The sequence below is a fragment of the Caballeronia sp. LjRoot34 genome (genome assembly GCF_964253815.1).
Taxonomy (GTDB): Bacteria; Pseudomonadota; Gammaproteobacteria; order Burkholderiales; family Burkholderiaceae; genus Caballeronia.
Genome location: NZ_CAXUSB020000002.1, coordinates 2,410,290 through 2,467,246 on the forward strand (window position 1 = coordinate 2,410,290; position 56,957 = coordinate 2,467,246).

Genomic DNA, 56,957 nt, shown 5'->3' on the forward strand with positions numbered 1-56,957 from the left:
GGCCGCCGCGCGTCCAAGGGCGACGACGTGAAAGCCATGATCGATACAGACTGGGCTTTTCATTCCGCCATCTACCTCGCATCGGGCAACCCGTTGATTGCGGAAACTGCCCATCTTCACTGGGTTCATCTGCGACGTGTGATGGGCGCCGTGCTGCAATCGTCGGCTCAACGCAAATCCATCTGGGATGAACACGCGGCGATTGCCGAGGCTATCGCCGCAGGCGACGCGCGCCGTGCCTCGGAACTCACCGACCTCCACACCAGCCGCGCTCGTGAGAACCTGGTACGACGGCTGGGTGAAGTGTTGGGCGAAGAAGTCGAGGACGCGGCGCATCAGTCTTGAGGAACCTTCTTAAGCACGCGTCTGCACGCCGCTTTCCATCACATGCTCAGTGTTCTTCAACGCTTCTCGCTTGCGGCTGTTCACGAGCTTTGCGGGCACTGTGAACACGAGTGCGCTGCCAATGATCAAGCTCACCGCGAGCCCCAACACGCCGTTTCCTGTCGATCCCGTCGCGGTCTGGATCAACCCGATCACATAGGGGCTGACCACACCCGAGATGCTGCCTACCGAGTTGGCAACAGCCAGCCCGGCCGCTGCGGCCGCACCTCCTAGAATGGCTGGCGGCAGGACCCAGAACTGGGAGATCGTGGTCATCACGCCCATCGTGCCGACGGTCAGTGCAATCATTGCAATCGGCGTGGAATGCGCATAAGAGACGCTGAAATACAGCCCCAACGCCCCCACAATACCCGGCAACGCAAGGTGCCAGCGGCGCTCGCCGCGAGCATCCGAACTGTGGCTGACGAGCAGCATGGTGACGGCCGCCGCGGCATAGGGAATGGCGCTCAGCAGGCCGATGTCCAGCGGATCGGCCACGCCACTCGCCTTGATCAGCGTAGGCAGCCAGAAGCTCACGCCGTAGAGGCCCATCGTGAAGAAGAAATAGATCAGGCTGAGCAGCAAGACCTTCGGATGCAGCAGACCATCCTTCACGGAATGCAGCACGTGCGCCGAACGTTCCTCAATCAATGCGCTTTCAAGGAAGGCTCGTTGTGGTACGGAGAGCCACTTGGCATCGCTGACTTTGTCGTCGAGATAAACCAGCGCGATCAGTCCGAGAATCGCCGTCGGAATTCCTTCGAGCACGAACAGCCATTGCCATCCGGCAAGCCCATGAGCGCCGCCCATGTGGTTCATGATCCAGCCGGACAGCGGACCGCCGACTACTCCCGACATGGGGATACCGGTCATAAACAACGCCGTCACCTTGCTGCGTCGTGACGAGGGGAACCAGTACGTGAGATAGAACAGGATTGCTGGAATGAAACCCGCTTCCGCCACGCCGAGCAGGAAGCGCACGATGTAGAAACTCGTTGGCGTGGTGACGAACATCATGCCGGCAGAGATGATGCCCCACGTGATCATGATCCGCGCGATCCAGCGCCGGGCGCCCACTTTCAACAACAGCAAGTTGCTGGGCACTTCGAACAACAGGTAGCCGACGAAGAACACGCCCGCGCCTGCGCCATAGACGGCATCGCTGAAATTGAGGTCCTTGAGCATTTGCAGCTTGGCAAACGCCACGTTGATGCGGTCCAGATAAGCGCACAAATAACATAGGAACAGGAACGGTAATAGTCGCCACGTAATCCTGGAAAACGTGGACGCTTCGTCGCGTTTGCTGAATGCGGCCGGACTAGCTGGATTCATGTCTTGTCTCCTGGGGACGGATAAAACGGGACGCCAGCCCTCTCTTGACGGTGGCTGTGTCGTCCCTGCCTAAAGCGATACGGGCTGCGTGAACTACGTTTCAAGCATGGCGCGATCGATCAGTCGAACATGTCGGGCTGTTTGGCAATGAGGTCATTCCAGATCGTCTGGAAATGCAGCCAGCCGATGTATTCGCTACCCACATGCTCGCGGCTATAGCGGGCGCGTTCCGGCGTGACGAGCCTCGGCGCAACGCCGGTTGCGTCGATCAACAATTGCTGCTGGCAGCACCGTTCCAGCGCGATAAACCAGAACGCGGCGGACTCTATGCTGTGACGGCTCGCCGTCAGCAAACCGTGATTCTGGTGAATAGCCGCTTTCACGCCCTTGAACGCATTCGCGACTTTGTGGCCCGCCTTCACTTCAACCGCGACCTGGCCGGCTTCGTCGCCGATCACCACGTGGTCTTCGAAAAATGCAGCGGCATCCTGCGTGATCGGCTCGAGCTTTTTGCCGAGTGCCGCGAACGCGGTGCCATATACCGTGTGCGCATGGCACATCGCCACAATGTCCTGATGCATTTCGTGAACGGCTGCGTGCAACACGAAACCCGCCCGATTGATCGCATGATTGCCTTCGACCACGCGGCCTTCGTGATCCGCGCAAATCAGGTTCGACACCTTCACTTGCGAGAAGTGAATGGCCATCGGATTCGTCCAATACAAGCCGGGGTCTTCCGGATCGCGCACGGTCAGGTGACCGGCAAAGCCATAATCGAAGCCCTGTTGCGCGAATGCCCTGCACGCTCCGACCAGGCGTTCCTTCAAGTGCTGCCGTTGCGCCGCCGCGTTCGCGAACGTGGGCAACTCCGGAAAGATCAGCTCTTCCTGCTCCGGCTGATAGATCGATACCTTGCCGTCCTTCACCAGCTTTTCCGGCGCGTCGGGACGCGCTTCCATGACAGCTGCCATTTGTTTATCTCCTGTAGAACAAGTGGGATTGTTTTCAGGGCTTAATGGTCGTCCGCGTGACCCTCATTGACAAACGATGACTGTTCATAGAAAGATGAACAGGATTCATGCATTGACGAAAAACATTCCAACGGAGACGGCACGCGCATGCGACGGATACCGAATTTCGTGCTGCTGCGCGCTTTCGAAGCGGCTGCGCGACTTGAAAGCTTCACGCTGGCAGCGGAGGAATTGCATCTGTCGCAGTCCGCGATCAGTCATCAGGTCAAGGAACTGGAGACGTATTTCGGCTTGCCTTTATTTCATCGACGCAACCGGCGCGTTGAAACCACGGCCGAAGGCAGAAGGCTTTTCGACAGCCTCGGGCGCGTATTCGATGTAATCGAGGCCGCGTGCAGCGAAGTCGCTTTATCGCCCCAGGCACAGGTATTGGCCGTTCATTGCGCACCGAGTCTTGCGGTGAAATGGCTCGGTCCGCGCCTGCCTAAATTCATGCAGGCACATCCCGACATCACGATCCGGCTGTCATCGGGCGCGGAGCCGATCGACCTTACGCGCGTGCATGAAGTCGATATCGCCATCTCTTACGGCATGGCGGTCGAGCGTCCCGGTCTGCACGTGTACCCGCTAGGCGCGGAGCGGATCGTGCCAATGTGCTCACCCGCCATGTTGCGCGAAGGGGTTTCTCTCGAGCAACAGATTGTCGACTTCACGCTGATCGATTCGCAACTCAGCAGAGTGACCTGGCGAGACTGGTTCACGCTGAACGGACTGGCATTCCCGAACAAGCCTCGCCCTTCGTTTGATCGCGGAGCACTGGCCATATCGGCCGCGGTCGACGGCATGGGTATCGCGCTGGAAACCACTCGTCTCGCCGAACGGGAATTCGCGCGCGGGGAACTGATCGAGTTCGGCGAAGGACACTTCAAACCCTTCCTGCGCGAGACGCATTTCCTGTCGTACCGAACGAACGAACGCAACCTCGACAAGGTCAAGTTGTTCAGGCTCTGGCTCGCCGACATAGCGGGAATGACTGCGCAGTGGCAAGCCGATACCGCGTTGTAAGCAACTCTCGCCACGAATGTGGTTTCATTCCGCGCCCTCATTCCTGATATTGCATTTCTAAATATAAAAATGCAAAATAGGGCGCATGGAAAACACCCGCAGTTTTATCTCTGATGCGCGGTTGGCGGCCGGTAACGCGTCTCTTCGTTTTGTCGACCTGCCGGGCATATTCGGGGAAACGCTCTACCGGCTGCCGGTCGTACTGCGCCTGTTGCTCGAGAACGTGATTCGAAATACGAGTGGCGATGAGCGTCGGCTTGCGGTCGAGGGCATCGTCAAATGGCTGGAAAGTGGCACGAGCGAAGTTGAGATCGCTTTCCAGCCTGATCGCGTGCTGATGCACGACACGACCAGTACACCGGCGCTGGTCGATATCGCCGCCATGCGCGACGCGCTGGCCGAAGCCGGGGCAGATCCGGGCGCGCTCAATCCCGTTCTTCCTGTCGATGCCTCGGTCGATCACTCCCTGGCAGTCGAGTATTTCGCCCGGCCTGACGCCGCGCCAATGAATCTGCAACAGGAACTTCGCCGCAACGCGGAGCGCTACCGCTTCCTGCGCTGGGCATCGCGGGCATTGAGCGGAGTACGCATCCATCCACCCGGCACCGGGATCATGCACACCATCAACCTGGAGCAACTGGCGACCGTCGTATCGGTCCAGGAACGCGACGGTGAGTCTTGGGCTGTCCCAGACACGCTGATCGGTACGGACAGCCACACGCCCATGATTAACGGCATTGGCGTGCTTGGTTGGGGCGTGGGCGGCCTCGAAGCGCAGACCGTGATGTTCGGCATGCCGGTCATGCAGCGCATTCCGGACGTGGTGGGTGTGCGCCTGACGGGTGCGCTCAAGCCTGGGGCGCTTGCTACCGACCTGGCGCTGACGGTGACGCAACGGCTGCGAGAGATTGGTGTTGCCGGCGAATTCGTCGAGTTTTTCGGTCCGGGCGTCGCCACGCTGACTGCTGGTGAACGCTCGGTCGTGGCGAACATGGCGCCGGAATACGGCGCTTCCACGGGTTTTTTCCCCGTCGATCAATCCACGCTCGATTACCTGCGCGCGACCAATCGCAGCGCGGCTGCAATCGCGCTCGTCGAAGTGTTCACCAAGCGGGCGGGTCTGTGGTTCGATCCTTCTGCCGAGCCGGTTTTCACGCGCACCATCGAGATCGACCTGAACGCGATCGGCATGCATGTCGCCGGTCCGCGGCGCCCCCAGGATCTGCTCGATTTCTCTGCCACATCGGCGGCACTCGAAACGTTAGCGTTCGTGCCTGAGGCCAATGTGCCCGGCATGCCGAAGCACTCTGTCGCAATCGCTGCCATCACGAGTTGCACGAACACGTCGGACCCGGCCTTGCTCATCGCTGCCGGGCTCGTGGCCCGCAAAGCGCGCGCGCTGGGCCTAAAGGTGCCGGGCTGGATCAAGACCTCGCTTGGGCCCGGCTCGCCCGCAGCGGCGTTGTATCTGGAGCGCGCCGGGCTGATTGACGATCTGTCGGCACTGGGTTTCGATATCGTAGGTTACGGCTGCACCACGTGCATCGGCAACTCGGGCCAGCTCACCGAACCCGTGAAAGCCGCGCTTGCCGCCAAGGCAATTTATCCGGTCGCCATGTTGTCCGGGAACCGGAATTTCCCCGGCCGCATTCATCCCGATCTGGATATCGGCTTCATCATGTCGCCGCCGCTGGTCGTTGCATTTGCGCTGTCGGGCGACGCGCAAGCTGATCTCAGCCGCGACCCTCTGCAGACCACACCGGACGGCACACCAGTCTTCCTGAGCGATCTATGGCCTACGCGAGAAGAGATCGCGACGCTGCTTGAACAGGCGGCGGAACCGGCCGACTATCCGCGCGCGTTCGCGATCGCCAGCGCGAATCCCGCGTGGCATGGCATTGATGCTCCCACCACCGCGCAGTTCCCGTGGGATCCGCAATCGAACGCGCTAAGGCGTCCGCCGTTCGCAGCCGTGACCGAAGGCACGCAGTTGGGAACGTACAGCGCCTACCCATTGCTCGTCCTCGGCGACGACATCACGACCGACCATATCTCGCCTGCCAGCGCCATCCCGAAGGACAGCTTCGTTGCGGACTTCCTCGTTGTCCGTGGCGATGACCGCGACGACCTGAACGTCTTCGCGTCGCGTCGCGGCAACTGGGAAGTCATGATCCGCGCGGCGTTCTATAACAAGTCGCTGGTCAACCTCCTGCAACCCGGCGCGCCGGTCGCCCATACGCTGCACGTTCCGAGCGGCGACATCAAGCCGATTCACGAAGTCGCCGCGCGGTATCGAGCACAAGGCGATGCGGTCGTGCTCATCGCAGGCGAACGATACGGCACGGGTTCTTCCCGCGACTGGGCGGCAAAAGGCCAGCGCCTGCTTGGAATTCGCGCCGTGCTGGCGGCAAGCTTTGAACGGATTCACCGGTCGAACCTGATCGGCATGGGCATCTTGCCGCTTCGATGGCCGGCGGGTATCAACCCCGCCACGCTGAACATCCAGCCCGGCGACAAGGTGGAAGTGACCGCGCCGCCCGATACCCTCGCGCCGCGTTGCAGGGTCGATGTAAAGATCGTGCGCGCGGATACAAGCGTCGAATCATTCGTCGTCACCGCTGCGGTCGAAACGCAACTGGAAGTCACATTACTGCGCTGTGGCGGCGTCATTCCGCTTATCTTGCAGAAGACCCTGGCGGCTCAAAGCGAAAAAGAGAAGCATGAACGATAGATCGATAGCCGCCCAAATCGTCGAGTGGATCAGGACCGAAGAGATGGAAGTGGGCAGTCATCTGCCCGCGCAAAGAATAGCGGACATTCTTCGGCTGTCCCGCTCGCCGGTCAACGAAGCCCTCTCGCTGCTGCATGAAAAGGGCGTGTTGAGCCGCGAGCGCAATCGCGGATTTTTCGTGGCAGACCCTGCGATTGAATTAGTGACGGAAACCGCCAGTGCGACCGGTTTGAGCGACCCGGACGCGGTCACGAGCGCGTATTTCCGCATAGCCGATGACCGCCTGAAAGGTGCGTTGCCCGACGAGGTGTCGGAGCAAATGCTGAAGACCCGTTACGGCCTCACGGCGACGCAGCTCACGGCCGTTCTGGGGCGCATCGCGCAGGAAGGCTGGGCCGAGCGCAAACCTGGATATGGGTGGCAATTCTCGACCATGCTGACGACGCCCGACAGCTTGATGAAATCGTACCGCTTGCGTCTGGCGCTCGAACCGGCGGCGCTTCTTGAGCCTGGTTACCGGCTGGAGCCCAAGGTACTCGAGCGCTGCCGTGCGGCGGAACGGCATCTCCTCGACGGCGGTATCGAGACGGACACAGCGGATCAGTTGCACGATCGCGGCGTCCGCTTTCACGAATCGCTGGTCGAGGCGTCCGGCAACGCGTTTTTTATCGACACGATCAAGCGCGTGAACCGCGTACGCCGACTGCTTTCATATAGATCGATGCAGCACCGCGGGCGGTACAAGAAACATTGCAAGCAGCATCTGCATATCCTGGCGCTGCTTGAGAAGGAATGTAACGAAGAAGCCTCCGAGGCGCTGCGCGAACATCTTCAACACACGCTCGACGCACTTTCGCGCATCGGCGACATTCTCAAACCCTAGGTTCGGTTTACGCCAACCTTCCATTGTTCAAGACTCCATGACAACCGACTCATCCGTGCTGTCCGCTTTCGCGCCCACCGGCACGCTGCGCGCGTCCATCAACCTGGGCAATCCGATTCTCGCCAACAAGGATGCCGTCACCGGCGAGCCGGCCGGTGTTTCTATCGACCTGGCGAGGGAACTCGGCAAGCGGCTGGGTCTATACGTGGATCTCGTGGTCTTTGATACCGCCGGAAAATCGGTTGAAGCAGTCAGCGACGAACGCGCGGATATCGGGTTCTTTGCAATCGATCCGGCGCGAGGAGCAAGCATTGCGTTCACTGCGCCGTATGTGCTGATCGAAGGCTTTTATATGGTCCGCAGCGACTCTGCAATACAGCACAACAGCGAGGTCGATAGCGCCAATACGCGCGTCGCGGTCGGTAAAGGCAGCGCTTATGATCTGTTTCTATCGCGGGAACTGAAGCACGCACAGATCGTTCGCGCGCCTTCGTCGCCCACCGTGGTACAGACGTTTCTCGAACAGGAGCTGGAGGTCGCAGCAGGCGTAAAACAACAACTCGAAAGCGATGCCGCCAGAACGCCGGGCCTTCGATTGCTCGATCAACGCTTCATGGTGATCCAGCAAGCAATGGGGTTGCCGAAGAGCCGTGGTAATGCCGCGGCTGACTATCTCCGGCGTTTCGTGGAAGAGATGAAAGTCTCGGGCTTCGTTGCGGACTCGTTGCAGCGGCACAAGATCAACGGTGCATCGGTGGCACCCGCGTCCTGATCATGTGCGTGTGGCTGTCCACGCATCAACGCGGCCAAGCACGCGAAGATATGGCGATTCAATCACGCGCATGCACCTCTCAACAAAGCCACGGCCGAACGCGACAAGTTTTCCTTTCACGGAATATCATGGTTGCAGTTGACGATTAAAAAATGGGTCAATTATTTAATCTGGCTTCCTAACTTATTATTCAATCCCCTTCCCGGCTGAGCACGGCATCTGATAGGGGCAACAATGCCGCAATCCTAGGTCGAAAAAATTTCGAAAGGAAGAACACTTCTGACGATCATGATCTGCATGCCCGATACCCTGTTTTCCCTTGCTACGCGATCACTCTCGCCCAGCGTCAGGCCACATCAATAAACGCGTGTCTAGTGCTGTTTTCCCGGGCGATCCGAATATCGGCCGCCGATCGGCAGGACTGCTCTTCCCAACGCGAATATGAGCTTCTACGATCGCTTCCTATCCATTCATCGCATGGTTGTAGCGTTGTGCAATCCCCTTCCCGAAGGACTTTTTGATGGCAATTCCCGCGTCTCCCGCCCCTCGCCGCTTTGTAGCGCGCCGCGTGGGAAATCGTTGGGTTCCGTCCATGAAGCGCGCAGCAATGACGGGGGCGCTGGCAGTCCTGGCGGCCCTGCCCGCCAGCGGATGGGCACAGCCAAGCGCCGCTGCCCCGGCGTTTCCTGAAATCCGTTTTGCCATCAACACCGACACCACGACGTCCATGCCGGGCAACGTGTTACGCAATACATTTACGGACGAGATCCTCGCTAACGTGGTTGAGTCGCTGGTGGCGCTCAAGGGCGACTTGTCGGTGGCGCCCATGCTTGCTGACAGTTGGGACATTTCGCCGGACGGAAAACAATACACGTTTCACTTGCGTCACGGCGTGCTGTTCCACAACGGCACGCCGTTCACCTCCGCCGATGTCAAATGGAGCTACGAGTACTTCATGAAGCCGCAGTCCGGCTACGTCTGCCGCGGCAACTATGACGGACACCGGGGTCCGAAGGTGCTGGCCGTGACCACACCCGATCCGCATACCGTGGTGTTCGAACTGGACCGGCCGTCCGCACTCTTTCTCACTCACATGACGGAACCGCGCTGCCCGCTCGCCATCCTGAGTCCTGCAAGCCTCGACAAGAACGGCGCGTGGCTGAAGCCGGTGGGAACCGGTCCGTTCGTATTCAGCGAGTGGAAACAAGGGCAGTACGTCCTGCTGAAACCGTTCGCGCAATACCAGTCACGCACTGAGCCGCCAAGCGGACTGGCAGGCGCGAGTCATGCGCGGGCGAACGTGCGCTTCGTGGCCATTCCGGACGAGGCGGCGCAAGTCTCCGCGCTCATGTCCGGACAGATCGACGAGATGAACATATCGGAGAACAACCTGCCGCCCGCCGATCCTCACTGGCATGTGATCGTAGGACCGGGAGCCGATCCCGCCGCATTGTTGATGCAAACACACGACCCCTTGCTTGCCGATGTCCGCATCCGGCGCGCAATCGCGCTCGCTGTCGATCTGCCGGGCGTGGTGAACGCGGTCAGCGGCGGCCTGGCGCGCTACAACTCATCGCTGACCCCGGATGCCGAAGCGTTCTATACCTCCGGCGACGCAGTGGGATATAAACAGGACCTGCCCGAGGTCAAGCGTCTGCTCGCGGCAGCCGGTTATGCGGGCCAGACGCTGACGCTCGAAACCAACCGCCGTTATCCGCACATGTACTCGGCCGCGGTGTATATGCAATCACTGCTCTCGCAGGCGGGGATCAACGTGAAGTTGCTGGTAGTCGAATGGGGCACCCAGGTGAACGACTTCCGCTCGGGGCATTTCCAGTTGATGTCCTTTGGTTACTCGACGCGCATCGAGCCTGCGCTGATGTATGGCGATGTACTTGGCGACAAGTCCAGGAATCCCATGGTGCAATGGGAGAACCCCAAGGCGCGCGCGCTGCTGCGCAGTATCGACGGCGTGACCGACCCCGCCGCCCGAAAGCGGATCTTCGAACAGTTGCACCAGATGATGATGGACGACGTGCCCATGATCGTGCTGTACGACTCTCCCGATCTGACACTTGTGAGCGACCGGCTGCAGGGGGTCACGACCTGGCCTCTGCGCCTGAAGCGTTTTTCCAACGTGACGAAGAACTAGGCAAGCCGATGCTCAGCTACATCATCAAGCGACTATCGATGGCGGTCCCGACAGTCTTCATCGTGACCCTGCTCGTATTCGGCATGATTCGCGCCATTCCCGGCGACCCGGCTTCGCTCATGCTCGGCGACCTCAACGACCCGGTGCTGCTGCAGCAAATGCGCCATTCGTTTGGTCTCGATCAGTCCATCCCCGCGCAATTCGCGATCTGGGTTTCGCATCTGCTCTCGGGCGACTTCGGCATGTCGATCGTCCGGCATCAGCCTGTGCTGGAACTGATCCGCGAAACCTTTCCGGTGACCGCCGAGATCGTGCTTGCGGCTACTTTCCTCGCGTGTCTGATCGCGATTCCCGCCGGCTTGTTCGCTGCCTGGATGCAAAACCGCCGTGGCGATCTCGCGGTGGTCATGGGCAGCATCATGCTGGTATCCATACCGAGTTTCTGGGCCGGCATCATGCTCATCTGGTTGTTCGGCGTGAAGCTGCACCTGCTGCCTACCTTCGGCTACCAATCGTTTTCGCAAGCAGGCTGGGGATCGTTCAAATACCTCGTGCTGCCGGTCATAGCGGTCACGCTGGGAGAAATCGCGGTCGTGACACGCATGATGCGGGCAAGCAGCATCGAGGTCCTGCGGCTGGAATATATCGCTCACGCACGCGCCAAAGGTTTGTCGGAACGGCGCGTGCTGTTGCGCCATACGCTACCTAACGCGTTCGGCCCCACGCTCACCGTGATCGGTCTTGTGCTCGGCCATCTGCTCGCGGGAGGCGCCGTGATCGAGACGGTATTCACGCTGCCGGGCATGGGCCGCCTGCTCGTGGAAAGCATTTATTCGCGCGATTATCCTGTCGTGCAGGGATGCCTGCTTGTGATCGCGCTGCTGTATGTGCTGACCAATCTTGTGGTCGACCTGCTGTATCCGATCTTCGATCCACGCCTCAAGCTCTGACTCGCCCATGCCCTCCTCTCCCAAGCGCGCCCGGCGCGCCAACCTCGTGATCGGAGCCGTACTCGTCGGCCTTCTGCTGCTCATCGCGGTGGTCAATCTCGTCTATACGCCCTACGGTCCCCTCGACGTGAACATTCATGCGCGTTACGCGCCGCCTTCGCTGCATCACTGGTTCGGCACCGACGAATTCGGCCGTGACATCCTGTCCCGGATCATGTCGGGCGCTGGCGTCAGCACTACCGTCAGCGTCTGCTCCGTGCTGTTCGCGCTGCTCGCCGGAACATCGATAGGCGCCGTCTGCGGTTACGCGGGCGGATGGTTCGACCGGCTGGCAGCCATGTTGATCGATGCACTGATGGCGTTCCCTGGCTTACTGCTCGCGCTTGGCATCATGACGGTCGTCGGGCCGTCGAAATGGGGCGTGGTGGTCGCGCTCGGCCTGGCTTATACGCCGTCAGTCAGCCGCATTGCGCGCGGCGCGGCGCTGTCTTTGCGCCAGCGTGACTTCGTGGTCGCGTCGCGAACCATGGGCAATAGCGGCGCATGGACCCTTCTTCGCCATGTCCTGCCGCATTGCGTGGCGCCGTTGCTGGTGTTTTCCACTTCACTGTTCGGCTCGGCCCTGCTTGCCGAAAGCGCGCTCAGTTTTCTCGGACTCGGCGTACCCGCGCCCGAACCGACCTGGGGCGGCATGCTTGCCGACGGCCGCACGGCTATCGATCAGGCGATCTGGGTCGTGCTATTTCCGGGTGCGGCTATCTCGCTTGCCTTGTTCGGCATCAATCTGTTCGGCGATGGCGTGCGCGATCTGCTCGACCCGCGCATGAAGGGGGGAATGTGATGACGGCTCCTGTTCAACACCCACTGCTGACGGTGAGCAACCTGACCATCGGTTTCCCCGACAAAACAGGCGTGATCAAACAGGTCACGCACGACGTGAGCTTCACGTTGAACGCAGGCGAGTCGCTTGCACTCGTGGGCGAGTCCGGCAGCGGCAAGACCATGGTCGGCCGCGCGTTGCTCGGCTTGTTGCCCGAACGTGCGGAGATCGTCTCGGGGACCATCAGCTTCGAGGATCGTGACGTCCTCGGCAATACGCCGGCGCAATGGCTGGCTACGCGCGGCACAGGCATTGGCATGGTGTTTCAGGAGCCCATGGTCTCGCTCAACCCGGCCATCCGCATTGGCGACCAGTTGACGGAGGCGCTCATGCGGCGGCGTTCCATCGCGCGCGACGCGGCCCGTTTGCAGGCTATCGCCATGCTCGAACGGGTTCGCGTGCGGGATCCGGTTGGCTGCATGAAACGATACCCGCACGAGTTTTCCGGCGGCATGCGGCAACGCATCCTGCTCGCCGCGGTCATGTTGCTGCGCCCCAAGCTTCTCATCGCGGACGAGCCGACGACAGCCCTCGATTGCGTGGTGCAGAAAGAAGTGCTCGACCTGATGATCGAACTCACGCGCGAGGAAGGCACCGCGCTGATCTTCATCAGCCACAATCTTGCGTTGGTAACGGCTTATACGGAACAAGTGCTCGTGATGCAACGCGGGGCCGTCATGGAAACCGGCGCGGTGGCGACGGTACTGGCACGGCCCTCGCATGAATACACGCTGAAGCTGCTCGAAGCGCTGCCAAGGCGAGCCGATACCGAGAACGCGTTGAGCGCACCAGGCTCATCCACCCCGCCGGTCATCGAAGTGAAGGACGTGGCGATCGATTACCGGGTGCCGGGCTTGTGGTTCAGGAAGATTCTCGCGCGGGCCGTGCATCCGACATCGTTCAGCGTGCAGGCGGGTGAGACCGTGGCGATCGTCGGTGAATCGGGCAGCGGGAAAACCAGTATCGCCAAGGCGATCCTCGGGCTTGCGCCCACCGCGCAAGGGCAGATTCTGCTCAACGGCCGGCAGTTTCTCGACGCGGGGCATGAGGCCATGCAGGCCGCGCGCCGCTCGGTCCAGATGGTGTTCCAGGATCCCTACTCCTCGCTCGATCCACGCATGCGGGTCGACGCGCTCATTAGCGAGGCGCTACGCCTCGACAAGACCCTGAGCCGCGCGCAACGCGCCCAGCGGGTCGCAGACGCGCTGGATGACGTGGGCCTGGGCGAGTTCGCCGGCCGCCTCGTCCATCAGCTCTCCGGCGGCCAGCGCCAGCGTGTGGCGATTGCACGCGCACTGGCCAGCAGACCTGCCGTGATCATCGCGGACGAGCCGGTGTCAGCACTCGATGTCACCGTGCAGAAGCAGATCCTCGACATGCTCGTTTCGCTGCAGCAGCGCTACCGGTTTGCGTGTCTGCTGATATCGCATGATCTCGGCGTGGTCGAGCAGATTGCCGACCGCGTGCTGGTGATGTTCCGGGGCCATATTGTTGAAGAGGGAACGCGCGATGCCGTCTTCGATAACCCGAGCCATCCTTACACCCGCAGACTCCTGCAAGCCGTGCCCGAGCTGCGAGGCAATCGCGATGATGGCTTCAAGGTCATCACGCGCACGGTCCCTGACGACATCGATCCGTCCCGCAGGTATTTCAACGCCGAGCTGGCGGGACGCGACATGCCTGTGCTGGTCGACGTCGCAGCGCCTGCGCTCAGGTCCACACCAACTTTTGTGGATCACCGCATCGCGCTTGAAGCAGTGCATTCGTCATGACGCTGATCCAGCTTCGGGCATTTTGCTCGGTCGTCGAACAAGGCAGTTTTCGTGCGGCAGCAAGAGCGCTCGACATTGCGCAAAGCACGCTGACCCAAGCCATCCAAAGCCTCGAAGCGGAGCTGGGCGTCATTCTGCTGAACCGGTCGCACCAAGGCATCAGCCTGACCGCTCTGGGTGAAAATTTCCTGGTCCGTGCCAATGCGATCATCCGCGACTGCGAGCGTGCCACGCAGGACATGAGGCCTTTGACGGAAGAACCACAGGGACACATCGCACTCGGCGTGACCTCCGAGCCGCTTGCGGAATTCCTGCTGCCGGTACTCAAGCGTTTCATCGAACGGTTTCCGCGCGTGCGGGTGCATGTGTCCAGCGGCTACGCGAAGATGCTGATCGAAAAAATCCGCGATGGCGCGCTCGACTTCGCGCTGTGTCCGCTTGCACCCCATGTAAGCGATGTCGATCTCAGCATCGAGCGCATGTACCGGTCGGACGCGGGCGTGATTGCGCGCAAGGGTCATCCGCAAGCGCATGTCACCACGGTGCGTGAGCTGGTGGAATGCGACTGGGTCAGTATCCGGCCTGCGGGTATTGCCGGTGGTGCGGAAAACCGTCTGATCAGTCTCTTCAAGGCGGAAGCGCTCGGGGTTCCACGAATCGTCTTCACGGCGGAGTCGTTGCTGGAAACGCTGCACATTGTTTCCGAAACCGACTGCCTGACCATCGAGCCAGCGGTACTCTCGGAGTTCAAGCTGTTTTCACCGTCGCTCGTCACCATCCCGATTCGCGAAGCGTTCGATCCGCGTGACGTCTGCCTCATCAGCCGCCGCGCATCGCCATTGACCACGGTTGCGCATGAGCTTGTGAGCATGCTCTTGTCTTACTCGCGCCTTCTGCGGGGGACGAGCGCCTGATCGCGATGGCGAAACAAACCCGCAATCTGGTTCGTGCGGCGGGCGATCTGCCAGCCTGATCCCGATCGGTCAGACCGCCTTCTGCGCCGCGTGAACTCCCCGTAAGATGACCTTGCCGCCACTACGAGCCCTTTTTCTTCCCATGAACAGCACTTCCCATGCCTTGCCCCACGCGACTGCTGGCGCCGCGTACCATCTGACAAGTCAGCAGTTCGGGACGATTGGTAACAAGAAGGTATACATCCAGGCCGGCCTGCATGCCGATGAAACGCCGGGCGTGATGGTTGCACTCACGCTGCTCGAACAGTTGCGCCGCCTAGAAGACGACGGCAAGCTTCGGGGCGAAATCGTGCTGGTCTGCAACGCCAATCCGCTTGGACTGAGCCAGTGGTTGTTCGGCGCGCCCGTCGGCCGTTTCGAGTTCGCGAGCGGCCGCAACTACAACCGCGACTTCCCGATGCTCGCCGGCAAGATTGCGGCGACGCTCGAAGGCAGGCTCACGCAAGATGTGAACGAAAATCTCGTCATCATTCGTCAAGCCTGGAAAGCAGCGCTGACCGCGCAGCAACCGGCCACATTGTTCGACGGCTTGCAACGCCAGCTCATGCTGTTGGCACACGATGCGGACGTGGTGCTGGACCTGCATTGCTCGCGCGAAGCCGCCATGCATATCTACACCGGCCAGGCGATCTGGAACGAGGCCGAACCGCTTGCGCGGTATCTCGGTGCGGTGGCTTCGCTGCTGGCGTACGACTCCGGCGCCAACTCCTTCGATGAAGCGCAGAGCCTGACATGGTGGCAACTGAAGCAGCAATTCGGTGCCTGCTATCCGATTCCGACCGGCACGGTATCCGTCACGCTCGAGCATCGCGGGCAGCGTGATGTCTCGTATGAGATGGCGCGGCAGGACGCGCAGGCGATCATCGACTACCTCACGCATCAGGGCTTCATAGACGGCATTGCGCCGCCCTTGCCCGAGCTTGCCGGCCCAGCAACCCCTCTTGCCGGCAGCGAACAGTTTCTCGCGCCCGTAAGCGGCATCCTCGTGCATCGCGCTCAGCTTGGCGACGTAATCGAGGTGGGCCAGCCGCTCTTCGACGTGATCGACGCAAACACCGGCGAGACCACCACCGTCCACAGCAAAACCCGCGGCGTGTTCTACATGCGCCGCGACGTGCGTTTCGTGAAGCACGGCGATCCGCTTGGCCGCGTCACGGGTGCCACGCCTCAACGCACCGGCAAGCTGCTCGGCGCCTGACTTCCGAACCCGGTAAAACGCAACGCACTTCAACACACCCATGTAGCCCCTCAAATTCATTTCATCGTTCAGGAACGCACCATGACTCGATATATCGACGTCAACGACATCAGGCAACTGCTTCGCACCATCGGCCCGGAAACCTTCATCCACACCCTCGCCGACTACATCCGCGCCGACTACCTGCGCTGGCCCGAGTTCGACAAGTCACCTCGCACTGCAGCGCATTCGCCCGAGGGTGTCATTGAACTGATGCCCGTTGCCGATCACGCGCTCTACGGCTTCAAGTACGTGAACGGGCATCCCAACAATACCCGCGCCAACATGCTGACCGTGATGGCGTTCGGCGTACTCGCCGACGTTGCCACCGGTTTCCCCCTGCTCCTCAGCGAGTTCACCATCATGACGGCGCTGCGCACGGCGGCCACCTCCGCGCTCGCCGCAAGTGTCCTTGCGCGGCCGGGATCGAAGTCGATGGCATTGATCGGCAATGGCGCGCAAAGCGAGTTCCAGGCGCTGGCGTTCAAGAATATGCTGGGCATCGAGCATATTCATGTGTTCGACACGGACCCTGCCGCTACCGAGAAACTCATTCGCAACCTCTCCGGCATCAAGGGGCTGACGCTCACGCGCGCAGCATCGATACGCGAGGCCGTACAAGGCGCCGATATTGTCACCACCGTGACCGCCGATAAAACCAACGCGACCATTCTCACGCCCGACATGATTGAAGCGGGGATGCATATCAACGCCGTGGGCGGTGACTGTCCCGGCAAGACCGAATTGCATGCCGACGTGCTGAACGGCGCCCGCGTGATGGTGGAGTTCGAACCGCAGACACGCATAGAAGGCGACATCCAGCAGCTGCCCGCCGACTCGCCCGTGATCGAGTTCTGGCGCGTGCTGGCCGGGCAAGTGCAAGGCCGCGAATCAGATGCACAGGTGACCGTATTCGATTCGGTCGGGTTCGCGCTGGAAGACTTTTCGGCGCTGCGTTACCTGAACGATCTCGTGCGTACCGAGGGAATTGGCACGCGGATCGACCTGATCGCGCAGCCGTCGAACTGCAAGGACCTCTACTCGCTCGTGGCGTCGCCCAGCTCTGCTTCTCAAAGCGACGAACGCGTACACGGTCTCTTTCAGGCTGCCTGAGGTATCGGGGCATCGGGATTCAGCGGTACACGTTGGCTTTCTGGAAGGCTATGCTTGCACAAGCCGAACGCATCGCTCCGGCCTGCATGGCATGGGACCGGGCGAGCGTTGCACTTATTCCAGAGGGTTTTTCATGACGTTGATCCAGCTCCGGGTGTTTTGCGCGGTCGTGGAGCAAGGCAGCTTCCGTGCTGCCGCAAGAGCGCTAGACATCGGGCAAAGCACCCTCACGCAAGCTATCCAGAGCCTTGAAGCCGAGCTTGGCGTGACGCTGCTGAACCGTTCGCATCAGGGCATCAGCGTGACCAGCCTGGGCGAGACCTTCCTCATTCGCGCGAACGCGATCATTCGTGATTGCGAACGCGCGATGCAGGACATGCAGCAGTCATCGGGAGAACCCGAAGGACAGATCGCGCTCGGTGTCACGTCCGAGCCGCTGGCAGAATCCCTGCTGCCGGTACTCAAGCGTTTTATTGCCCGCTTTCCGCGCGTACGCGTGCATGTGTCCAGCGGCTATTCGAAGATGCTGATCGAGAAGATCCGCGACGGACGGCTCGACTTCGCCCTGTGTCCACTCGCGCCGCAAGTCAGCGATGTCGATCTCGACATAGAACGCCTCTACCGGTCGGTGCCGGGCGTGATCGCACGCAAGGGTCACCCCCAGGCGCATGTCACCTCCGTTCACGATCTGAAGGATTGCGACTGGGTCAGCATCCGGCCGGCGGGAATTGTCGGTGGGGCGGAGAACCGCCTGACAAGCCTCTTTCGAGCAGAGGGACTGGGGGAGCCCAGGATCGTTGTTACCGCGGAATCGCTGCTGGAGACGCTGCACATTGTTTGCGAATCCGACTACCTGACCATCGAGCCGCGCGTGCTGGTCGAGTTGAAGCTGTTCTCGAATTCGATCGTCAACATCCCGATTCGTGAAGTGTTCGATCCACGCGATGTCTGTCTTATCAGCCGGCGGTCTTCGCCGCTGACCATGGTCGCGCAGGAGCTCGCCAGCATGCTGGTGTCCTATTCACGCCTGCTGCATGGCGCCGGTTCGTGACGCGTGCCATGGGCTTACTTTCCTTGTTGGTATCGGCCTAACTCGCGACTGAGCCGGTCAAATCCTCATGCCGCAACGCACCGCCGTTGATGTTCACTTCGCGCTTGAACGTGATTGTCTTGCCCGAGAATTCGCAGATCACCGTATCGCGAAAGGCGGTCTCGGGGAAGATCCAGGTCATTTGAAGGCGCGTGTTATCCAGCCAGCATGCACGCGCGACGACCGGACTGTTATGGAACTGGTAACCGTGGTGAAGATCGCTGCCGGGCATGTCGGTGCGACCCTCCAGCCACCGGCCTAACCCGGCGGCAATGACATGTTCGCCTTGCGCGTCGGTAAGACGAAATACGCATGTCTCGCCGGTGAATTCGAATTGCAATTCGCTCACGCCCTGGCGGTTGGGCTGCATCAGGAAGCGGTCCGTCTGTCCGCGTGCGCGTACTCCATCCGTGACAGCACCGGTCCGTTGAAAAGGCTCTTTCCACGTTGCCGGGGCATCCGGACTTTGCCAGTCGGCAAGTCTCGCTTTGAGCCGCGCATCGGCAGAGGCGCCGTCTTCCATGTGATCGCCAATCTGATCACGAAAGGCCGCCGGAAAATACCGGTCGATATGCGAGAACAACTTCGCGCTGCCCTTGATCGCGCCCGTAACGGCAAGCGTTGCGCCGTGCAACGGGAACACCGTCGTCATCTGGACGAACTTGCCAATTGCGCTATATGTGCCATCGGGCCGGGTCCACCAGTGATAGCCGTATTTCACGGGCTCGCCGTGCGCCTTGGTTGCGGCGGCGACCCAGCTTTCGGGAAGCAGCCGCCGGCCCTCCCATACACCGTTTTGCGCATGCAGCACGCCGAGTTTCAACAGATCCGCGGTTCGCGCGATGAGGCCGTTGCCACCCGGATTGACGCCGTCCGGGCCGATATCCCAGGATTCCCCTTCAATGCCCATCGGCTCGAAAATTCGCGGCTTGAGATACTCATGCAGCGTCACGCCCGTCACGCGACTCAGTATGGCTGACAACATGTAACTGGCAGCGCTCGTGTACAGGAACGCCGTTCCCGGTTCTTGCACGATCGGGATCTTGAAGAACTCCGCGATCCAGCTTGTAGTCAGCGATCGCCACTCGGCCCCGGATGTTTCGCCCGCATGACCTACGCGCATCGTCAGGAGGTCTTCTATGGTCATCTCCGTCAACCACTGCTGGACCGGTTCCGCGATGACCTCGGGGAAAAACGAGACCACCTTGTCGTCGAGCTTGAAAAGCCCGTCCTCGAGCGCCAGCCCGATCGCACATGCAGTGAAACTCTTGACGACGGAGTGCAGGTTTCGCGGCCGGTCAGGCCGATACGGCCAGCGCCAGCCCTCGGCAACCACGTGGCCGTTGCGGTGAAGCATGAAGGCGTGCAGGTCGAGGCCGGCTGCTTCGACGTCGTTCAGGAAGGCGACGATGGCATCGGCATCCACGCCGGCCACGGACGGGTCGGCGCGCGTCAGGCCATCGGCTTGCTGAGCCGCGATGAGGTTCGCTTCAGACGCTGCGCCGCACTCCACGAAATTGTCCGGCATCGTCCTCTCCTGGTGTTTGAAAAATGGGGCTGGCTTTGAGCGTCGGCTCGGTTTGTAGTTGCAGCATCGCCGGGGTGAGACTGCACGCATCACGCGATGCTATGTGCAACAGCACTCCCAAGGAAGCCCGTTTCGACCGATCACTCACAGAAATCCTGATCACCGATCGGTTGATTTCGCTCGCGCCGGTGGAGGGTGGCATGACTTCCGGCATGATTTCGTGTCGCGCTTGGTTGTGGCGGGCGTCCCAATCAACACCGTCCGGGACTTGCTCGGCCACGCCGACATTACGATGACGCTCCGCTACGCGCACCTAAGCACCGATTGCCGCGCGGTGGCAGTCGAGATGCTTCGCGTGCATCCGGAACAACCCGCGCAAGCAGACCACTACGCGATGGCCGCGAAACGCCGGATTTAGCACGTTTCCGCTCACACACAGCCCTTCACGCGAAGGGCTTTTTTCGTCCGTCATCGGAGTGACCGCGCTTGGCCGCTAATGCCCGTACGTGCCCTTTGGGAAGCGGAACAATACCCGCCGTACGCGTCAAACGTGGAGACTGTAACGCGCTACATTGAACCCCAAGCGCCACCAGCACACGCGAGCGCTTACTAACGGACAAGGGCCGCGTCATGACGACACAATCCCGGAAAAAGTCGCTTACACCATCAACGAATTTTGTGCGCTCTATCACATAGGCCACACGCGATATTACGCGCTGCAAGCGAGCGGCGAAGGCCCGGTCGAACTTCGCGCCAGGGCGCGTAAGGTGTTGATAACTCGACGCAGCGCTGAAGCGTGGGAATGGCGTTTTGAGAAGCAACCCGCTAACGACGATAGCGCCAGCGACGCGGCATAGGCTCGCCACGCCGCAAGCAACGTGTAGGCGGACTACCTGAAGCCGCTTTACGCGACGTGTTCAAGCGACTTGCAGACTACAACCAATTCCGCGCCGATAGACGGCTCCAAGACAAGCACGGTCAATTTCTGCTGCCGTATCTCAATTATAAAGTGCTCGGCCTGTTCATCCGTCATTGTGTATTCCCAGCCCTCGCGGCTTGCTGCCCAATTGATACGTTCGCGGATATCGTTCGGTTGAAATTCCCTCTCTGACGAAATTAGCAAACGGGAAGTGACGTTCTGCAATCCCATCTCGCCAAGCCGAAACACCGATACTTCCTCGCAACAAACGACCGCCAATTCACCACTCACAAGCTGAAAATCTAGCGTTAAGCGTCGCTCGGCTCGTGTGTAGTGCAGGCCGATAAAATCCGCGTCATGGTAATTTTTTTTCGTGTTCATTTCGCTTTGTCTCTGCTGTGTTACCACGGGACGAGGGAGAAACTACGCCCCGTCTCGCGGTTGAATTCACCCAATGGGCCGGGTGGCCCGTAGTTGTGCGCATGCGGAACCCCTTGCCCGTGATCGTGATCGAAGTCGAAATCGACAACAGGCGCACCGGTATCGCCATATAAACGCATTTGCCCACTCCCGGGGTTTGTGTACCAAGTTCCCGGCTCGCCACGATTAGGCGTTTTCGCAATGTCGAAACTATCGCCAAAGCTGGGCATATCGCCAAGCTCAAACGGCGAGGCATCGCCCAACGGCGTTGACCCGGTGCTAGCGTCGGTTACTTCGCCAAGGTCGAAGGCTTGATCCGCTGAAGATGTGAAGGACGCAACTGACGCAAGCAAGGCCGATGCAGCGCGGGCGGCTATGTTTCGCGCGCCAGCCTCGGCTATCGTTTCGATGTGCTTTGGAAAGCCCGACTCGCTCAAAATCGCTGCGCGTTCGCGCTTCTCTATTGCCAGAGTTTCCGCTCGCCGCTCGGCGTGATATTGCGCTGACCACGCCTCGTAGTCGCGCGACGGCGTGTCTCGCCTCGTCTCTCGCGCTGGCGAGTCAAGCGTAAAGCCGCCGTTCTCGAAAACGCTGGTGGTCGCGCCCTCTTCCTCCAAGACAATCACCGCGCCATCACGCACGTAAGAGAGCAACGTTTGAAGGGTTTCCCGTCCGCCTTTCGGCGATTTCGAATACCACGAGAAGCCTCCCTGCAAGAACGATTCGACGCGCGCCACAAGCAATGCGTTCGATTCCCAAACATACATATCGACGTACATCAGCATAGCGCGACCCGCTTTGATTTTTTCGGCGTCGTCGGTGAAGCTTCGCCCCTTGCGTAGCACGTACCGATAGCCGTTATAGCGGGTTAGTTCCGTTGTCATGCGGTTGCGTCTCCTTTGGTTGCAACGGGGCTACGCTAACGCACTTTACGCTGCCGCCATCCCAAAAAGACAGCCGGCAAACGGCAACGCTAATCAGGCGACGGATCAGCCGATCCTGCTATGCCGCCATCGGGCGCTGGTGTGACGAAAACATACTGTTTTAGTTCGGGGTGCGATACAACCAGCGCGGCGATAAGACTAGCGCCTAGCCGTCGTGCGAATTCGTCATCGAGACGATGGTTAAATTCATCCAGAAAAATCGGGAACGTAAGCTTTTTTATATCCAGCGCCTCGATCGGGGCGCTCTCCATATTCTGAATTTTGATCGCTTCGTCATCCGGCGAATAGGACACGACGAGCGAGGTTGCTGCCAATGTGGTCATACTAAAATCCCCTGCACGTTTGATAGTCTTGAAAAGCATTTTGCTTGCACAGTGCCAGGCCGCGCATTCCGCTGCCCATCATGCCCGCGAGCGCATTACATATGTCCATATCCCTTTCGTACTGGTAGAAGCAATCCGCCTCGACTGACTCGCCAAAGCCGCGCGCCGCCATAGACAATACATCATCGCCCGTTGCGCTCTTGACGAACTCAAACGGCGCGGCATCGCCTAGCGCGGTTGACCCGCCGCCGATGCCTGTTACCTCCCCTATATCAATTCCGCTTCCTGTCTCGCTGGGCCGTATCACGCCCATGCTCGCCAGCGTCGCGAGCGCTTGAATACCGCCTACGAGCGCATCTAAGCGCCCGCCACCGCTCGAAACCGCGCTAACGGCGCTTTGTGCGTAAGGTGCCGCACCTGACGCCACGCCGCCAAGCTCCCCGCCGTATCCCCCCGATTGCGCCGCCAAGCCCGAACGAGCAAGCGCACCTGACCCGAACGCCTGCCTTGGCGTCATCGCACGCGGTCGATACACCGGCTCGGCTGGTGGCACTGACCCTCCTGAATACGACCCCGCGCGGCCTCCAACGGGATTTTCTACCACCAGAATATCGCCCCGTCGTATCCCGATGCTCACTTCAAACACGGTTGACGATGCGCTCTGCGTTCTGTTCGAAGTTCTTAGATAACGCTTCGCGTGTTTGATGAACTGTTCATTCTCAGCCAGACGAAAAGAGTTCACCCCATCGAACATCTCTTGAGCGGCCTTTGATTCGGCAAGGACTTCTGCGTTGTGTCTGTAAAAACACGCTGATTCCAGCTTGTACCGCGTGCCCCGATAGTGGAAATAATCGTCCGTCATCTCAGTTATTTTGTTGTTGCGACGGGTTGACGCTAACGCACTTTCCCGCGCGTCCATCTCAATAAAAGGACGGGCGCGGGCAGGTGACTTACATGGGGCTTTGCATCAAGGGATTTGCAGCAACGCGCGGATGGCATCGACGCGCCAGAAGACGGACCGAGAAGACAAGCTGATGGCCCCGCGCGGTGGAACCGTGTCGATGCTCGCGGAGGCCGTCGCGCCCTTTGATGCGGCGGACACTTACGAGGAACACCTGGCGGCGCGGGAACCGCCGATAACATCACCTGATAACATCGCCACCTCCCCAATTAACCGCCCTTGCCTTTCGCCAGCGTGCCAGCACTGTCGGTGCCTCCGAACAGTTGCGTCAGGTACTGCGAATTCTTGTTCATCGTCGCCATGACCGTGTTGAGCGCGGTGAACTGCGCCTGGTACTGCTGAGTCAACTGGGCCGCGTAGCTCGCCAAGGTGTCCTGCTGCGTGCCGATGCCCTTGAGGTCCGCGTTGAGCGGGTCCTGGTTATTCGCAATCAGCCCGCCCTCTCCCAGGAATCCATTAAGGCTCTTTGTCATCTTCGCGGCCACGCCGGTCGTCGAATTGAACAGGGCCGCCATTCCCTCCGGATTGCTCGTCAGTTCGCTGGCCATCTTCGTACTGTCGGCGGTAAGCGTCCCGTCCTTGTTCAGAGCAATGCCGATTGCACCGAGCGAGATGCTGGAACTGCCGTTCTTGACGCCACCGCTCACAATACTTGCGAGCGTGCTCTTGATCGTGTTGAACATCGAGTTGCCGAGCAACGGGCCGCCTTGCGCGCCCTTGGCTTTCGAACTATCGAAACCGGCAACCTGGCCATAGGTCGTGACCAGGGTGTTATAGAGGTCGACGAAGTTGTTGATGGCGGTCGATGCCGACGTGGTGTCCTGTGCCACGGTCAGCGTCTGCGGCGTGCCGGCAGGCACGCCAATGGCCGCCGCAGTCAGATTCAGCGTGACACCCTCGATCGCGGTGGTCACCGTGTTGCCTGAACTCGTGCCAGCCGTGCCGTCGATGGCGAACATGGCATCTTTGGCGGATTCGGTCTGCGTCCACGGACTGGCGGCCGACACCGACGCAATGGTCGACGGGTCCGCGGCGCTGGGACCGGCCGCGGATGTTACGCCGAGACTGGACAGCCCGGCATCGTCGGTCACAGTGCTCACTGAAACGTCAATCGTGTTCGATGCACCCGTGGCCGACGAACGCAAGATCAAGTGCGCGCCGTCCGTGCCGCTCACGACAGTTGCCGTGACACCGGGATTGCTCGACGACAAGTTGATCGCGCTCGCAATGCCGCTCACGGTGTTGTTCGCCGACGTGATGTCGACGCTCATCGACTTGTCTCCGACCGAGACGTTCATCGTGCCGGTGCCCAGTGCGGTTGTTGCGCCGAACGCGGCCGACGAGAGCGTCTGCGCGCTGGCAATTTGCGTCACCGCGATGGAATAGCTGCCCGTCGCCGCGCCGCTGCTGCCGCTCGCCGTCAGCCCCGTGCCATCCGCAGTCACGGTGAACTGTCCAAGAGCAGTACCGTTCGACAGCGGCGCAATGCCCGCCTGCAACGCCGACAACCCGGCCTGCAAAGCACCGATCGCCGAGAGTTTGGTGTTGTCGTTTCGCTGCCGTGCGATCAGCGAGCCAGTCTGGCCCGCCACCTTCGCATTGACGAGGCTCGTGACCAGCGACGACACATCCAGTGACGCGTTGCCCGTCGAGCCGCTGATGACGGACTGCGCGGCCGATGCCCTGGCCGCGTTGGCGGCAGCCGTCGTGTCGGCGGCAGTCGAGATGGCGTTGGCCGAGGTGGGTACGCTCGAAGCGCTGGACGCGCTGGAAATCGTCGACATTAAAATGCTCCGTACGTCAGGTTTGTTTTTGAGCCTGCATGAGAACCGCCCGTGAACTGCCCGCTGGAGGCAAGCGTCAGGAAGCGCGATGCGACATGGCAACCGCGTGTTGCCCGGGCTGGACATCGTGTATTCACGCAGTCATGGTTGCGCACTTCCGCCACGGGTGAAACGGCGAGCAACACGCGCGTCCGGCGAGTTCTTTCCAAATCTTTAAAAAGATTTCCACGCGTATGTCCAGGCGGCTCGAGCCAGTCAGTGCTCGAGTCAGTCAGTGCCCGACGCGATAAGCGATCCGCGGCGGTAACAAGGACCCGCTTCCGCCGCAGCTTGTACCGACGCAGCCGCTTTTTCGAACGTGAACCTGCCGATCACCCACGCGTTCCTGCTCGGCATACTCGAAGCTTTCACGGCGGCAACGTTCAGTCGCTTTTTGATTGAGGCACCGTTCTTGCGGCTCAAGGACCGTCTCGCGACCAGCCTTTCAGCGCAGTCCGGTGAGCAAGCAGGATCGAATGAACGCGCCATCTGAAGAAGTGCGGCCAAAGCCGACGAAGTAAAATCGGCGCGCGCCTGCGTGCGTTTCGCGTACGGCGCGTCTAAGCGATGCAACCGGTTGCACTGAATTGTGACGTCCGTTAGTTCGCTTTTACAAATCGCGATAAAACAGCAAATGGAAATAAACTTGCGGCTTTGAGGGCCGCGACCATAAGCGAACGAACTTCTGAAAATTCAAACGCTTATGCGGGAATCGAAGACGGGTAAACTGACGCGTCGCCGTTTCGGCGGCCGTATCCGGCAGTCGCCTGCCCGGTGCGATCGGGTAAAGCGGTCGATCGTCGTTTGTTTGTTTTCGAAGCTGACCCACCGATCCAGTACACTTATTACATCGAAAGCAATGGTCCAGACCAGAGATCCTTGGTCCGGTGTTTGATAGTTAAGAGGGAGAAACGTACGTGGCTAATGACAAGATGCTGGCGCAAATGAGTAACAAACCGGGGTTTATCGCGGCCCTCGACCAGAGTGGCGGATCCACTCCCGGCGCCCTGCGGGCGTATGGAATTCCGGAGAGCGACTACAGCGGCGACGCTGAGATGTTCAAGCTGATGCACGAGATGCGGGTACGCATCATGACCGCACCCGCCTTCACCGGCGACAAGGTCATCGGCGCCATTCTCTTCGAAGCCACCATGGACGGACAGGCAGAAGGAAAGTCCGTTCCGGCCTTCCTGTGGGAAGACCGTGGCGTCGTTCCTTTCCTGAAAGTGGACAAGGGGCTCGAAGCAGAAGCGAACGGCGTGCGTCTGATGAAACCGATCCCCGGGCTGGACCCGCTGCTCGAGCGGGCGGTCAAGCTGGGCGTGTTCGGCACGAAGATGCGCTCGGTTATCGACCATGCGTCGCAGGAAGGGATCGCGGCAATCGCCAAGCAACAGTTTGAAGTCGCCGCGCAAATCCAGGCGCACGGTCTCGTGCCAATCCTGGAACCCGAGGTGTCGATCAACAGCCCGGACAAGGCGGCAGCGGAAACCATCCTCCTGGCTGAGCTGCTCAAGGGCCTCGCGGCGTTGCCCGATGGCAGCCAGGTCATGATCAAGCTGACCATCCCGGACGTGACGGATCTCTATCGCCCGCTGATCGAGCACCCGGCCGTCGTGCGCGTGGTGGCACTCTCGGGCGGCTACGCGCGGACCGACGCGTGCACGCGCCTCGCGAAGAATCACGGCATGATCGCCAGCTTCTCCCGGGCGTTGATCAACGAACTCAAGAAGTCGATGAGCGACAGCGAGTTCGACGCAACGCTGGCAACGTCTGTCGATGAGATCTATCAGGCCTCGGTCGTAAAGGTCTGATTTTTAGGTTTCAACGCAGGTTTCAACGCAGCCTTCAAAGCAAGGTTTGATACAGGCCGCACCTGAAGCATGAGTGCGGCCTGTCTGTCATGCCGCGTGAGCAACCCTCGCTTGCGGCAGTTCAAGACGGCGCGACCACGTGGCAAGGTGGCGGAAAGCGACTGGCGGTTTGCTCAGAATCGCGCTGTCGTACAGCTTGCCCGCGAACCTGACGAAGTTTTCTATCCGGAAGCCCTGGCCCCGGTAAAACGCAATCAAATGTGCAGCGGGTTGCGGTGTATCCAGCGCAAGCTCAGCGTAACCGCGAATAGCGGCCCAGTGATCCGCATAGGCCAATAACGACTTCCCTATCCCCCTGCTCTGATAGGCAGGATCGACGCCGAACTGGCGAACGCTCGCAATATCATCCCGCCGATAAAACCCGCATAACGACTCGCAATCCTGTGCGTAAAGCGTCATGGTTCCAACCAGCCGTCCGTTGCATACCGCGACATAACAATCGCCGCGCATGGCACGCGCGCGGGTAACAAGCGCGGACTGGTCAACGCATGTGCAATTAAGCCCCATGCCGCCAAGCCGCGCAAACGAGCGGTGCAGCATCAGGGTCAACTCATCGAACGAATCACATGCTGGATCAAAGCGCCTCAGTACTACGCTGCCTACGCCACGATGAACGTAGCTGATACGCGTGTGATTCTTCGTTGCTGTGCGTTGCTTCGACATGACACCTCCGGCCTCATCAGTTGCCAGAAGTGTAGGATTGCTCGTCGGTTGATAACAAGAAAAAATCCCGTAAATATTCGCGTTTTACGGCATATATATGCAGGCCGTTCAGGACTTTACGGAATTTTTATTTGCGATGGCGCAGGTCTTTATTTAAACGATGTAATGCCGAATGCGTCGGCATCGTCTCGCGGGCCTGAGGGCGCTTGCGCCCATCGATCTTCCGGTCCACTGCCTGCGCCAATTGCATCGTTTTACGCGAGTGCTCAGGAAACGCGTACGCTTTCCGCATTCATTTTTTCGACAGTGAGATTCACCGATCGCGGAGTCAAAGGGCTGGTCCGATGCCTGACGCCGGCCGGTACGGTCAACATCTCGCCCGGCTTCAGCTCATATCGCGCGGTTTCCAGTTCGACAAGCAAGACCCCCTCGATAACGATGAACACTTCGTCCGAGTCAGGATGAAAATGCCAGAAAAATGGCGCATCCATCACGCTAAGGTGAACCGCGTGATCGTTCACCTCAGCCAGGACCTGATTGAAATATCCCGCTTTAGTCTGCGCCGCCACTGCGCTCAGGTTTATCGATTTAGCGTCCAAGATCGTCTCCTCCCTATCCACGCGGCGAAGTGCATGAGCCACGGCTTAAGATAGCGCGCGTGTCTGCCGCTAGTCACAAGCCTAACCATCCTGAACCAGCGCGCAAAGCGAGAAATTTTCACCGCGACGCGAGGTAAATTCACAAAGCGTCAACGCCTCAGTGCCTATCAGGATCAAGAGACGAAGGTACTAAGACGTGCCCTTCCATGAGCCGGCGCGCCGTCCGGCTCATGATCGCCTTGGTGACGACCCACGTACCGTCGCGCTGCTCGGCTTCCGCACCCACCGCCATTACGCCCGATGGATGGCCGAAGCGGATCCGGCCTGCCGTCTTGTTCGCCAGAAGCCGATGCACGACCGTGCCGGGAATCACGCCGGCAACCGCGACCGCGACGGCTCCGGTACCGGTCATCGCGTGGTGCAACTTGCCCATGGAGAAAATGCGTGCGTTGATATCGAGCGTCGCCGGGTCGACCGGCTTGCCGCTGGATGCCACATAGGCGGAGGGGGTCGCGACGAACGCGAGTTTCGGCGTGTGGGGCCGAAGGGTCGATGCTTCGTCCGCAGTCCGGGACAGTCCCATTCGAACAGCCGCATGCGCGCGAATTGCCTCGGCCTTCCGTAGCAAATCCGCGTTGCCGTTGATGTCCCGCTGCAGTTCGTTACCCTTCAGCCCGAGTGTCGCGGCGTCGATGAAAATGGCGGGATTACCCGCGTTGATCATCGTGAGTTCGATGACGCCAAGACCCGGTACGTCGAGTGTGTCGATCGGATTTCCCGTGGGGAACATGCCGCCGCCGGCATCATCGCTGTCGTCTTCGCCCTCGCCGCCGGGGTCCAGGAACTCGATCCTGATTTCGGCCGCGGGGAAGGTGACGCCATCGAGTTCGAAGTCGCCTTCTTCAAGCACTGCGCCATCTTGCGTCGGTACATGCGCGACGATTTTTGCGTTGATATTTGCCTGCCAGATACGGACGGTAGCGATGCCGTCGCGCGGCGCATCGACCAGACCCTGCGCGATCGCGAACGGACCCACCGCCGACGTCAGGTTCCCGCAGTTGCCGGACCAGTCGACGACCGGCTTGTCGATCGCCACCTGCCCGAACCAATAGTCGACGTCGCAGTCGTCCCTCGCGGACGGACCCACGAGTACCACCTTGCTGGTGCTCGACGTAGCGGCGCCCATGCCGTCGATCTGCTGGCCATACGGATCGGGACTGCCGATCACGCGCAGCAGGATGCGGTCGCGCAGCGCCCTATCGGACGGGAGTGAATCCGCCCGGAAAAAGACACCTTTGCTTGTGCCTCCACGCATATAGGTTGCCGGAATCTTTCTTTGCACCTTGATCTCCTGAGATTGAGCCCGCGTGCTGCCGGGGCAGGTCGCTTTACTTCAAGCGACGGAGGAAAAAACGGTTTGCGACGCAAAACCGTGTGAGGCCCCGAGGCACTACCTCAAGAATGATAATCCCGTCTGGCGGTGACAGTTTCTCGTTAGTTAAAGGTATGGCTCCCTCGCCCCATCCACGATAAAGCTCGCCGTAAGGTTTGCCGGCTGATCCGCAAACTGTGAACGAGAACCAAACGAGAACCCGCAGCGTGCGGAACATCACGAGCGCATCAATGACAAGATTCAGGCGTACGCTGTCATAAAACTCATCACGTCGCCTGAACTTACCGTCAAAGGATCCCCTCATGCGAATCGAAACGTCATTCCTGTTCGACCTCGACGGAACGCTGGTCGACAGCGTGTACCAGCATGTACTTGCATGGAAAGAAGCGCTCGATGCGGAAGGTATCGAGCTGTCGGTATGGCGCATCCATCGCAAGATCGGCATGAGCGGGGGCCTCTTCACGAACCAGTTGCTGCGTGAAACGCACGGGGAGATCAGTCCCGAGCGCGTGGAGCGTTTGCGCCGCACGCATGCGGACGTTTATCAGCGCCTGCGTGCACAGGTTTGTCCGTTGCCCGGCGCACGCGAGTTGCTCGCCGCGCTCACCGAAGCGGGCACGCGCTGGGCCATTGCGACCAGCGGCCGCATGGAAACGGCGGCCGTGAATCTGGAAGCGCTCGGTGTCGATCCGGCGAAGTCCGTGGTCGTCACGCGCGACGACGTGAAGTACGCCAAACCTGACCCCGACCTCTTCATTGCAGCGGCGTCGCGTCTGGGCGTGTCGATCGAGCATACCGTCGTGGTGGGCGACAGCATCTGGGACATGCTCGCCGCGCGGCGCTGCCGCTCGCTCGGCGTGGGACTGCTGTCCGGCGGATACGGAATGGATGAACTGGAACGCGCCGGCGCGCTGCGCGTGTACGAAGATCCGGCGGACTTGCTGCTGCATCTGGATGAAGTTGCCGCAAGGCCTTAGGCCTTGAGGGCGAAGGGCCGCCGGCCAATGAGCTCCGCCGTATGGACAGGCCACGTGCACAGGTCTGCCAAGCGCTTGTGCATGCAGAGCAGGATGGCCAGCTTGCGTATCTGGATGCCGCGCTTTATTCGCATAACTAAGCATGAAGGTATGGCTCTCGCGAGTCCTGTCGGGCCTGCGAGACTGTAGCAGGAGGCCGCTCAGTAAAGCGTTGCGCTGCCCAGCGGCAAACGAATCTGGTCGAAACGTCACCCATGGATCGTCAACGCGCGCTGATCGACCAATCGCCAATCAGACGCTATAAGCAAGTCGCAATCCGCCCCAATGACGGCCTGCGACCATGATCGGCGCGGACACGTCTTTCATCAGCGCATATTCCCCGGCGCCCATATCGCGTCGATATGTCTGCAACAAGAACGGCTTGGTATGCGACCCTGAAGCCAGGCCGGTACGGTCATTGAAGATGCGCCGGTTACGCGAATGAGCGGCGTTCCAGGCGGGATCGGAGCCTTGAGATTGCGAAAACTTCTTGTTGTGCGTGGGCAAGTAGCCCTTGGTATCGACGGCTGCACAGAACACCACGCGTTCATCCAGCGCCAGCAAGGGCTCCTGGATTTCCGGCAGGATGCGATCGGCAAGCTGAATGTAGCGGGTCGTGAATTGCTCGGGGTTGGTACCGGCAATCGGGTTATAGGCATGATCGAAAAGATCCGCAGCCGAGATCTCACCGCGTGAAATGGCCTGCTCGAATGCCCGGCCGATCTTCTGCGCGGCGGTCATGACCGCGTCTATAAACCGCGTATCGGGTGTCTCTATCCCCGCTTCCGCCGTCAACTCGATCAAGGTTTCGGACACGCCCAACAGCTTGCTCAACTGGTCGCGCGCCTTCGTGAAGCTGCCGCTTGACTGCTCGACGCCTCCGACCATCTCGGAGACTTGAGACGCAAGCCCGCTGCATTGCTGGTCGATCGCTTCGGTCTGCAAAGCGATTTGCTCCGCTTCAACACTCAACTCAGTGATCGCTTTCCCCGTTGCCAATACAACGTCGCCGATCGCATGCGTGCCCTCCTTGACTCGCTGTGCACGTACCGCGCTGGCGGACCCTTCGGCCATCAGCAGATCGGCCTGACCCGACAATCTGGTGAGTGTTGTCCCGATCTCCGACGTGGCCTGCGCGGTCTTGGCGGACAACGCCTTCACTTCAGCCGCGACCACGGCAAAGCTTTTACCGGACTCGCCCGCACGGGCCGCTTCTATCGCGGCGTTCAAGGCCAATAGATTAGTCTGACGCGCGATGATCGAAATTTCTTCGGAGATCTTGCTGACGTCGCTCAATGACGCTCGCAAGGTCTCGATCTCCGCGGCCATCACCGCGACGCTGTCCACCAGGCTATGGATGTCTGCCAGCGACACCCTGACCGTCTCCTGGGACTGGCTGACGCCGGACGCGGCCTGATCTGCCACGATACGCATCTGACGCGCCGCCGCGGCAATCCGCTGGTTGCCCTCCATGGTCGACATTGCCGAACGCTGCAAGCCGTGGCACAAATCCGCCTGACGCGTCGCGCGGGCCGCCACTTCCTCGACGTGCCCCGATACATCGCAAATCTCGATACCCAGCTTGCCCGCATGCTCGGCGATCTTGCCGACCGCCGTCAGCGTGCGCCCGCGTTGTCCGAATCCGAAACCCGTCATCCCTTGCCTCCGGTGTTTTAATTTGCGTGGAATTCCCCGGCTGCGTCTCGACATGCCGGGTTCGCGAATTCCGCGTGACGTCCCTCGGTATATCGTCCGATTGCAGGAAAAACTAAAGGGGTGCGAGGCAACGGATGCGATAGATCGGGTTTGCCCAGGGGTGCGGGCGGCGGCTCGGCTCACCCGGCTTCAGGCAGACCGCCGGATTCAATCGCGATCGGCAGGCGCTCCCAGCGGAAACAACGGCCGATATGGCCGCGCCTCGTCAACCGCGCGCGCGAATGACGGACGCGCCAGCAGTCGTTGCCGGTATGCAATCACGTGAGGAAACGACGCGTCAATGCGATGTGTCCAGTCTGCATAAAACAGGAACGGCGCGGCGCCGCAATCGGCCAGGCTGAAGTGATCGCCAGCGGCCCATTCGCGCTGGGCCATGAGTCCATCGAGCCAGCCATAAGCGGTGTCGAGCATCGCGCGTGCGTCGGCCACGCCTCGTGGATCCCGTTCCGTTTGCGGCCGCAAGCTGTCGCCCACGATCTTCTGCTGCGGAGTCGAGATGTAGTTGTCGAAGAAACGATCCATGCCGCGAACTTCCATTGCGCTGCGGGCATCTTCAGGCAGCAGCGGCACGGGGCCCGGATGATACAGCCCCAGATGCTCGATGATCATGCTCGCCTCCACCACGGTGCGTCCACCATCCACGAGCACGGGGAAACGCTTCATTGGCCAGAGCGCCGTGAGCTCCTCCATCACCTGCGGGTTCTCATGCGACAACGCACGCCATTCGAACGGCGTGCCATTCTCGTACAGCGCAACCAGGACCTTCTGGCAGTAAGACGAGAACGGATGGGCGTAGAGCTTTAATGTCATTGGATCACCTCGGGTTGAGAAAGGCTGGTTTCTCTAACGACGAACGAGGTTGCCGAAAATCGACATCCACTCTGAAGCATTTTAAAATCCCTGCCGCTGCAAGCGGTTTTCTTTACAAAGCTATTTCGGAAGCAGGGCTTATAGCGAAGCAAAGCGAACGCCGGGAAGTGTTCGCTTCATCCTGGCGGCAAATGACCCGGGCTTGAGAATGCCGCGAGACACGCCAGCCGCATTCGCTCGACAGCCGTGGACCAACTCTCATCGGCGGCTTGCCGGAACAGCCGCAACGTCTGCGGATACCACGGCGAATCTTCACGCTCGCGCATCCAGCGCCAGTCGATGTCTTCTCGCGGCAGCAACACCCAGCACGGCGTGCCCAGCGACGCAGCAATATGCGCCGCGGAGGTGTCCACGCAGATCACCAGATCGAGCTCTCCGATGATCGCGGCGGTATCGGCGAAATCGGTCAGGTCTGTCCCGAGGTGCAACAGCGGAAGACCCGCAGGCGGCGACTGTCCCTCTTCTTCTCCCTGCCCTTTTTGCAGGCTTACGAAGCTGACCCCGGGCACGCTCCAGAGAGGCGCAAGCGTTGCAAGCGACGGCAGCGAACGGTTCGCATCGTTGTGATGTTTGGGATTGCCTTTCCAGACCAGACCGATCTTGCGGCCGGGTGGAAGCGTCGCCAGCCGCGTGCGCCAGTGCTCAACGAGCAACGCGTCAAGCGTCAGGCGGATGGGATCGGGAATGGTGTCCGTGGTCGTGCGCAGATGCAGCGGCACGCTCATCGGGCTCGTCCAGTAGTCGTACCCAGAGGCCCGGCTTAGCGCGGTTTCGTGGTCGAGGACCGCATCGACGCCCTCCAAATCCGCGAATAGCCGATGCAGCGCAGGCGCGCAGGCAAATGCGATATGGATCGGGCCCTGTGCCTTGAGCAACGCGAAGTAGCGGCCGAACTGGACCATGTCGCCAAGACCATCTTCCTGCCAGACCAGCAACGACTTGCCCGCAAGCGCTTCGCCTCGCCATCGCGGACACTGCAGCAAGGACTGCGTCTGGTGATGAATGAATCCCGGCTGATCGTAACGGGAATCGTAAAGCTGCCATCCCTCTTCGAATTCGCCCATGCTGAGCAGCAGCGTTGCAAGACTGACTTTCGCATCGTGATAGTCGGCACGGATCGCAAGTGCTCGCCGGAAAGCTGCCTCGGCGTCGGTCAGATTGCCGAGTTCCTTCAGCACGTTGCCGAGGTTGTGGTGCGCTTCGGCGAGATCGGGGCGAAGCGCAAGCGCTCGCCGGTAAGCCGCAACGGCGTCAGGCGAACGACGCAGTGCCCACAGCACGTTGCCCAGGTTGTTATGGGCTTCAACAATATCCGGGCGAATCAGCAGCGCGTGCCGGTACGCGGCCTCGGCCTCGGGCAGCCGGTCGAGCGTCTGCAACACAATGCCCAGGTTGTAGTGAGCTTCAGCATAGTCGGGCCGGACTGCGAGTGCCTGCCGGTAAGACGCCTCGGCTTCGGGAAGACGGTTTAGGGCACCCATCAGGGCGCCCAGGTTAAGGTGAGCTTCGGCGTAATCGGGGCGGATAGTCAGTGCCATCCGGCAAGCGAACTCGGCCTCGGGCAGGCGGCCTACTTCCTTGAGCACGTTCGCCAGGTTATTGAGCGCTTCGGCGTATTGAGGCCTGAGGATCAGCGCCTGCCGATACGCCGCCTCGGCTTCCGGCAGGCGGGCGAGTTCCTTGAGCACGTTGCCCAGGTTGTTGTAAGCCCCCGCATCGGGCGATAGAACCAATGCCTGCCTGTAGGCACTCTCCGCTTCGTGCCAACGGCGCAGGTCATAGAGCACGATGCCCAGGTTGTAGTGAGCCTGCGGATAATCCGCACGGATCGCAAGCGCATGCCGGTAAGCCGCCTCGGCGTCATGCAGGCGTCCGAGATCGTAGAGCACCGCGCCGAGGTTGTTGCTGGCCTCTGCAAGGTCCGGGCGAATGTCCAGCAGTTGCCGATAGACAACCACGGCCTCCGGCAGAGAGCCAAGGCCCTTGAGCAACATGCCGAGATTGTTATAAGCATCGACGAAATCGGGCTTGGCCTCGATGGCCTGCCGCCAATACGCTTGCGCGTCCGCCAGTTGGCTCAGGCCTAGCGAAGAGACCGCCGCTATATTCAAGGCCTCCGCCAGCGCGCTTCCCGTCAAAGCCGGATGCGGGTCAAGCATCGGCTTAACCATCGACAACGCTTGCGCATAGTGTCCGGCCAGGCATAGCGAAGCAGCCGACTGATGCCAGTCCGCAGTGTGAGGTGCGCTTGTTGGGACAGATGTCATGGGTTGATCGTCGAAGCTTGGGTTCAGTGGATGCTGTCGGGGGTGCGCCCTTTTTCACCTGGCATGGAATTGATGCGCCGTGGTTCGGACATCTGCGGGAAAGGGGACGCGCCCATCACATCGCTGAGGTTACGACAGTTGCTATCGGCGTGACGGCGGGAAATGAGCGCATTGCTGCACGCTATTCGGAGGATGAGGGCGCTAAAGAGCGTTTAGATAGCTTAGGGACGTAGCGCAATAGCGTCTGGTCCGCGGCTTAAAGGTCTTGGTGAATCGCGATCACCGTATTCAGCTTGGCCGAGTCGAAGCTTACAAACATGCTTAAGGATTCTTCGAAACAGCCCAATGCGCAGACGCACCATTTCGTTCTCCCTTCAAGAACGATCGTCTGCGCTTGAAGGGAACGCGTCGGCATCGGGTTGCTTACTACACGATCGCTTAGTGCTGCGCGCCGCTCGTTACGCCATAGCGCGCCGCCGGCAGCCGACGCGAAAGGTTAGGCACCAACGCCTGGCGAGCCGCCTCGAACGTGTTCCAGTCGGCCGCTTCCGGCAGCGAAGGAATTGTGACCAGCTCGCCCTGATCGAGGCCAGCAAGCGCTGCGTCCACCATGTCTTCCGACGTCATCACGATACCCTCCGGCAGATAGCTCACCGGCGTGCCCGCAATGTCCCAGAACTCCGTGCTGGTTGCGCCCGGCAACACGGCCTGGACCCGCACGCCCTTCGCGCCAAGTTCATGGTGCAACGACTGTGTCAACGCGAGCACGTACGCCTTGCTGCCGCCGTACACACCGTTCAGCGTCTCCGGCGACACAGCGACAATCGATGAAATGTTCACGATCGTTCCGCCGCCACGTGCGACAAAACCCGGCACGACAGCCTTCGTCAAATGCGTGAGCGCGACCACGTTGAGCGTGATCATCGCGTCCATTTTGTCGATGTCCGAGTCCACGAGCGGCGCGGTCGCGCCCACGCCGGCATTGTTCACGAGCATCGTGATGCTGGAGTCATTACGCAGGACGTCTTCAACCTTCCGCACGCCTTCAGGTGTCCCCAAATCCGCGACGACAACCTCGAAATTCCGTCCGGTGGACGTTGTGAGCGTCGTTGCCAGCGCGTTCAAGCGGTCGCGATTGCGCGCCACCAGGATGACGTCGTAGCCGCGTTCGGCAAGCCGTTTCGCGTAGATCGCGCCAATGCCGGTCGAAGCGCCCGTCACCAATGCCGTGCCTTTGTTCGCTACATTGCTCATTTCCGTTCTCCAGTTTTTCAAGTGTTCCGGCGGAAGCGCCGGTGTGTGAACGGAATAGTAGAAGTATGAGATCATGTCCTCAATGACATAGATGCAACTTTTTAGGACATCAACGGGAATCCCGTTCCCGGTATGCAGGAGGCCATGTGAAAACGATCGGAATCATTGTTTATCCGGACTTTCAGGTGCTGGGGCTGGCGGTATCGACCGTGTTCGAATTTGCCAACACAACCGTTGGACAAACCGCGTACGAGGTGCAGTTGTTGTCGGAACACGGCGGTTCCGTGCGCTCCTCGCTAGGCTTCGGCATCGAGACCGCGAGTTTCAAGGGCAGCGAGTTCCACACCCTGATCGTCACCGGCGACAACATAGGCACGCCGCATTCGGCCGGCGTGGCGGCATTTCTTCGCGACGCCCTGAAGACATCACAACGCATTGCAGCGACCTGCACAGGCGCGTTTGTACTGGCCGAGGCGGGCTTGCTGGACGGCCGCCGCGCCACCACGCACTGGTACTACGCGCGGGCGCTTCAGCGCGCGTATCCGCAGGTCAAGATGGAGGAAGACCGGATCTTTATCGTCGACGGGCCGATCTGGACGTCCGCCGGTGCGAGCGCCGGAATTGATCTTGCGCTGGCGCTCGTCGAGAAAGACCTGGGTACGGAAACGGCGCGGCTCGTGGCGAAAAAACTGGTGGTTTATCATCGGCGCGCCGGCGGCCAGTCGCAGTATTCCGCGCTGCTCGAACTCGACGCGAAATCGGATCGGGTGCAGACCGCGCTGGCCTATGCAAAATCCAACCTGACCGCGAAGCTGTCGATTGAAGAGCTGGCGGAAGTTGCCCACCTCAGTCCGCGCCAGTTCAGCAGGGTTTTCACCGACGAGACCGGACAGTCGCCCGCCCGGGCCATAGAAAATCTGCGGGTGGAGGCCGCTCGCCTGATGATGGAAGCGGGACGGCATTCAGTCGATGTAGTCGCACGCGAGAGTGGTTTCGGCGATCGTGAACGGATGCGGCGTGCATTTCTGCGTGCATTCGGGCAGTCGCCGCAAGCAATGCGGCGGATGACAGAATCGCAGTTGGTTTGATGAAGGGCCGGTTTTGCGCGGAGGATGGGTCATGGCCTGATTAAGGAGCCGTCAAACACGCTCGCTGAATCAACAAGGGTTGAGCTCGCGTCTTCATACCGTGGCTGGCGCTTATACCGCCGGCGCCAACTGTGTGAGCACGGTCGTCATGCTCATGACCTGCTGGTCACTATCTGAAATTCCCGCGTCATGGGCAGCCTTGGCCAATTGAGCATTGGTTAGTCTGGCAAGGCCGTCGAAACTATCGCGGACAATTGTCGCAGTCGTGGCAGGACTGGTCCGACGCTCCCACGTCTTGTCTTCGACAAGCCGTCGAAGCACGTATTCGCGAGCAGCCGTTTTCGCGGCAAGAATGCCGCGCGCTTGTTCTTCCGTCATGGTGTTCTCCCCGAGTTCGCCCTCGTTTTATAGCAACGCGGCGTGCCCCTGGCGGTTCGGAAGAACACACTTGGACGGATTTTTTTCGGGTGCGCTCCCGGGCAATGATCTTCTTCGGGTCACTAACCGTATTCCGCGTATTCCGGCTAACCCGAAGAAGACCTGCAGACTGCCTGCCCGAGTCTTTAGTCCGAGGCCAGACGTGCGATCGCTCGCGCCACGCCGCCGCGGCCGAACGGAACACCCTGCACGGTCATGGCGGCTTCAACGCCGCCGAGACATCCAAGGATCATCGCGGGGTTAATGTCGCCGAGATGCCCGATACGGAATGCGCGGCCCGCAAGCGGCCCGAGACCACCGGCGATGGCAACTTCGAAGCGCTCGCGTGCGACGCTACGGATTGCTTCCGGATCGATACCCGCGTTCACCTCGATGGTCGTCACGGACACCGAACGCGCAGCCGGCACCTCGCAGAAAAACCGTAACGCACCCGTCTCGCTCCAGCATTCCACTGCGGCATGCACCGCTTCCGCGATTCGCCGATGGCGTTCCAGCACCTCGGTCAAACCTTCCCGGAAGATCAGCCCGAGCGACGCCTCCAGCCCTGCAATCAGGCTTTGCGGCGGGGTGCCGCAAAACTTGCGGTACGACAGCGGACTTCGCCGCCGCTCCCAGTCCCAGTAGAAACGCGGTGTGGAGTTGCGGCGCGAGACCTCCATTGCCGTTGCGTCGACCGCGACAAACGCGAGTCCGGGCGGCACCATCAACGCCTTCTGACTGGCGCCAAGAACCACGTTGATGCGCGTTGCATCCATGGCGAACGGCGCCGCTGCAAGCGACGCAACCACGTCGACCACGAGCAGCGCCGCGTGATCGGCCCGATCGATCGCCGCCCGCATGGCCGGCAGATCGTTGGTGATGCCGCTTGCCGTGTCCGTGTGAACGATGAAGACCGCGACGATCTCACGTTTCACATCGTTCCGCAGCACGGCTTCGATATCCGCTGGATCGATTGGACGTCCCTCCACCCAGGGTGTCCGAATCACGCGACCGCCCATTGCCTCGGCCTGCACCGCCCACGATTCCGAGAAGTGGCCCGTGCCAGCCACCAGCACCGCCTGACCCGGCGCAATCAGGTTGGCGATGACCGCTTCCCACGCACCGTGCCCATTCGCGGCATAGAGGAATACGTCCGACTGTTCTGTCTGCAGTACGCGCTTCAGGCCGGCTTCACACGCGGCAATACAGCGATCCAGCCTCGGGTCGGCCAGATCCATCGGCTGACGGCTCATTGCGTGCAGGACTTCATCCGGAACGCGGCTAGGTCCCGGCGAATGCAGGAAGCGGTGACCGGGCAAACGGGCAAAGTCGTTCATGCGAGAAGGATTCGAAATGAGTGATTGCCGCTGGAATTTGAGCGCGCTTGAGCTTTGTCGTCAGTCGGTTTCATTGCAACCCTGGCTAATTGTTGGTCAAAAAGATTCTACAGGGCTGCGCAGGCGCATGCACTTTCGATTCGCTTTAGCGGCGCATGCGGGACCGCGCGTTCGCCATAAAGCTCGAAGCTTGGGCTCAAATGCAATTTGATGAACACGTCGCGCCTGTTCGGCGTTATCGCGATCCCAACGCAGGGCGGATACAATGAATGCCAGAAACTCGCGGTCTACGGCGGTCTACGAATACACCGAGGCGTTGCGCATGGGACGGGAGAGGGAGGATGTGTCTGTGAGTGCTGCCTGTGCTTATCCCCGCGGTGTTGCGACCCAGATCGCAACCGCGTCACGGGCGCTGCCCCCGCAGGGCCGGTTCTTTACTGGCAATGGAATCGCTCCAGACGATTGCAGACGGACCGCTGACAACACCTGCTTCCCAACTCGCCCAATAGTCGCGATGAACACATGAACCGCGAACGACTCACCCGCGAGCAAGCCCGCGAACAAACGCGGCAACGTCTGCTCGACGCTTCTCAGATCATTTTCACAAAGCAAGGATTCATCGCGGGAAGCGTTGAAGAGATCGTATTGGCCGCAGGTTATACGCGTGGCGCGTTCTATTCGAATTTTCGCAGCAAGCAGGAAGTGCTAATCGAACTTCTCAAACGCGATCACCTTGCCATGCAAGCGGGCTTGCACGACCTTATGCAAGGACAAGTCACGCGTGAGGATCTGGAAGACCGCGCATTGCTTTTTTACAGCCATTTATATCGTGACAACAAGAACTTTTTGCTATGGGTCGAAGCACAACTGCTGGCGTCGCGTGACGCTCACTTCCGCGTTATCTTCAACGCTTTCCTGCGTGAAAAGCTCGACCAGTTAACTTTACATATCCGCGAGTTTTCAGTGCGCGCGGGTACACCGTTGCCCGCCGAAACGCTTGCGCTTGGGTTGATGGCGTTATGCAACGGCGTGCGGTTCTTCTATTCGATCAATCCGCAGGCCGTAACGGGGGAGCTGGCCGAATCCGTTCTGGCGCACTTCTTCTCGCGCGTGGTGTTCGGACGCAGCATGCAGGTCATCGAAGGGGCTACACCGGTTCGCCTCGCCGGGCACTGATGCGTGGTTAATCTTGCGACATTCATGCTGGTCCACGGACAGCGTCGCGATCAATCGCGTTCATGGACTGAGGATGGGCGCCTTGTACGACCGTCCTTCATTGCCAAGCGATTCCCAATGATCGTAGTCCGAACGATATCCGCGCACATAGACCATGGTGTTGACGGCGGATGACCCCGCCAATGCCTTGCCGCGCGCCTGATAGCCCTTACGACCGTCAAGGCCCGCCTGCGGCACCGTTTCGAACACCCAGTTGTTGAGGTGAGTCAGCGCGCGCCACGCCGCGGCCGTTTTGTTCACGTCATACGCTTGATCAGCCGCAGCATCAGGTCGAAGGTCTTGCCGTATGGAGGATGGAAAAGACGGGTGCCATTCAGGCGCGCCTGGTAGAAAACCGGTTTCTCTTTGCTGAATGTACGGAAACCCCATTCGCCGTGGTAAGCGCCCATGCCGCTCGGGCCGACTCCGCCGAACGGCTGCGCTTCCTGCGCCAGATGCCAAAGACAATCATTGATGGTGACGCCGCCTGACACGGTCTCGTGCAGCACCCGGTCGCGATTGACGACGCTCCGGCCGAACCAATAAAGCGCGAGCGGCCGGTTGCCCTGGTTCACCATCGCAATGGCCTGGTCAAGCCCGTCGTATTCGACAATGGGTAGCAGCGGGCCAAAGATTTCCTCTCGCATCAGACGCGAGCTTGCGGCCGCACCGACCACCAGCGTCGGTGGAAGTTTTCGCGTACCTTCGTCGAAACGTTCGCCGGCCGGATTGACTTCGACAATGCGCGAACCGCCATCACGCGCTTCCTCGAGTATCGCAAGCAGCCGCTCGCGATGCCTCGCGCTGATGATCGCCGTATAGTCCGGGTTGGAGATCAGCGTGGGATAGAGGCGCGTAATTACCGCCTTGAGCTGATCGGCAACGCTGTCGGCCAGACCCGCCGGCACGAGAACATAGTCCGGCGCAATGCAGGTCTGTCCAGCGTTCAGGAACTTGCCATAGGCAATGCTCGCCACGGCGGCAGCAATGTCGCAGGAGGCATCGATTATCGCAGGTGATTTCCCGCCGAGTTCCAGCGTCACCGGCGTAAGGTTTACCGCAGCGGCCAGGGCGACCTGCCGGCCGACCTGGGTCGATCCGGTAAAGAACAGGTGATCGAACGGCAGACTGGCAAAAGCCTGACCTACGTCCACGCCGCCGTTCACCACACTCAGCTCATCGGGCGCAAACGAAGCGCGAACCAGCCGGTCCAGCAACTCGGAGAATCGGGGAGTGAGTTCGGAGGGTTTGAGGAGCACCCGGTTGCCAGCGGCGATGGCCGCCAGCGCCGGCCCCAACGATAATTGAATGGGATAGTTCCACGGCGATACGATACCGACCACACCAAGCGGTTGCCGCAACAGGCGGTTATAGCCAGGCCGAAAGTGCAAACTGGTCGCGACTCGTTGCGGACTTATCCAGTGCTTCAGGTGTTTGCGTGCGTGACGGATTCCGGCGCGCACGACAAACAACTCGGCGATCCGCGTTTCATGAGCGGACCGCCCGCCGAAGTCGTCATCGATCGCGCACACAAATTCACTCTCATGATCCTCCGTCAACGCAAGCAGCCGGTTCAGCCGGTCCATGCGAACGCGCAGCGGCGGATTCGATTCCGCCGCGAACGCCTGGCGTTGCGCCTCGAAGCGTTCTTCCATGAAAGAAGGCGGGCTGACCTGCATGGTCTGTTTCCTGTGTTTGGAATGACGCTAGCTTACCCGTTTCATACCGGCGGAAGTTGCAGCGTGCGAGCGCACCGTGGCGCCCTTTGAGGGGATGGCTAACTCAGACTCTCGATTGCAATCCATTCATCAGTAGACCAAACATGATCTATTCAGTCTTTGTCTTGTCGAGCAGCAAACCGTCTATCCGTTCCCTGTTTTCATCGCCCCAGGCACAGAGTGGCATGAGCGCTTTCGCCAGCGTCTTGCCGAACTCGGTCATTTCATAATCGACCCTGGGTGGCACTTCCCGATAGTCACGCCGCACGATAATGCCATCCTCGGCCAACTCGCGAACTTGCTGGATCAAGACCTTTTCACTGATACCGGCGACAAGACGCTTCAATTCGCCGAACCGACGCGGCCCACTGTTCAGATGAAACAGCACGATCGGCTTCCACTTCCCGCCGACAACCGAGAGTGCGATCTCGAGTCCGCAGCTATATACCCGGTTTTCCATAAAAAGAATCTCCACACATACCTTTAGGTAGGTACTAGCCTAACAGAATGTACCCGACCATAATGAATCTTCAAACTCGATCAGGAGATTTCAAATGGGTAAGCTCAGTGGAAAAGTGGCCGTGATAACGGGTGCAAACAGCGGAATTGGCCTCGCGACGGCAAAGCGCTTTGCACAGGAAGGGGCGCGGGTTTTCATGAGCGGCCGGCGCCAGAAGGAACTCGATGCGGCCGTTGCCGAGGTTGGAGAAAATGCGCGCGGCATTCAGGGCGACGTGTCCATCCTCGCCGACCTCGACCGCCTGTTCGCCATCGTAAAAGAGGAAGCAGGAACGATCGACGTCCTGTTCGCCAACGCCGGCGGTGGAGAATTTGCAGCGCTTGGCGAGATCACGGAGGAGCACTTCGATAAAACCTTCGCGACCAACGTAAAGGGCACGCTTTTCACGGTGCAGAAGGCACTTCCATTGCTCAAGGACGGCGCGTCGGTCATCCTCACCGGATCAACTACCGAGGTCACTGGCGCCCCGTCATTCAGCGTCTACAGTGCGAGCAAGGCAGCGATCCGCAACTTCGCGCGAAGCTGGATCCTCGATCTCGCGCCGCGCAAGATCCGCGTCAATGTGCTGGTGCCGGGCGCCACCTCCACACCGGGATGGCATGGCCTCGCCACCTCGGAAGCGGCGAGCAAGGAGATGATCAAGTTCGTGCAGACTACGACGCCGCTTGGCCGCCTCGGTGAACCCGCGGAGACCGCGAGCGCGGCACTGTTCCTGGCTTGCGACGACAGCAGCTTTGTCACCGGAAGCGAACTGTTCGTCGACGGCGGGTCCGCGCAGATTTAGCGAACACGCGAGCCGCAAGCGGTCCACAAGACCACGGTTCACGAATGCACTCGAACCATGAGCAAAAAACCGTATGCCTGCGATCGCAGGCATACGGGGTTTCGACCGGCCTATCATGCGTGTCGAAAATACTCAGTAAAATCCATCCTGCACGGGCAATGCCAACCTGCCGCCCATCCTGGATACTCCCGCCACTGTGACAAGCACACTAGAACAACTTCGCGCCGGACAACTAGCCGGTACACAACGGCTGGCGCTAGCCTGCGGCCTGACCGAATTTCCACGCGAGATATTCGATCTGTCCGACACGCTGGAAATCCTCGACCTGTCCGGCAACGCGCTTTCGTCGCTGCCCGACGATTTGCCGCGCCTGACCAGATTGCATACGATCTTCTGCTCGAACAACCGGTTCATCGAGCTGCCGGAAGTGCTCGGGCAGTGCACGCAATTGAGCATGGTCGGGTTCAAGGCAAACTGCATACGCAAGGTATCCGGCGCGTCATTACCGCCTCAACTTCGCTGGCTGATCCTGACCGACAATGAAGTTGAGGCGCTGCCGCCCGAGATTGGAAACTGCGCTCAGCTACAAAAGCTGATGTTGGCCGGCAATCAGTTGCGCACGCTGCCAGTAGAGTTAGCCGCATGCTCTCGCCTCGAATTGATCCGGCTGGCAGCTAATCGGCTTGCCGAACTGCCGGTCTGGATCGTGTCCTTGCCCCGGCTATCGTGGCTGGCATACGCAGGGAATCCATTCAACGAACAACGGGAAGCCCAGGCAATAACGGATACGCCCGTTGCCGATATCCCCTGGCAGGCGCTGGATCTGCAGCATCGGTTGGGCGAAGGCGCATCGGGCGTCATTCATCGTGCAGAATATCGGCCGGAATATCCGGCGACTGGCAGCGAAAACGTGCCCGTCGCAGTCAAGCTATTCAAGGGCGCTGTCACCAGCGATGGTCTGCCGCACTGCGAGATGGCCGCTTGCATTGCTGCGGGTACGCATCCCAATCTGATCCCGGTACTCGGCAAGATAAAGGGCCATCCCACTGGCGTCCATGGCCTCGTGATGACGCTGATCGACCCGCAGCTCAAGAACCTTGCGGGGCCGCCGAGCCTGGCCTCCTGTACGCGCGATATCTATGACATCGATACCCGCTTCGACCTGACTTCAGCGCTAAGCGTTGCACATGGGATCGCATCGGCAGCATGGCATTTGCATCGGCAGGGCATCATGCATGGCGACCTGTACGCCCACAACATCCTGCATGGCGGAGAGGGTCAGGCGCTGATGGGAGACTTTGGCGCGGCATCGTTCTATGCAACCGACGATCAAGCGCTGGCCGACGCACTTCAGCGCCTTGAAGTAAGAGCGTTCGGTTGCCTGCTCGAAGAATTGATCGATCGATGCGATGCGCAGGCGTCCGCGCAAAGCAGCATGGCGGTGCTCACAAGCCTGAAAAACAATTGCCTGGACGAGCAAGCCGCCGACCGGCCGCTGTTCGGCGAAATCGTGAATACCTTGTCTGTGCTGAGGGATTCACATCGAAACGAGGCAACTTCAGCTTAAATTCAGGCGCTTTAAAACGGGCTTTAAACCATATACTCGTCCTCGGTGGATGGCGGCATCCGCAGCGGACAGGACATGCTGAAAGCGGTGGCGCTCGGCGCAAAGGGCACGCTGATCGGCCGAAGTTTCCTGTACGGGCCGGGCGCAATGGGGGAGGCGGGTGTCGAGGGACAAGAACTTTCATGCGACTTCCACGCAATGGGTTCGGACCACGCGAACGCTTCCTCTCGCTCGATCAACCATTTCAACTCCCCGAAATATCGAAATCGAAATAGCGGTGCTCGATTTTTTGATAGGTTCCGTCCTTCATCATCGCGTCGATCACGTGGTCCAGTAGCAACGCCATACCAGCAAGTGCCTTTTTCATGGATGCTCCAGTTCGATGGAATAGCCGCATCGTTGAATGCGTTGCCGCCAAGGTTGATAAGACCGCTGCTAAAGCGGGTCGCGCGATGTAGCCATGCGTCGATTCAATGCCTGCCGTGCTTGGCTAGGCTGTCTGCAATGCCAGGAGCCCACGCTCAAAAATCTGTCGCGTGCGTAGCTGGGTGAGTTCGCGCCAGTCCCGATCCGCGGGGTAGAAATGTTCCGCCAACGCAGCCTTGATCCGGCGTCCCGTTTCGTCTTCAGGATCGCCGTACAGATGCAGCCAGTGATCGTCTCTTAACGTGCGATGTCCCCGGACGCCGTCATAGGTCCCGCATTCGATAACCAATTGCATCAGGTCGGTGCCGGGCAGTGAATCCAGCAGCGCCTGTGACGTATAACCGGTCGCAGTCGCCGCGATTCCTGAATCGGTCGTCGCAGCGGGTCCGGTGATGACCGTGTAAAGCCATGGGCCGAAAACCGACTGTGACCTGGCGAGTGCGGGGTAGCTTTCCTGCGCCACCGCCATCAACATGGCATGACCGAACGCGCCTGCTCCGGTATGCAGGTCGAAACACATTGCTGTACGCGCGCCTTCCATAAAACGCTTCGCGATGGCGCGCAACGTACGGTTGCTCCAGGTGGCATGCTGACCACCGAAGAAGATGCCGTCGGCATGAGCGTACTGCCCCGCCTCGATAATGCTCATTACCGTGGCGAGACCTCGTCTTTCGATCTCATCGGCAAGCCGTTCGTCCGCACGGCGGCGAGCGGGACCGTCAAGGTCGCGGCACAAATAGAGAGTGTGAAAAGCCTCATAGCGCGCGTTGTCCGGCAGCGGCTCGTCAAACGCGACGTAGTTCCGGTTGAGGTCCACGTTATCCTCATTCACCCGACGTAACCAGGCCGTTCCCCAGGGATTGATCAGGTGCACCATGACCACGCAGACGTCGGCTGGCAGCGCGCGTTTTTGCAATGAATGAAGGAATGCGATCTGCGATTCGGAGCCGTAATACCCTTCAATGCCATGTGTGCCAGAGACGACGATGAACCGCTTGGGCGCACGCGGATCGCCGATCACCGCTACGTCGGTGGCAAGCATTTCGCGGCGGGGGCCGCGCATCGGATGCTCGAACTCCGTAAGCTCGGCCCCGGCAGCCCGCGCGGCTTCGATAAAACGCTCACGCTGAGCGGTAAAGCCTGGGGCTTCAATAAAATGCCGGTTCATGTTCTCGTTCCAGAATTTATGATCGCTGCCGGAAAAATTAGTTTGCTTTACTAATCAAACTGCTCAACCAATGCGTAGAGTGACAGCGGTCGACGGCCGTGCACAACACAGCAACACCTCGCCGCCGCGCGGTTCATCGAGCGGTTTCTCGAAGTATTCGACCGTGCCATCGATCAACTGGCTGGCACAACATCCGCACAATCCCGCGGCAACTGAACGGCGGTTTAAACCCCTCAGCTCCGGCAAAATCCAGCAATGAATGGCATGACGGGTCCCACGTAACAGTCTTGCCGGAGGGCGCAAAACAAACCGTGGGCACGCATGCTTCGGATGTGACCGAAGGCTTGGGCGAACACGGCACGTTGATCTCGCCCAACTCAAGCATCGAAGCGGGCCCGAAGAATTCATGCCGGATACGAGCTTGATCGACACCAAGGCTACGCAGCAAACGCCAGTTCGTCTGCATGAATGGCGTTGGGCCGCATAGATACACGTCGTAGTCGTCGAGCGGCAGCAGGCGTTGCATGGTCTCGCGCGTAATCAGACCCTCGCTGTCAAAGCGCTGCTCCGCGAGGTCCAATGGTTCAGGCATGCGATAACAGACATGAGTCAGGACACCCTCCCTGCTCGCCTGCAACCGCACCACTTCATCCCGAAAAGCATGCACGGCGCCGTTTTCGCATGCGTGGATGAAATAGACACGACGCCTCGATGTCGCACACAGGCGATGCAACATGCTAAGCATCGGCGTCACGCCAACACCACCGCTTAACAACACGACTGGGCGATCGCTAAGCTCATCGAGTACGAACGCACCGGCTGGACCTGCGACATCAAGCGTAGCGCCCACCTCGATAACCCCATGCACATAGCTCGATATCAGCCCGTCAGGCAGGTCGCCCCGGTCCGCCGGCGCCAATTGATGCTTGACCGAAATACGCCAGCGTATGCGTTCGGCAGGATCGCCGGACAGGCTGTAATGCCGCAGCAAGCGCTGCCCGTCCGACCCGGTGAGACGCACCTGAACAAATTGTCCCGGTAGGAAAACCGGCAGCAATGCACCGTCCGCCGCTTCAAGCACGAACGACTTGATGACGCTGCTTTCCCGCTGTACGTCAACTACGCGCATCCGCTTGAACGCTCGCGGTTCTGTAGCGTCTTGCATGGCTATCGGACGCAGTCGAGCGTGGCAGGTTCCTGAGCCTGCATCTCCGCGTCGATCAGCCGTTGCAGGCTGCGTCGAAAGCGCAACGGCCCGGCGTCAAGCGGCAGGTCGAGATTAGGCGTTTGCCTGTTCGCCATGCCCGCGTGGACGGCCGTCAGGATCACGCGGTCCTCTTCGAATGCGTGACGGACGTCCTCGTTGAACTGACGCGACACGGTTTCATCGCGTTGATCGAAGTTGCGCATCTGGAACCAGAAATAGCGCGTGTTCGATTCATCGATCGGGGTCATGAAGTTGTATGAGTTCATCAGGAAGACGTGCTCGTGCAGCGGACCTTCGTCGGTACCTGTGCCTGCCGGCGTGAACACCGCTTTGATGATCGCATGCGATGGAAACCGCACCTCGTAATGCTGCTTGCGATCGCAGCGTCCCGAGAATTTCACGAAGCGCGCATAGAAGGGCGCCACGTCCACGTCTCGCATCCAGCGTGACACGATTACGCCTTCATTAGTCACCGTGGTTTTCAGCGGCTCGGATTCGCATGCCGCGTTGCCGAACGAGGACGGATGAACCCATGCAACATGTGATGGATCAAGCAGGTTATCCGTCACATACAGATAGTTGCACGCGACCGTCATTGCATCGCCCTGGTTCATGCACCAGGCAGGATCGTCCCATTCCTCGACTGCGAAAATAGTGTCTGCGTTCGCCTGCTCCGGCGAGCCCATCCAGATCCAGACCAAACCGTAACGCTCTTCGACAGGGTAGCTTCGAACCCGCGCGGCCGATGGAATCCTCGCCATGCCCGGTGCTCGTACGCAGGCTCCCGAGCAATCGAATGTGAGGCCGTGGTAACCGCATTCAATCTGTCCGTCCTGCAGGCGTCCCATCGACAAAGGCAGCTTCCGGTGCGGGCAAGCGTCTTCAAGTCCAACCAGCGCGCCTCCGGGTTTGCGATATAAAACCACCGGCTCGCCAAGCAGGGTCAACGGATGCAGGCCGTCGCCAATCTCACTGCTCCATGCCGCCACGTACCACACATTTCTTAAGAACATTGCCCCCTCCGTTCCATTCGGAAGACAACCGTTGAGGCCGTTCTATCCGTCTCATCCCTTGGGACTTAAGCTTAGAAACCCAAAATTGAAAAGAACAGAGGGCTTGAACTTTGACATCGTTTAGAATTTCTAAAACGACCTGGGCCCCACCCGCTAATCATGGACACACTTCCGCCACTGCGAGCGTTACAGGTATTCGACACCCTGGGCCGTTGCGGAGGCGTAGTCGAGACGGCGCGCCGCCTCGGCGTCTCGCCGGGTGCGGTCAGCCAGCAGATCAAGATCCTGGAAGATTCCTTGGGCATGCGGCTGCTGGCGAGAGAAGGCAAGCGGCTTCGTCTGACCGCAGCCGGCGTGCGTTATCACGAGACCTGCGCAGCGGCGTTCGAAAGCCTGCGCGTGGCGGGCGCCGAGATCGAGCGAGTCAGGAACAGGCGCAGCTTGAGCGTGAGCGCGCTGCCCTCGCTGCTGACAAAGTGGCTCGCGCCGCGCATCTACGAGTGGCAAAGAGAGCATCCGGAACTGGATGTGTATCTGGACGGCACGCATTCGGAGCCGTCGCCCGATGGTCCCGAGATCGACTTCCGCGTTACCTACGGCGAGCGCATCGATCATGCAGGCACTACGGTGGAGTTGTTTCGTGACAGTGTCGTACCCGTATGCAGCCCTCGGTTGCTCAACACCGGGCGACCGCTCGTCAAACTGGACGACATCTTGGCTTACCCGTTGCTGTCGATAGACTGGTTTCCCAAGTTCTCCTCGCCGCCGTCCTGGCGCGAGTGGTTTGCGGCCAAAGGCATTGATTGCCCCGAGGATGTGCGCAGCAATCGCCTGGTGTTTTCGTTGTCAGGACTCGCGATACAGGCCGCTATTGAAGGTCATGGTTTCGTGCTGGCGCAGACATCGATGATCGTCGATGACCTGAGTGCAGGCCGCCTCGTGTTGCCGTTTCCGGTCGGCGTCGCGCTGCCCTCGCCCTATTTCCTGACCTGGCAGGCCAGCAGCTTCGACCAGCCGCATTGCCGCGTTTTCCATCGCTGGATTCTCACGCGCAGCCGCGAACAGCAAGCGATTAACGACCGGTTGCTCGGTCCTGGGTAAGCGCCGTGCCCAAGAAGCTTTCAGGATGCAAACGCGCAGATTGTTGCCCGCGACCTTCCCGGACGCCCTACATACTGCCCATGAATTTGCCGAGGCAGTACTTTCCATACACCCGGCAATAGCCGGTGACGACCCAGTGTTTTTCAACGCTGATAGGCGACTGCGCCGATACCTGAATCAGGTTGGAAGTAAATGACCGCGTAGTGGGATTGAGAATGGCGACTAGCAGAAGAACAAGCAGCCCTATGAGGCGGCGCGCCAGGCTGATTGTGCGGCGAAGCTGATTTTGGTCCATCGCCAATCCTTCGTCGGCTATTGCATTGATTGTGCGCTTCAATAGAATGGACGTGGCACCGTCATAACGAACGGAGCCACGTCCGCGCATTACTCTTAGTGCAACCAGATCATCTGCACGACCTTTACCACCACCAGCCCAACCGCCACGATCAGGTAACCGCGAAGCACACCCATCCAGATCCGCTTTGTCAGCGTGAGGTTCGGCGGCGGCAGTTCATTCAGAGGCGGCATGCGCCACGTATCCCGCGTTTCCTTCAGATAGCGCTGCTCCGTGCGCCCTTGTGTGCCATCCGATACTTCGTGGCCACGTTTGCGAAAGACCACCATGGCCAGATATCCCACCACGGCCAATGCAGTTCCACCACCCAGCAATTCAAGAATAGTCTCGCCGCCGATGTCCGGATACACAACGGATGCCGTCAGGATAATCGACAACATCACCAGGACCCAAATAACAGCGCCCGTGAAAACGTTGAGCTTCTTCGAGTTGGCCCAAGGTCCCAGCACGGCTTGGTCGTTGCACAATAACAGCAGGAAAACCGTTGCGCCAGGCAACAAAACGCCCGCGAGTGTTTGCACGGCTTCCGTCAGCAGTCCAAGCGGGCTACCGGGAATGAGCACGAGTGCGGCGGCAGCCGCCACAATGCCGAAATAAACCAGATAGAAACCCTTTGCGTCCGACACACCACGATGCAGCGAGTGACGGATCTTGAATACGTCGCCAATGGCATAGGCAGTCGACAGCGACACCGCAGCAGCGCCAATGATGCATGCGTCGAGCAAGGCCACGGCGAACAGCGTGGCGCTCGTGCGTCCCGCGTATTTGCTCAAGTCCGCAATCACCGCGCCGGCGTCGGTGAAGTTACCGAACTCGGACTTGCCGGCGTACAGCGCCGCGCAAAAGGACATCATTGCCACGCCGCCGATCATCACGAAGACAATACCAATCCACAGGTCGGCTTTCTCATACTTCATGAAACGCGGCGTAATACGCTTGTCGACTATATAGCTTTGCTGGAAAAACAATTGCCACGGTGCAACGGTGGTGCCAACAATACCGATCACGAGCAACATTACGTCGCTCAGTTTGGACTGTGCCGGCCAGGTCGGTACAAAGAAGTTGCTTGCCATCTGCGACACGGGCGGATGGATCGACACGAGCACGGGAACAAGCAGCAAGCTCAACAGACATAGAACAATCGCAAAGCGCTCGAAACGTCTGAAGCTTCCGGTACTAACGGCCGCCATGGTCAGCGCTGCGGCAATGCACACACCCAGTATTTTGGAAATGCCGAAGAAATCCAGGACAAACGTAATGCCGATAAATTCGGTCACAATAGTGAGCGCGTTGAGAATAAACAGGTCGATGACGCTAAAGGCGCCCCAGAATTTTCCAAAGCGTTCGAAGATCAGGCGGGCGTGACCGACTCCGGTAACGGCTCCCAGACGCAGCACCATTTCCTGGTTAACGAATAGAACCGGAACCAGCAGCAGCAACGTCCATAGCAAGGTTGTTCCGTAGTTTTGACCCGCTTGTGTATAGGTGCCGAAAGCGCCGGCGTCATTGTCGCCCACCATCACGATCAGGCCGGGGCCGAGAATGGCCATGAGCGTGCGGATGCGTGCCCACCAACTGGTGCGTGCGCCTGTGTCATGTTGGGCGATGGTGCCGAGTGCACCCTTGATGTCGCCAACGTGCGCATCATCGAGCACAGCGCTGCGTGGTGGTAGAACCTGGGATGGAGTGGACATTATTATTTTCCAGAAAGCGTGGGTGGCCGATAGGGATGTGCCGTACTTATCCCGTGTACGAACGACGCGAGTCATCCCTTGATGAAGCCCAGGAGACCCCGCGCGGTGTACACGGGAACGTTATTAATCAGGCGTGAAAGATGAATTTTCGAAATGCGCGCCATGCGCTAGCGCAGCGATGCCGGCGGGTGGATTCCAGCGACAGCATGGCGTTGTCGTGAAGGGGTGATTCCTGGACGTGCGGACGGTGTGAGACGAGCAAACCGAAGTTCATGATGCTTCTCCGACTATTGGCTTTTCAGTGGTTGGAAAGCCAGCAGAACGGTATTCGGACACGCAATGCGTGCGACGAAAAGGATCTACTCGCCTTCCCTGGCAAAAGTGAAAGTACTGCGGCGTATGGGATAACTGTCACTGTCCGGCATGGCGGCTCCTTTGTTGCGTATGCACGCACGTCATCATCCGCACGGCGCACTTTCTATTCCAAAGGCGCGAGCGGAACCAGTCACGAGTGTTAGCTCGCAACGCGATTCGTATGGACGCGGGCAATCCCGACGTCAATACGCTTGTTTCAAGGTGCACGGATTATTTACTGCGGCGCGCACCGTCTGCCTGCTGGCAAGACGGCGGCTAGGGAATCAAGCGCGAACGTCCTGCCGGTCAGGCAGAGAAAAACTTCGAAGGTCGACTACTACAACTGTCCAAGGCATTAGCCCCGTTTGTTACGATGCCCGGATTCTAGGCGCGCGCTAAATATCAAGTCAACCCCATTCGTTAAGCAGAGCAGAAATAGTTTTAACGCATTGTCGATGCGTGGTTATTACGTCTTTAAGACTTCATTCTTCGCACCGGGAGCAATACGCGGGCAATGTATGCGTAAGCATAATGAAACGAATTACCGGCTGAAGTCGGCGTTGCTCCCGACTTAAAGGGAATGTCGACTATGCTGCTTTTCACTGAGTTGAACCCCAGCTCGCTGCCGGCGATCTCTTAGTGGGTACACGCGTAGAACTGCCGCTCGTCGGATGAAACCAATCGGCGTATGGTGGAGTAACCCGTGGAGCACGCAATAAGGACACGCGTAAGGAAAAGGCGAGACACGGCCCACGCCGCAATCAACCGAAGGAGGCGACCATGAACATCGCGAATTCGTCCGCCGCGCCGCTCGATGCAAGCGCCGGTTTGCCGCGTTATTCATCCGCGCAGATCGCTCTGCACTGGGTAATCGGGTTGGCGATCATCGTCATGCTCGGTATTGGTCTCTACATGGCCGGGCTGCCGAAAGGCCTCGCTTTCAAGTCGAGCCTGACCAACTTCCACAAGTCGCTTGGGATGACCGTCTTCCTGCTTGTGCTGATTCGCATCGTGGTTCGCCTGGTTGCAGGCCGGCCTCCGCTTCCCCCGATGCCAGCATGGCAACGCGTCGCCGCGAGCATGACGCAAGGTCTTTTATACGTGGCGATGATCGTCATGCCGCTGACCGGTTATCTCGGCTCATCATTCAACAAGTTCAGCACGCGTTTCTGGGGCGTCCCGCTGCCAATGTGGGCCTGGGACGACCCTGGCTTGCGAAAGATTTTTTTCACGGTGCATATGGTCAGTGCCTGGGTGTTGATCGCACTGATCGTTCTGCATGTGGCCGGTGCGCTCAAACATCAGTTGATGGACCGCGACCGGCTGATGGAAAGGATGCTGCCATGACGAGGCCCGACAGATCCTTGAGTGACGGACACAGCAAGGGTCCCGTCGGATGAAAATCGAAGTGCTTGGTTCGTCTAAACTATTTTGTAACCCTTATTAATTTGCAAAAAGCTCTGCCATGAACAGTCCCCTGGTTTCGACGCGCGTCCTGGCATCGGCACTCGCTGCGCGACTGCCGGCACAGACCGCCGGACGTCCCCTCTAAGCGAGGCATTGAACGCGGTCGCGACAAGAATCTCCACGCACAAGAAGGAGCACCTTGCCTCAGCCAACCACAATCCGCTACTTCAACTCATATATCCAAGGTGCTCGGCCAGGATCACCGACCCGATAACAACAAGAATGAGCCCGCCCGCAATCTCCGCGCGCTGCCCCACGGCCTTGCCCAGAAAACGCCCGACCATCACGCCCAGGGTCACCATGATCAGCGTCGCCAATCCGATAGTCGCGGCGGTCGACAAGATATTCACATCGATAAAAGCGAGTCCCGCTCCCACCGCCATCGCGTCGATACTCGTGGCGAACCCGGTGAGCGCCAGCAGCCAGAAACCGTGACTGTTGGGCTTCTCGACGTCCGGCGTGGGCGCGCGCAGGCCGGACGTGATCATACGTACGCCGAGCACGAGCAGCAGGCTGAACGCGATCCAGTGATCCCATGAGGCGACATACGGAGCGGCGGTCTTGCCGAGCGCCCAGCCAACCAGCGGCGTGATGGCTTCAATCACACCGAAGATCAGGCCGGTACGAAGCGCCTCGCGAATCCGCGGACGATGCAGTGTGGCGCCCTTGCCGACCGCAGCGGCGAAGGCGTCCGTCGACATGGCGAAGGCGAGCAGGAGAGTAGAAGCAATATTCATGGGGATGTCAGGATGTCGTTATGGCATTCGGGTCGGGCGAGAACATGCGATGCAGCGGCGAGCCCGACCGGTCTCGCCGCTGCATCGATGGTCTTGCCAACCCAAAAACTAACGGCTGCTCATGCCACGGTTCGATCGAACCAAGCGTGTTGACATGAGCGCTTCCAGCGAGTGGAAGCCGGCTACTCCCCAAAGACGGACGGAGGCTACCATGTCCGAAATGAATTTGTAAGCTTTCCCCGGCGAGATGAAGGGACACTCCCGGGCCGCTTCCCTCATGCCTGTTGAGACGGATCAAGGCTCCGCACCGGTCCACACCGCGGACCAACCCAGATAATTTTGCCGGTCGGCAAAGCGGTCGCCAAAGTCCAGGCCAATACAATGCGGCCGGCCAAGAATGGCAAGTCTCCCGATCGAACCGCTGGGCAATACCAATCGCCGAAAGCGTCCAGACCCGCTCCCGCAATAGCAAACACATGATTTGCAAGGATTTTTCTCGTCGGTATAATGCGACCTTCCTTTCCAAGGCCACTTCCCCATGAGCAGACTCCTTTGGCTTGCTGCGCTGACGTTCGGCGCGATGCTAGGACCGGTGCAGGGCGCGGTGGCTCAGGAACGTGCCCCGGAAGCCGCCCCGCAAGACGCAGCAGCCAGCGACGCCACCGCCGAAGCCACTCATCAGGTCTCCCGCCTGATCTCCCAGAAGTTCGGCGTGGCGCGCGCAAAAGCGGAGCAGATTTCAGCCGCGGTCATGTCAGCCGCATCGAAATACTCGCTCCCTCCCGCCCTCCTCCTCGCCATCATCTCCGTTGAATCCCGCTTCAAGGAAAAAGCCCGAGGCGCCAATGGCGCAACCGGGCTGATGCAGGTCGTGCCGGCCGCTCACAGGCAACTCGTGCGCAACATCGACTTGACGGAAGCAACCGCGAATATTGAAGCGGGATCGGCGATTCTTCACGGTTATGTCCAGTCCGCTCGCGGCGATGTGGGCGCAGCCCTGAAGAGCTACGGCGGTTCGAAAGCCTACGCGGAAAAGATCAGCCTGCGAGCCAAGGCGTTCGCTCCTCAATTCGGCTCCGATGCCGATGCCAACAGCAACACCGGAACGACCGGCGACTGACTCTCGGCTTTAGCGCTCTGAAGTAACGTAACCACCACCGATCAACTCCCTCTCATTGCACGGCGCGAAGCGATCCTTGCTGATCTGGCAAAGGGCCGCCCTCACCTCCCATGGGCCTCGATGAGGGAAACAATAATCCCATTGCCGCCGTCCCTGTCCAACGAGGGATGTCTCGGACTACTCAGCGATTTTTTCACACGCGAATACCGCGTCGATGAGTTAGCGCAGCACCAGTTCCCGCAGTTCGTCGATATTGAACGGCTTCGCAAGAATGGTCACCCCCGTGTGGCGTGCGCGTTCGAATTCGTCGGCATAACCGGTCATCAATACAATCCGTTGCAAGGGCCAGGTGCCGCGCACTTTCTCAGCCAGGTCGATGCCGTTTAACCGGCCAGGCATTTGTATATCCGACAACACCAGGTCGAAGCGGCTGCCTTCGCTGAGCAGGTCGAAGGCTTTGTCGGCGGTGAGTTCGTGGCGCACATCGCAGCCAAAGGTGGCGAGCACCGCCGCCACGCCCGCCGCAACTTCCTCGTTGTCTTCCACCAGCAAGATCGAACCCGGATGCAGCCGCGCAGGCGCAGCCTTGTCCGGCGAATCCAGCGTACCTGGCGAATCCGCCGGGTACGCCGCGTCGTCCGGCGCACTCACCGGCGCGGCGGATGGAGCGTGGTATCGGGGCAGATAAATCCGCACGGTCGTGCCGCGTCCCGGCACGCTGTCAAGGCGCGCGGTACCACCCGCCTGCTCGCATGCCGCCAGCACTTGCGCCAACCCCAGGCCCGTGCCCGAG

At 59.9% G+C, this 56,957-nt stretch carries 51 protein-coding genes, 2 pseudogenes and 1 riboswitch (2 of these 54 cut by a window edge); of the genes and pseudogenes, 25 read left to right on the forward strand and 28 right to left on the reverse strand.

What is annotated here, in order from left to right; translation table 11 throughout:
* Nucleotides 1–345: the end of a GntR family transcriptional regulator gene (locus ACSQ36_RS30310; RefSeq protein ID WP_436184800.1), read on the forward strand. The gene continues 348 nt to the left of window position 1, outside the view; only the last 345 of its 693 coding nucleotides appear in the window; the start codon falls outside the window, past its left edge; it ends in the stop codon at nt 343–345.
* Between the two features lie 9 nt (nt 346–354).
* On the opposite strand, the gene ACSQ36_RS30315 is transcribed toward ACSQ36_RS30310, so the two are convergent.
* Both ACSQ36_RS30315 and ACSQ36_RS30320 read right to left on the reverse strand, forming a co-directional pair.
* Nucleotides 355–1,716, reverse strand: a complete 1,362-nt coding sequence (locus ACSQ36_RS30315) for an MFS transporter (RefSeq protein ID WP_436184801.1) — start codon at nt 1,714–1,716, stop codon at nt 355–357.
* A 119-nt stretch (nt 1,717–1,835) separates the two neighbouring features.
* Nucleotides 1,836–2,687 (reverse strand): class II aldolase/adducin family protein, encoded by an 852-nt coding sequence (locus tag ACSQ36_RS30320; protein WP_436184802.1) that lies wholly within the window; start codon nt 2,685–2,687, stop codon nt 1,836–1,838.
* A 147-nt stretch (nt 2,688–2,834) separates the two neighbouring features.
* Here ACSQ36_RS30320 and ACSQ36_RS30325 point away from each other — a divergent pair, with 147 nt between their 5' ends.
* The 12 genes from ACSQ36_RS30325 (at nt 2,835) to ACSQ36_RS30380 (ending at nt 18,267) form a co-directional block, all read left to right on the forward strand.
* Nucleotides 2,835–3,752, forward strand: coding sequence for a LysR substrate-binding domain-containing protein (locus ACSQ36_RS30325; RefSeq protein ID WP_213764206.1), 918 nt, complete (start codon nt 2,835–2,837; stop codon nt 3,750–3,752).
* 85 nt (nt 3,753–3,837) lie between these two features.
* Nucleotides 3,838–6,483 (forward strand): aconitate hydratase AcnA, encoded by a 2,646-nt coding sequence (gene acnA / locus ACSQ36_RS30330; RefSeq protein WP_436184803.1) that lies wholly within the window; start codon nt 3,838–3,840, stop codon nt 6,481–6,483.
* The gene (locus ACSQ36_RS30335) at nt 6,473–7,366 is read left to right on the forward strand and encodes a GntR family transcriptional regulator (RefSeq protein WP_436184804.1); all 894 of its coding nucleotides are present in this window, start codon (nt 6,473–6,475) and stop codon (nt 7,364–7,366) included. Before acnA ends, ACSQ36_RS30335 begins: the two co-directional genes overlap by 11 nt.
* Nucleotides 7,367–7,403: 37 nt before the next feature.
* Nucleotides 7,404–8,138 (forward strand): ABC transporter substrate-binding protein, encoded by a 735-nt coding sequence (locus ACSQ36_RS30340; protein WP_436184805.1) that lies wholly within the window; start codon nt 7,404–7,406, stop codon nt 8,136–8,138.
* 520 nt (nt 8,139–8,658) lie between these two features.
* Nucleotides 8,659–10,290, forward strand: coding sequence for an ABC transporter substrate-binding protein (locus ACSQ36_RS30345; RefSeq protein ID WP_436184806.1), 1,632 nt, complete (start codon nt 8,659–8,661; stop codon nt 10,288–10,290).
* Nucleotides 10,291–10,298: 8 nt separating this feature from the next.
* Nucleotides 10,299–11,240 carry an ABC transporter permease gene (locus ACSQ36_RS30350; RefSeq protein WP_213764210.1) on the forward strand — a complete coding sequence of 314 codons (942 nt, stop codon included), beginning with the start codon at nt 10,299–10,301 and terminating at the stop codon, nt 11,238–11,240.
* Nucleotides 11,241–11,247: 7 nt separating this feature from the next.
* Nucleotides 11,248–12,081 (forward strand): ABC transporter permease, encoded by an 834-nt coding sequence (locus ACSQ36_RS30355; protein ID WP_165104702.1) that lies wholly within the window; start codon nt 11,248–11,250, stop codon nt 12,079–12,081.
* Nucleotides 12,081–13,892 (forward strand): dipeptide ABC transporter ATP-binding protein, encoded by a 1,812-nt coding sequence (locus ACSQ36_RS30360; protein ID WP_436184807.1) that lies wholly within the window; start codon nt 12,081–12,083, stop codon nt 13,890–13,892. Before ACSQ36_RS30355 ends, ACSQ36_RS30360 begins: the two co-directional genes overlap by 1 nt.
* Nucleotides 13,889–14,806, forward strand: a complete 918-nt coding sequence (locus ACSQ36_RS30365; RefSeq protein ID WP_213764212.1) for a LysR substrate-binding domain-containing protein — start codon at nt 13,889–13,891, stop codon at nt 14,804–14,806. The genes ACSQ36_RS30360 and ACSQ36_RS30365 overlap by 4 nt, the downstream gene beginning before the upstream one ends.
* Nucleotides 14,807–14,948: 142 nt before the next feature.
* Complete coding sequence (locus tag ACSQ36_RS30370) at nt 14,949–16,064, forward strand: succinylglutamate desuccinylase/aspartoacylase family protein (RefSeq protein ID WP_213764213.1); 1,116 nt, start codon at nt 14,949–14,951, stop codon at nt 16,062–16,064.
* An 81-nt stretch (nt 16,065–16,145) separates the two neighbouring features.
* On the forward strand, nt 16,146–17,216 hold the full coding sequence (locus tag ACSQ36_RS30375; protein WP_436184808.1) for an ornithine cyclodeaminase: 1,071 nt from the start codon (nt 16,146–16,148) through the stop codon (nt 17,214–17,216).
* Nucleotides 17,217–17,349: 133 nt separating this feature from the next.
* A complete protein-coding gene (locus tag ACSQ36_RS30380; RefSeq protein WP_436184809.1) occupies nt 17,350–18,267 on the forward strand; it encodes a LysR substrate-binding domain-containing protein in 918 nt (305 codons plus the stop codon).
* 37 nt (nt 18,268–18,304) lie between these two features.
* Here the strand turns inward: ACSQ36_RS30380 and ACSQ36_RS30385 are convergent, their stop codons facing one another.
* Complete coding sequence (locus ACSQ36_RS30385) at nt 18,305–19,834, reverse strand: serine hydrolase domain-containing protein (protein WP_436184810.1); 1,530 nt, start codon at nt 19,832–19,834, stop codon at nt 18,305–18,307.
* Between the two features lie 103 nt (nt 19,835–19,937).
* Between ACSQ36_RS30385 and ACSQ36_RS30390 the strand changes: the two genes are divergently transcribed.
* Nucleotides 19,938–20,252 (forward strand): tyrosine-type recombinase/integrase, encoded by a 315-nt coding sequence (locus ACSQ36_RS30390; RefSeq protein WP_436184811.1) that lies wholly within the window; start codon nt 19,938–19,940, stop codon nt 20,250–20,252.
* Nucleotides 20,253–20,738: 486 nt separating this feature from the next.
* Here ACSQ36_RS30390 and ACSQ36_RS30395 read toward each other — a convergent pair whose 3' ends face one another.
* From ACSQ36_RS30395 to fliD, 5 genes are all read right to left on the reverse strand, one after another.
* Nucleotides 20,739–21,134, reverse strand: a complete 396-nt coding sequence (locus ACSQ36_RS30395) for a hypothetical protein (protein WP_436184812.1) — start codon at nt 21,132–21,134, stop codon at nt 20,739–20,741.
* A gap of 20 nt (nt 21,135–21,154) precedes the next feature.
* On the reverse strand, nt 21,155–22,057 hold the full coding sequence (locus tag ACSQ36_RS30400; RefSeq protein WP_436184813.1) for a hypothetical protein: 903 nt from the start codon (nt 22,055–22,057) through the stop codon (nt 21,155–21,157).
* Nucleotides 22,058–22,146: 89 nt separating this feature from the next.
* Nucleotides 22,147–22,440 (reverse strand): hypothetical protein, encoded by a 294-nt coding sequence (locus tag ACSQ36_RS30405; RefSeq protein ID WP_436184814.1) that lies wholly within the window; start codon nt 22,438–22,440, stop codon nt 22,147–22,149.
* A gap of 1 nt (nt 22,441) precedes the next feature.
* A complete protein-coding gene (locus ACSQ36_RS30410) occupies nt 22,442–23,302 on the reverse strand; it encodes a hypothetical protein (RefSeq protein ID WP_436184815.1) in 861 nt (286 codons plus the stop codon).
* Between the two features lie 308 nt (nt 23,303–23,610).
* Nucleotides 23,611–25,185, reverse strand: coding sequence for a flagellar filament capping protein FliD (gene fliD, locus ACSQ36_RS30415; protein WP_436184816.1), 1,575 nt, complete (start codon nt 25,183–25,185; stop codon nt 23,611–23,613).
* A gap of 358 nt (nt 25,186–25,543) precedes the next feature.
* On the opposite strand from fliD, the gene ACSQ36_RS30420 reads away from it, so the two are divergent.
* Nucleotides 25,544–25,717 carry a hypothetical protein gene (locus ACSQ36_RS30420; protein ID WP_436184817.1) on the forward strand — a complete coding sequence of 58 codons (174 nt, stop codon included), beginning with the start codon at nt 25,544–25,546 and terminating at the stop codon, nt 25,715–25,717.
* Between the two features lie 424 nt (nt 25,718–26,141).
* Nucleotides 26,142–27,038, forward strand: a complete 897-nt coding sequence (locus ACSQ36_RS30425; RefSeq protein WP_213764222.1) for a fructose bisphosphate aldolase — start codon at nt 26,142–26,144, stop codon at nt 27,036–27,038.
* An 87-nt stretch (nt 27,039–27,125) separates the two neighbouring features.
* On the opposite strand, the gene ACSQ36_RS30430 is transcribed toward ACSQ36_RS30425, so the two are convergent.
* The 3 genes from ACSQ36_RS30430 to prpF form a co-directional block, all read right to left on the reverse strand.
* A complete protein-coding gene (locus ACSQ36_RS30430; protein WP_213764223.1) occupies nt 27,126–27,761 on the reverse strand; it encodes a GNAT family N-acetyltransferase in 636 nt (211 codons plus the stop codon).
* Between the two features lie 266 nt (nt 27,762–28,027).
* A complete protein-coding gene (locus tag ACSQ36_RS30435) occupies nt 28,028–28,360 on the reverse strand; it encodes a cupin domain-containing protein (RefSeq protein WP_436184818.1) in 333 nt (110 codons plus the stop codon).
* A 157-nt stretch (nt 28,361–28,517) separates the two neighbouring features.
* Nucleotides 28,518–29,702, reverse strand: a complete 1,185-nt coding sequence (gene prpF, locus ACSQ36_RS30440) for a 2-methylaconitate cis-trans isomerase PrpF (RefSeq protein ID WP_436184819.1) — start codon at nt 29,700–29,702, stop codon at nt 28,518–28,520.
* A gap of 353 nt (nt 29,703–30,055) precedes the next feature.
* Between prpF and ACSQ36_RS30445 the strand changes: the two genes are divergently transcribed.
* Entirely contained in the window at nt 30,056–30,730 is a 675-nt protein-coding gene (locus tag ACSQ36_RS30445) for an HAD family hydrolase (RefSeq protein WP_213764225.1), read from the forward strand.
* A gap of 291 nt (nt 30,731–31,021) precedes the next feature.
* Here the strand turns inward: ACSQ36_RS30445 and ACSQ36_RS30450 are convergent, their stop codons facing one another.
* The 4 genes from ACSQ36_RS30450 to ACSQ36_RS30465 form a co-directional block, all read right to left on the reverse strand.
* Complete coding sequence (locus ACSQ36_RS30450; protein ID WP_436184820.1) at nt 31,022–32,425, reverse strand: methyl-accepting chemotaxis protein; 1,404 nt, start codon at nt 32,423–32,425, stop codon at nt 31,022–31,024.
* Nucleotides 32,426–32,632: 207 nt separating this feature from the next.
* Complete coding sequence (locus ACSQ36_RS30455; protein WP_436184821.1) at nt 32,633–33,295, reverse strand: glutathione S-transferase family protein; 663 nt, start codon at nt 33,293–33,295, stop codon at nt 32,633–32,635.
* A gap of 176 nt (nt 33,296–33,471) precedes the next feature.
* A complete protein-coding gene (locus tag ACSQ36_RS30460; protein ID WP_436184822.1) occupies nt 33,472–35,622 on the reverse strand; it encodes a tetratricopeptide repeat protein in 2,151 nt (716 codons plus the stop codon).
* 438 nt (nt 35,623–36,060) lie between these two features.
* Nucleotides 36,061–36,876, reverse strand: coding sequence for an SDR family NAD(P)-dependent oxidoreductase (locus ACSQ36_RS30465; protein WP_213764229.1), 816 nt, complete (start codon nt 36,874–36,876; stop codon nt 36,061–36,063).
* A 146-nt stretch (nt 36,877–37,022) separates the two neighbouring features.
* On the opposite strand from ACSQ36_RS30465, the gene ACSQ36_RS30470 reads away from it, so the two are divergent.
* On the forward strand, nt 37,023–37,964 hold the full coding sequence (locus ACSQ36_RS30470; protein WP_436184823.1) for a GlxA family transcriptional regulator: 942 nt from the start codon (nt 37,023–37,025) through the stop codon (nt 37,962–37,964).
* 111 nt (nt 37,965–38,075) lie between these two features.
* Here ACSQ36_RS30470 and ACSQ36_RS30475 read toward each other — a convergent pair whose 3' ends face one another.
* Nucleotides 38,076–38,342, reverse strand: coding sequence for a hypothetical protein (locus ACSQ36_RS30475; protein WP_436184824.1), 267 nt, complete (start codon nt 38,340–38,342; stop codon nt 38,076–38,078).
* Nucleotides 38,343–38,527: 185 nt separating this feature from the next.
* Nucleotides 38,528–39,718: a pyridoxal-phosphate-dependent aminotransferase family protein gene (locus tag ACSQ36_RS30480; RefSeq protein ID WP_436184825.1), complete on the reverse strand. Its 1,191-nt coding sequence runs from the start codon at nt 39,716–39,718 to the stop codon at nt 38,528–38,530.
* A gap of 522 nt (nt 39,719–40,240) precedes the next feature.
* Here ACSQ36_RS30480 and ACSQ36_RS30485 point away from each other — a divergent pair.
* Nucleotides 40,241–40,894 carry a TetR/AcrR family transcriptional regulator gene (locus tag ACSQ36_RS30485; RefSeq protein WP_436184826.1) on the forward strand — a complete coding sequence of 218 codons (654 nt, stop codon included), beginning with the start codon at nt 40,241–40,243 and terminating at the stop codon, nt 40,892–40,894.
* Between the two features lie 84 nt (nt 40,895–40,978).
* Here ACSQ36_RS30485 and ACSQ36_RS30490 read toward each other — a convergent pair.
* The 3 genes and pseudogenes from ACSQ36_RS30490 to ACSQ36_RS30500 form a co-directional block, all read right to left on the reverse strand.
* Nucleotides 40,979–41,161: pseudogene (locus ACSQ36_RS30490) on the reverse strand (GMC family oxidoreductase N-terminal domain-containing protein); the annotation flags it as partial.
* Between the two features lie 29 nt (nt 41,162–41,190).
* A complete protein-coding gene (locus ACSQ36_RS30495) occupies nt 41,191–42,612 on the reverse strand; it encodes a coniferyl aldehyde dehydrogenase (protein ID WP_436184827.1) in 1,422 nt (473 codons plus the stop codon).
* Between the two features lie 148 nt (nt 42,613–42,760).
* Nucleotides 42,761–43,111 (reverse strand): winged helix-turn-helix transcriptional regulator, encoded by a 351-nt coding sequence (locus tag ACSQ36_RS30500; RefSeq protein WP_436184828.1) that lies wholly within the window; start codon nt 43,109–43,111, stop codon nt 42,761–42,763.
* 94 nt (nt 43,112–43,205) lie between these two features.
* On the opposite strand from ACSQ36_RS30500, the gene ACSQ36_RS30505 reads away from it, so the two are divergent.
* The 3 genes and pseudogenes from ACSQ36_RS30505 to ACSQ36_RS30515 all read left to right on the forward strand — a co-directional run.
* Nucleotides 43,206–43,955: an SDR family NAD(P)-dependent oxidoreductase gene (locus tag ACSQ36_RS30505; RefSeq protein ID WP_436184829.1), complete on the forward strand. Its 750-nt coding sequence runs from the start codon at nt 43,206–43,208 to the stop codon at nt 43,953–43,955.
* A 196-nt stretch (nt 43,956–44,151) separates the two neighbouring features.
* A complete protein-coding gene (locus ACSQ36_RS30510) occupies nt 44,152–45,522 on the forward strand; it encodes a leucine-rich repeat-containing protein kinase family protein (protein WP_436184830.1) in 1,371 nt (456 codons plus the stop codon).
* Nucleotides 45,523–45,567: 45 nt separating this feature from the next.
* Nucleotides 45,568–45,687 (forward strand): annotated as a pseudogene (locus ACSQ36_RS30515) (alpha-hydroxy-acid oxidizing protein); the annotation flags it as partial.
* A 79-nt stretch (nt 45,688–45,766) separates the two neighbouring features.
* Here ACSQ36_RS30515 and ACSQ36_RS30520 read toward each other — a convergent pair.
* The 4 genes from ACSQ36_RS30520 to ACSQ36_RS30535 all read right to left on the reverse strand — a co-directional run bounded on the left by ACSQ36_RS30520 (nt 45,767) and on the right by ACSQ36_RS30535 (nt 49,336).
* Nucleotides 45,767–45,889, reverse strand: a complete 123-nt coding sequence (locus ACSQ36_RS30520; protein WP_255631352.1) for a hypothetical protein — start codon at nt 45,887–45,889, stop codon at nt 45,767–45,769.
* 123 nt (nt 45,890–46,012) lie between these two features.
* A complete protein-coding gene (locus ACSQ36_RS30525) occupies nt 46,013–47,116 on the reverse strand; it encodes a DUF2817 domain-containing protein (RefSeq protein ID WP_436184831.1) in 1,104 nt (367 codons plus the stop codon).
* Nucleotides 47,117–47,249: 133 nt separating this feature from the next.
* Nucleotides 47,250–48,281 carry an FAD-binding oxidoreductase gene (locus tag ACSQ36_RS30530; RefSeq protein WP_436184832.1) on the reverse strand — a complete coding sequence of 344 codons (1,032 nt, stop codon included), beginning with the start codon at nt 48,279–48,281 and terminating at the stop codon, nt 47,250–47,252.
* 2 nt (nt 48,282–48,283) lie between these two features.
* A complete protein-coding gene (locus ACSQ36_RS30535; RefSeq protein WP_436184833.1) occupies nt 48,284–49,336 on the reverse strand; it encodes an aromatic ring-hydroxylating dioxygenase subunit alpha in 1,053 nt (350 codons plus the stop codon).
* Nucleotides 49,337–49,495: 159 nt separating this feature from the next.
* Between ACSQ36_RS30535 and ACSQ36_RS30540 the strand changes: the two genes are divergently transcribed.
* Nucleotides 49,496–50,437 (forward strand): LysR substrate-binding domain-containing protein, encoded by a 942-nt coding sequence (locus ACSQ36_RS30540; RefSeq protein WP_436184834.1) that lies wholly within the window; start codon nt 49,496–49,498, stop codon nt 50,435–50,437.
* 67 nt (nt 50,438–50,504) lie between these two features.
* Here ACSQ36_RS30540 and ACSQ36_RS30545 read toward each other — a convergent pair whose 3' ends face one another.
* Nucleotides 50,505–50,732 carry a hypothetical protein gene (locus tag ACSQ36_RS30545; protein ID WP_436184835.1) on the reverse strand — a complete coding sequence of 76 codons (228 nt, stop codon included), beginning with the start codon at nt 50,730–50,732 and terminating at the stop codon, nt 50,505–50,507.
* Between the two features lie 95 nt (nt 50,733–50,827).
* A complete protein-coding gene (locus ACSQ36_RS30550; RefSeq protein ID WP_213764242.1) occupies nt 50,828–52,486 on the reverse strand; it encodes an Nramp family divalent metal transporter in 1,659 nt (552 codons plus the stop codon).
* Between the two features lie 1,134 nt (nt 52,487–53,620).
* Between ACSQ36_RS30550 and ACSQ36_RS30555 the strand changes: the two genes are divergently transcribed.
* Complete coding sequence (locus ACSQ36_RS30555; RefSeq protein WP_213764244.1) at nt 53,621–54,187, forward strand: cytochrome b; 567 nt, start codon at nt 53,621–53,623, stop codon at nt 54,185–54,187.
* Between the two features lie 287 nt (nt 54,188–54,474).
* Here ACSQ36_RS30555 and mntP read toward each other — a convergent pair whose 3' ends face one another.
* Nucleotides 54,475–55,044: a manganese efflux pump MntP gene (gene mntP, locus ACSQ36_RS30560; protein WP_213764245.1), complete on the reverse strand. Its 570-nt coding sequence runs from the start codon at nt 55,042–55,044 to the stop codon at nt 54,475–54,477.
* 25 nt (nt 55,045–55,069) lie between these two features.
* A riboswitch (yybP-ykoY riboswitch) is annotated at nt 55,070–55,247 on the reverse strand.
* Nucleotides 55,248–55,582: 335 nt separating this feature from the next.
* Here mntP and ACSQ36_RS30565 point away from each other — a divergent pair.
* The gene (locus ACSQ36_RS30565) at nt 55,583–56,164 is read left to right on the forward strand and encodes a transglycosylase SLT domain-containing protein (RefSeq protein WP_436184836.1); all 582 of its coding nucleotides are present in this window, start codon (nt 55,583–55,585) and stop codon (nt 56,162–56,164) included.
* 219 nt (nt 56,165–56,383) lie between these two features.
* Here the strand turns inward: ACSQ36_RS30565 and ACSQ36_RS30570 are convergent, their stop codons facing one another.
* Nucleotides 56,384–56,957: the end of an ATP-binding protein gene (locus tag ACSQ36_RS30570; protein ID WP_436184837.1), read on the reverse strand. 1,616 nt of this gene lie beyond the right edge of the window; only the last 574 of its 2,190 coding nucleotides appear in the window; the start codon falls outside the window, past its right edge; it ends in the stop codon at nt 56,384–56,386.

Bases quoted from the DNA above. Each gene is read 5' to 3' on its own strand.
- mntP (WP_213764245.1), bottom strand. From the start codon at position 55,044: ATGAATATTGCTTCTACTCTCCTGCTCGCCTTCGCCATGTCGACGGAC.
- ACSQ36_RS30450 (WP_436184820.1), bottom strand. From the start codon at position 32,425: ATGACGGGTTTCGGATTCGGACAACGCGGGCGCACGCTGACGGCGGTC.
- ACSQ36_RS30410 (WP_436184815.1), bottom strand. From the start codon at position 23,302: ATGACGGACGATTATTTCCACTATCGGGGCACGCGGTACAAGCTGGAA.
- ACSQ36_RS30500 (WP_436184828.1), bottom strand. From the start codon at position 43,111: ATGGAAAACCGGGTATATAGCTGCGGACTCGAGATCGCACTCTCGGTT.
- ACSQ36_RS30395 (WP_436184812.1), bottom strand. From the start codon at position 21,134: ATGAACACGAAAAAAAATTACCATGACGCGGATTTTATCGGCCTGCAC.
- ACSQ36_RS30465 (WP_213764229.1), bottom strand. From the start codon at position 36,876: ATGAGCAATGTAGCGAACAAAGGCACGGCATTGGTGACGGGCGCTTCG.
- fliD (WP_436184816.1), bottom strand. From the start codon at position 25,185: ATGTCGACGATTTCCAGCGCGTCCAGCGCTTCGAGCGTACCCACCTCG.
- ACSQ36_RS30565 (WP_436184836.1), top strand. From the start codon at position 55,583: ATGAGCAGACTCCTTTGGCTTGCTGCGCTGACGTTCGGCGCGATGCTA.
- ACSQ36_RS30525 (WP_436184831.1), bottom strand. From the start codon at position 47,116: ATGAACCGGCATTTTATTGAAGCCCCAGGCTTTACCGCTCAGCGTGAG.
- ACSQ36_RS30345 (WP_436184806.1), top strand. From the start codon at position 8,659: ATGGCAATTCCCGCGTCTCCCGCCCCTCGCCGCTTTGTAGCGCGCCGC.
- acnA (WP_436184803.1), top strand. From the start codon at position 3,838: ATGGAAAACACCCGCAGTTTTATCTCTGATGCGCGGTTGGCGGCCGGT.
- ACSQ36_RS30385 (WP_436184810.1), bottom strand. From the start codon at position 19,834: ATGCCGGACAATTTCGTGGAGTGCGGCGCAGCGTCTGAAGCGAACCTC.
- ACSQ36_RS30370 (WP_213764213.1), top strand. From the start codon at position 14,949: ATGAACAGCACTTCCCATGCCTTGCCCCACGCGACTGCTGGCGCCGCG.
- ACSQ36_RS30315 (WP_436184801.1), bottom strand. From the start codon at position 1,716: ATGAATCCAGCTAGTCCGGCCGCATTCAGCAAACGCGACGAAGCGTCC.
- ACSQ36_RS30380 (WP_436184809.1), top strand. From the start codon at position 17,350: ATGACGTTGATCCAGCTCCGGGTGTTTTGCGCGGTCGTGGAGCAAGGC.
- ACSQ36_RS30325 (WP_213764206.1), top strand. From the start codon at position 2,835: ATGCGACGGATACCGAATTTCGTGCTGCTGCGCGCTTTCGAAGCGGCT.
- ACSQ36_RS30455 (WP_436184821.1), bottom strand. From the start codon at position 33,295: ATGACATTAAAGCTCTACGCCCATCCGTTCTCGTCTTACTGCCAGAAG.
- ACSQ36_RS30320 (WP_436184802.1), bottom strand. From the start codon at position 2,687: ATGGCAGCTGTCATGGAAGCGCGTCCCGACGCGCCGGAAAAGCTGGTG.
- ACSQ36_RS30405 (WP_436184814.1), bottom strand. From the start codon at position 22,440: ATGACCACATTGGCAGCAACCTCGCTCGTCGTGTCCTATTCGCCGGAT.
- ACSQ36_RS30530 (WP_436184832.1), bottom strand. From the start codon at position 48,281: ATGCAAGACGCTACAGAACCGCGAGCGTTCAAGCGGATGCGCGTAGTT.
- ACSQ36_RS30505 (WP_436184829.1), top strand. From the start codon at position 43,206: ATGGGTAAGCTCAGTGGAAAAGTGGCCGTGATAACGGGTGCAAACAGC.
- ACSQ36_RS30485 (WP_436184826.1), top strand. From the start codon at position 40,241: ATGAACCGCGAACGACTCACCCGCGAGCAAGCCCGCGAACAAACGCGG.
- ACSQ36_RS30430 (WP_213764223.1), bottom strand. From the start codon at position 27,761: ATGTCGAAGCAACGCACAGCAACGAAGAATCACACGCGTATCAGCTAC.
- ACSQ36_RS30520 (WP_255631352.1), bottom strand. From the start codon at position 45,889: ATGAAAAAGGCACTTGCTGGTATGGCGTTGCTACTGGACCACGTGATC.
- ACSQ36_RS30555 (WP_213764244.1), top strand. From the start codon at position 53,621: ATGAACATCGCGAATTCGTCCGCCGCGCCGCTCGATGCAAGCGCCGGT.
- ACSQ36_RS30535 (WP_436184833.1), bottom strand. From the start codon at position 49,336: ATGTTCTTAAGAAATGTGTGGTACGTGGCGGCATGGAGCAGTGAGATT.
- ACSQ36_RS30545 (WP_436184835.1), bottom strand. From the start codon at position 50,732: ATGGACCAAAATCAGCTTCGCCGCACAATCAGCCTGGCGCGCCGCCTC.
- ACSQ36_RS30350 (WP_213764210.1), top strand. From the start codon at position 10,299: ATGCTCAGCTACATCATCAAGCGACTATCGATGGCGGTCCCGACAGTC.
- ACSQ36_RS30475 (WP_436184824.1), bottom strand. From the start codon at position 38,342: ATGACGGAAGAACAAGCGCGCGGCATTCTTGCCGCGAAAACGGCTGCT.
- ACSQ36_RS30495 (WP_436184827.1), bottom strand. From the start codon at position 42,612: ATGCAGGTCAGCCCGCCTTCTTTCATGGAAGAACGCTTCGAGGCGCAA.
- ACSQ36_RS30480 (WP_436184825.1), bottom strand. From the start codon at position 39,718: ATGAACGACTTTGCCCGTTTGCCCGGTCACCGCTTCCTGCATTCGCCG.
- ACSQ36_RS30335 (WP_436184804.1), top strand. From the start codon at position 6,473: ATGAACGATAGATCGATAGCCGCCCAAATCGTCGAGTGGATCAGGACC.
- ACSQ36_RS30540 (WP_436184834.1), top strand. From the start codon at position 49,496: ATGGACACACTTCCGCCACTGCGAGCGTTACAGGTATTCGACACCCTG.
- ACSQ36_RS30460 (WP_436184822.1), bottom strand. From the start codon at position 35,622: ATGACATCTGTCCCAACAAGCGCACCTCACACTGCGGACTGGCATCAG.
- ACSQ36_RS30355 (WP_165104702.1), top strand. From the start codon at position 11,248: ATGCCCTCCTCTCCCAAGCGCGCCCGGCGCGCCAACCTCGTGATCGGA.
- ACSQ36_RS30360 (WP_436184807.1), top strand. From the start codon at position 12,081: ATGACGGCTCCTGTTCAACACCCACTGCTGACGGTGAGCAACCTGACC.
- ACSQ36_RS30400 (WP_436184813.1), bottom strand. From the start codon at position 22,057: ATGACAACGGAACTAACCCGCTATAACGGCTATCGGTACGTGCTACGC.
- ACSQ36_RS30365 (WP_213764212.1), top strand. From the start codon at position 13,889: ATGACGCTGATCCAGCTTCGGGCATTTTGCTCGGTCGTCGAACAAGGC.
- ACSQ36_RS30445 (WP_213764225.1), top strand. From the start codon at position 30,056: ATGCGAATCGAAACGTCATTCCTGTTCGACCTCGACGGAACGCTGGTC.
- ACSQ36_RS30550 (WP_213764242.1), bottom strand. From the start codon at position 52,486: ATGTCCACTCCATCCCAGGTTCTACCACCACGCAGCGCTGTGCTCGAT.
- ACSQ36_RS30340 (WP_436184805.1), top strand. From the start codon at position 7,404: ATGACAACCGACTCATCCGTGCTGTCCGCTTTCGCGCCCACCGGCACG.
- ACSQ36_RS30375 (WP_436184808.1), top strand. From the start codon at position 16,146: ATGACTCGATATATCGACGTCAACGACATCAGGCAACTGCTTCGCACC.